Raw genomic sequence first — 46,674 nt, 5'->3', positions numbered from 1 at the left:
CTTCGGAAAAGACTTGATCGGTCTTTCCAAGAATCACGCGGTGGCCGCCTTACATCGGTGCAACACGCCCATCAGGGCCGGGGGTTACACCACGCTATTGGACGCAACCCAAGCTTATTGGCCCGGCGATAAACACTTTTGCAGGCCCAAGGATGGGGCTGATCAAACAGAGAATTACACACGGTAACACCCAGCAGATGACGGTCGTCGATACCCACATGAATTCAGCCTGATCAGCAGCCTCAGGTGTAATGATCGGACCAATCATCAGAAGTTGTGAGATCAAGAATATGCTCCCCGCAAGGCCTGCTGCGAGGCCTAAGACCAGCGGAAAACGGATCGTGCTGCCAGTCGTTGAAGACGGGGGGCTGGAGTACGTGGCCCCGGATGTATGGCTCGGGAAATACATCCAATCCCGGGCTTCGCGTCGACGCGACATGGGTGCCAGGAGTGAAGCGAGGAAGGCCACGACAGTCATCAACGCCGCCAGGCCAACTATGGGCCATTCGTCATAGCCATACGTGATCCAAAGGTAGGCCCCCGACCACCCGAAGCCCGTCAACGCCAGGTCCACGCTTTCCCCCATCCAGGTTGCCCCTAGGAAGAGGGCGATGTTGAGCATCACGGCTGGGAGCCAGAAGCGCCATGGACGCGTCACGAGAACTGCTAGGGGTAGGCAAAACGCTCCAAAAGCAGCGCAGATAAACACGGTTCCAAGCCCGCCGAGTATGGGGGCGATCAACGTCACGGGGTTCAAGGGAGCGGAGACGTCCTGACCGATGCCTCCCAACGATACGAGTTGTCCAAGTGCCAAGCCCACCGACACACCCATGGCCGTAACGAACACTCCGCGCATCGCCAGCGAACCGGGCCCATCGGTTCCATGAGCCAAGGAAGAAGCGAATTGGGACCTCCAGATGTCCAGACCGATGGTCAGCCCTAAGAGTGACCCCGTTACAGCCGCTGATGTCCAGATCCCACCAAGCACAATGTCTGTTCCGGACAGCAATGGTGTCGCAGTGTTGACCACAAGAGGACCCACAACTCCCGCGAGGAGTCCCGCAGAGAGGGCGTGGAGAAAGCTGCTACCGGCCGCCAGATGCGGTGACTCGAGGACATCGAGGCGTTCAGTCCGCGTCGGGTGGAGCATGAGCAAGCGCCGGAGCCAATTCCCAGGGCTGCGGGTGTCCAGCAGTCCCAAACCGGCCTTCACCGCCTCAAACGATGGCAGCTCTGCAGCAGCTCGAAGGTCCGCGTCGTACTCTCGTGCCCTGAGCAGGGCGGCAGCGACGAACTCCACAACGACGGCAAGCAAGGCCGCGCGCCAGAGATAGTAGGGAAGCATGGAGGGGCCCTCCCACACAGCCCCCACTATTGGGAACAAGAGGACCAGCAGTGCCACGTACCAAGCGCTACGTGCCGCCCAAGCCATTTCTACGTCCCGGTGCCGGATGTGCGCGAACTCGTGGAGCACTACTCCGTCCGCCGGCCCTGGCCGCACCAACATGCCCACAATCTTGGGGGGAAGTGCCACAGCCGGCGAACCAGGCCTCCCGAACGAAAAGGCATCGCCCATCCTGGCAGGTCCGATGTACAGCCTCGGCGTCCGAAGTAAATTGGCCTGCGAAGCCAACAGGGCAAAACGTTCCACCACTGCCTGATGCTTTGGCATCGGAAGTTTTAGCGAACGACGCCGCCTGATCACAGACGGCACGGAGTACAACACCGCAATAGAGAGTCCGGCTACCAGAGCGGCACCCGCAAGTGACCACGAACCACGCCTGAACTCAATGGGTGCTTTGCAGCCCCGTTGCTGATCAACTTCCAACGCGAAGCAGTTATTGAGCGCCTGAATCCACTCTTTCCCCAAGATTATGTTGTGCATCCATGAACCCACAAATAGGCCAACGGCTAAGAGGGCGGCGATGAAGAGGAGATACAGCCTCGTTGTCGGTGCCGGAAACGCAAGTACATTGACACGGCGGTCCAACAGGGCTGAGGCTGACGGCTTTTCTTTCACACTTTAACCTCCTCAATCGGGTCTGCACGATAGCGAAGAACTAGCTGCTCAGCACGCCAACGATTGCGTTTCCCAACAGGACAGCTTTGTCCTCGTCGAGCCCTAATCTCGCGGCCTGTTCTCGGGCAGCAGCAAATATTCGCGCCCGTTGTTCATCAGTCAGCTCTACCTGACCAGGCGGAGGAGTTTGGTCGGTACGCACCCGCAACACCCGCTTCATGGCCGCTGAGAGTCCGGGCTTAGCCGCATCTTTTGCGATGTCGCGCAGCAGGTCGATGACGAAACCAATGACAAACTCCGCCACCGCCAAGGCGAAGGGAGTCAACAACGCCAGTTCAAGGCCGAATCCGACTGTTTCGTCTCTCTTGTTGACCATCAAAGTCGATTGTGGATCCGCGTAGTATTCCTCAGCGACTTCGTCGAACGTCAACAACTCATCCGGTGCAGCGCTGTCTACGGCCAACCGTGCGAGTCGGGTAGCAAACTCGCGCCTTTCGTTCGCCGTCAGGTCCGTTCCAGGCTCTCCCATGGGTTCTCCGTTGATGAGATTCAGCCAGACTGTTAGGGGTCTGTGGTTGAGGAACTATCCCGCTACCAGGGATGGACCACAAGTGTCTGCGGTTTTTCACCGGCACCACGTTGCCCTCAGGGCCGCCCGAAACCACCAACCCTTGAGCCTGTGAAATTCGCGGTCGCGGCAACGGATCGGAGGCATCACGGGCTGTCACTTGGCCTGCTTCATGGCGTCTTCTTAACTCTTTTTCTTAATGAAGGCGGCGATCTTGCGCAGGTTGAGTTCGTGAGCAGGATACGCACGAGGGTGTCCTCCCTCTCGAGCCCGCCGCGTCGTACTGGTGTAGTGGGCCTCGACAAGAAGTGGGGAATCCGTGCGATACATGATCCTGATTTATTCCAACGCCATCGCCGAGACGGCGTGGGCTGACGGCGAGAACGCCGCTCTCGACGGGGCACACAGCGCAGTGATCGCCGAGCTGCACTCGACTGCGCTCGTGCGCTACTTCGCCCGCCGCGGATCGCGTCAGGATGCCGAGGACCTGGCCGCTGAGGTCTTCGCGACGGCTTGGCGACGCCGCAATGACCTGCCACGGGAGGCGGTGCTGCCTTGGCTGTATCGCACGGCGGGATTCACGCTCGCGAATTCGCGCAGGAAGCACATCGATCTTCCCGTCGACGAGGTGCCCGAGTCGGGCGTAGTGCGAGTCGACGGCGATCCGGAGTTGAACCTCCTGTTCGATGCGGAACTCCGCGGCGCGCTTGCAAGCGTGGGGGAGCGCGACCGGCAGATCCTTCTCCTCCACGCGTGGGAGGGTCTCGACGGAGGCGAGCTCGCCGAGGTGCTCGGTATCTCCCGATCCGGGGCGGACGCCGCGCTGTCGCGCGCCCGCAAGCGATTGCGAGAAGCCTGGGGCGAGCGGATGTCGTTCTAGGGCTTCTGCAAGATTCGGCGCGCCCCGCACATATCCCAGGTGAACCGAAATTCCGGAGGGTGATCGACATGAACGACGACGACAAACAACGAGACCCGGTTGCCCGGCTGCGTGCCGCCGACCCAGCGGGGGATATCGAAGCGCGTGCCGGGTTCGCCGACGAGGTTGTCGCTCGGATGACCGGCCCTGAGGCTGAACCGACGGCCGGATCGGCACCCGTGGCCGACCTGGCCCAGGCGCGAGCAAGCCGACGGCCCCGAAAGCGGCGCGCAAGGCGGAATGGAGCCATTCGTCGGCTCTGGCGCCGCAATCGAACAGAAGATGTCTCCCTTGACCTACCCCTATGGATCCGGCCGGAACGCCTTCAGCGCGTCCAGTCTTGGCACACAGGCGGGCACAGCTCAGGCCCACGCCTACGACCCCCGTTCGGCATCCAGCTCAGACAAGATCACCGCGTTCACCGCGGCGCTCGGCATCGGGTTACCAGTCGAACTGCGCGATGGCAGCTGGGTCGCCGGCCCGCAGGACGGCAGCGCCCCGAGCCTGTCAGTGAGTCTCGACGACATGCTGTCCTTCTACTTCCAGAACCCGGAGGTGAACCCGTGGCAGTGCGAGGGTGATCAGGTCTGCGAGCGGACCGGCGAGCCGCCCAGCGAAGACGCTGCGATCGGAGCACTTCGCGCGCTCCTCGTCGCCGCAGGCCGGGACCCTGCCGCGTTCGAATTTACCTCTCAGGTGTGGGAAGGCTCTCCCACGCGAGCCGCCGAGGCAAAACCGGTCATCGACGGGCAGCAGCTCGACCAAGGTTGGTCATTTGAGATGGCAGAAGATGGTGTCGTCTCCGCCAACGGTGCCCTCGCCGACGTCGTTGCTCTAGGGATGTACCCGGTGGTAAGTGAGCAAGAGGGCTTCGAACGACTCTCAGACCCGCGGTTCAGCGGAGCACCGACGGTTCTGCCGATGGCCCTCCGCGATCAGGCGTCGACGACCGAGGAGTGGGTGGAGGAATCGATGCTCGACTTCCGGGCCTTGTAGACCTTCGTTCACTGCCGGTTCGTGGGCGGGGAAGGCTTCATCGAGAAGCCCGACGTGCCCGGCCGGGTCCGCCGATCAGGACAACCCGACGATCTCGCCGTTGTCGTCGATGTCGATGCGTTCGGCTGCCGGTGCGGACGAGAGACCAGGCATGGTGCGCATGTCGCCGCAGATGGGATAGATGAACCCGGCCCCGATCGACGCACGCACCTCACGCACCGGCAGTCGCCACCCGGTGGGTGCTCCCTTGATTTTGGGGTCGGCCGACAGGGACAGGTGTGTCTTGGCGATGCACACCGGCAGGCTGCCGAAGCCTGCCCGCTCGTACTTGTCGAGTTGCCGAGCTGCCAGAGGCGAGAGGTCCAAGCCGTCGGCGCCGTACATCTCGCGCGCGATCACATCGATCTTGTCGACCAAGGGAAGTTCGTCGGGATAGAGCCGGTGGAAGCTCGACGGTTCAGCGCAGGCCTCCGCAACCGCCTCGGCCAGCTCGACCGCACCCCTGCCGCCTTCGGTGAAGTGGTAGCTGATCGCCGCGCGCACACCTTCCTCTGCCGCGACGTCCATGATCGCTTGATGCTCACTGTTGTAGTCGGTGGGAAATGCGTTCACCGCAATGACCGGCGTCACTCCGTGCCGTCGGATGTTGGCGATCTGCCGGCGCAGGTTCGCTGCCCCGGCGATGACGTCGTCGGGATTCTCGGCGAGCATCTCCGGTGGCAGCGGTCGGCCGGCGACGACCCGGTACTTGTTTGAGTGAGTTTTCAGGTCACGCACGGTCGCGACGATGACGGCGGCATCCGGCGCCAGCCCGGATGCACGGCACTTGATATTGAAGAACTTTTCCGCGCCGATGTCTGCACCGAACCCCGCCTCGGTGATGAGGTAGTCGCCGGCATGGATGCCGATCAGATCGGCGACGACCGAGGAGTTACCGGTGGCGATGTTCCCGAACGGACCGCTGTGGACGAGCACTGGCGTCTGCTCCACGGTCTGCATCAGGTTCGGCTTGATGGCGTCCTTGAGTATCGCGGTCATGGCGCCGGCCGCCTTGAGCATCTCGGCGGTCACCGGTTCGCCGCAGCGGTTGTAGCCGACGACGATTCTTCCCATCCGTTCACGGAGATCCCGCAACGACGTGCACAGCGACAACAACGCCATCACCTCGCTGGCTGCGGAGATGTCGAAACCGGATTGCAACGGATTGCCGTCGTCAGGACCGCCGAGCCCGGTGATGATGGTGCGCAGCTCGCGATCGTTGACGTCGAGGACACGTCGCCAGGTGATTTCATGGGGGTCGAACCCGAGACGGTTTCCCTTGTGGATGTGGTTGCCGATCATCGCCGACAATAGATTGTGGGCCGCGGTAACGGCGTGCGTGTCGCCGGTCAGGTGCAGGTTCAGTGCCTCCATCGGGACCACCTGAGCGTAGCCGCCACCAGCGGCTCCGCCCTTGATGCCGAACGTCGGCCCCATCGACGGCTGCCGTACCGCGACGATTCCGAGCTTGTCGATGTGCCGGAAGCCCTGACCGAGCCCGACCGCGGTGGTCGTCTTGCCCGACCCGAGTGGAGTCGGCGTGATTGCGGTGACGACGACATACTTGGCCCGTGGACGCTCACGGAGCTCCTCGATCGCATCGAGGGAGATCTTCGACGCTGCACTTCCGTGCGGTTCCAGCAGGTGTGGACTGATGCCCATGTTGGCTGCAACCTCTTCAAGCGGGCGACGGGCCGCAGCGCGCGAGATAGCGAGATCCGACGGCATGGCCGTGGTGATTGATCGAGATGGCTTGAACATGGTGCCTCCTCAGCGCCTCAGCGCCTCTGGGGCCTGGTGACCCAAGCGTACTGTCAGGCCACGGGCTCGTGCCGGCGTGGCGTGGAGCAGTTCGAATGGGGCGTGCGGTACTGCCCCGGGCCCAGTTGACTCGTTGGAGCTCGTCAGAGTCAATCAAGTCGTCATCAGTCCCCATTAAACGAAACGTGATGAGACGACTTTCCGAGGCGCTCGGGGCAGGGGTACCGAGCTCGGCGACTAGGTCCGGCTCAGCGCTTCCTCATCGGCCGCATCATTCTTCTGCACGGCGAATTGGGTCCGGTGCAATTCCTCGTACCGCCCACCCACAGCCAGCAGTTCCTCATGCGTACCGCGCTCCACGATCGAGCCGTCCTCAACCACGAGGATCAGGTCTGCGCTGCGGATGGTGGAGAGGCGGTGTGCGATCACCATCGCCGTCCGTCCCTCGAGCGCCTCGCTGAGCGCCGCCTGCACGGCGGCCTCAGACGTCGAGTCCAGCGCCGCCGTCGCCTCGTCGAGGATGACGACGCGCGGCTGGGCGAGCAGGAGCCTCGCGATGGTCATCCGCTGGCGCTCGCCCCCGGACAGTCGGTAGCCGCGCTCTCCCACCATGGTGTCCAGCTGGTCCGGCAGGGACCGGATGAGCGGCTCGAGCCGCGCACGGCGGACGGCGTCCCACACCTCGTCGTCGGACGCCTCCGGTCTCGCGAGGCGCAGATTGGAGAGGATGGTCTCGTGGAACAGGTGGCCGTCCTGCGTCACCATGCCCAGGGTGTGCCGCATGGAGACGAAAGTGACATCGCGGACATCCGTCCCCGCGAGGCGCACGGCGCCGCTGTCGACGTCATACAGGCGCGAGAGGAGCTGCGCAATTGTGGACTTGCCGGCACCGGACGTACCAACGAGGGCAACGGTCTGCCCCGGCTCGATCCTGAAGGACACGCCGTGCAGCACCTCCTCGCCGCCTCGGGTGTCCAGTGTGGCAACCTCCTCGAGAGAGGCGAGGGAGACTTTGTCCGCGGACGGGTAGGCGAAGCGGACGTTGTCGAACTCGACGGCCACTGGGCCTTCGGGGACGGCGACGGCGTCGGGCTTCTCCTTGATGAGCGGGTCGAGGTCCAGCACCTCGAAGACGCGCTCGAAGCTGACCACCGCGCTCATGATCTCCACCCGTGCGTTTGCGAGGCTGGTGAGCGGCGCGTAGAGGCGGGTGAGGAGGAGCGCCAGGGTGACCACGTCACCGGTATTCAGCTGGCCGGCGAGTGCGAGGAAGCCGCCGAGCCCATAGACGAGCGCGAGGGCGAGAGCGGAGACGAGCATCAGGGCGGTGAAGAAGACGAACTGCAGCATCGCGGTCCGGACCCCGATGTCGCGGACGCGGGCGGCGCGGACGCGGAACTCCTCGGCCTCCTCGTCGGGCCGACCGAACAGCTTGACGAGGGTGGCGCCGGGCGCCGAGAAGCGCTCGGTCATCTGCGTGCTCATGGCGGAATTGTGATCGGCGGCCTCGCGGCGCAGCGCGGCGAGGCGGCTGCCCATGCGGCGGGCGGGTACCAGGAAGATGGGGAGCATGATCACGGCGAGAACCGTCACGAGCCAAGACGTGCTGAGCATGACGATCAGGGTGAGGATCAGCGCCACGAGGTTCGTAACCACGCCGGACAGCGTGCCGCTGAAGGCCTGCTGGGCGCCGATCACATCGTTGTTGAGGCGGCTCACGAGGGCGCCCGTCCGCGTGCGGGTGAAGAACGCGATCGGCATCTTCTGCACGTGGTTGAAGACGGAGGTGCGGAGGTCCAAAATCACGCCTTCGCCGATCCGCGCCGAGTACCAGCGCGTCACGAGTGACACGGCGGCGTCGGCCACGGCCACGAGGGCGATGACGACGGCGAGCCAAACGATCGTGGTGACCTCGCCCTGGGCGACGATGACGTCGACCACCTGGCCGGCGAGTACCGGCGTCGCGACCGCGAGGAAAGCTCCCACGATAGAGAGGGCGATGAAGATCAGCAGCTTGGACCGGTAGGGCACCGCGAACGTCATGATCCGCCGCACGGACTCACGGGAGAAGCCGCGCTTGCCGTCCCTGGCGGTCGAGATCTTGTGCAGCGAGCTCCAGGCCGCGCCTTCCATGCTCATTGAGGTTCCTTCCGTGGGTACCAAACTCAGTTTAGATGGCGAGTTGCCCGAGTTTTGCGACGCGGCGGCCGAGGTGACGCGCGGTGCGCCGGCCAGGTCCGCGGTCATTCCACGACGGTGCGCTGGCTCCGGGTTAGAAGCACCCTCAGGCACGGGTTGCATCGAGTGCACGCTAAAATATGATGCACAAGTCATATTGGAAATAAGGAGGAGGCGATTGTGGCAGCTTCGTCTACTCTCGTCCGCGCCGCTCGCCGGAGCAAAGGCCTCACTCAGGTGAGACTCGCAGAGATAACCGGCATTGACCAAGCCAGCGTCTCCCATCATGAGCGTGGACGGGATGCTGCCTACAGTACGGTCGATCGGCTTCTCGCCGGCGCCGGACACCGCCTGTATGCCGCTCCCACGCGTCGTGATGACGCTGCCAGCTCCGCAGAGGCGATCAGAGAGCATCTTCGAGCGAAGGATACAGACCGCGCGCTCCGGGCTTTGCTTCAGTTGAACGATAATCTCATCGCCGAACACGGACTCGTTCGAGGAATCCTTGGGCTGACGGAGCCGGAACCCACCGGCGATCATATGTGGGATGCCGCCATCGCGGCCCTCGTGGCATGGCGGCTCAATCAAGAGAACATCCCGCTGCCTGGATGGGTCAACAACCCCGATCGCGCACTGACCGAACCTGTCGTGTTCCGGGTCGACCCGGCCGACCCCGCGCCCGAACGTGATGACGTGCCGAACGAGTTCGCCGAACGCGGCGTTCTTGCATGGGCAGATACCTTCGCGAGCGTCTGATGTCCGGCACCGCGCTGGACCGCAACGCGATCATCATCGGCCTCCGTGATCTCGTCGCCGAGCTTCGTAATTCGGGTGACGTGGCCGGCATCCGGCTCGTGGGCGGTGCGGCACTCGCCCTGTGCTACTTCGATCGGGGGACCACGCAGGACCTGGATGTCCTTCACGTCCGCCCCGGCTCGGACGATTCCGTCGCTGCCGCCGCCGAACGAGTCGCACTGAAGCATGGGTGGGACGCGAAGTGGCTGAACTTCGAGGTCACGAAGGCCGACGTCGTCCCGACCCTCGGCCGCGTCGTCGAGTGGGAGACAATTGACGATGAGGACGGCATCGTTTGACTAAAGCTCTCGTTGACGTCGGCTTCGAGTCCGCCGGTGAAAGCCCAGACGGCCATCAGCACCGGTGGACCCGCGGCGATGCCACCATCGACGTCCTCATCGCAGAGCACGTCGGTGAGAAGGCCGCAGCACGACGAGGAGTCACAGGAGGCACCCCCCTGGAAGCCCGAGGATCCAACCAAGCAATCGACCGGGCTGAGCTGGTCACCGTCAACCATGATGAACGCCAGGCCCAGATCTGGCGGCCGAACCTTTTTGGGCTGACGCTGGGGCGTCGACCTGAGGATGCCTGATCGCACGCCATCAGAGCCTGCTGGGGCGGTTCTCAAGATGGTGTTAGCGTCGAAGTCGCTGATACCGTCAGGAGTTCCAATGACCGACGCCCTACCCGTCACTTTCACTGCAGGCGATGCTGGCCAGTGGCGTATTGATCGCATCATCGCGGTGACCGGTGACGGGCTCCCCGCCGCCGCGCGTCTGCTGATTCGTGAAGGAGCGGCAGAGGATGAATCATGGTTGTCGGGGTCATCGGCCACGGACGCCCCGGGGTGGACCCTGCGCGGCACCGTTAGTCATCAGCGTTACACGACCGCTGCCGAACTGGCCGAGCTGACGGCGCGGTCACCGGCTCTGGGCCGACCCGGCGCGACCGTCGCCTCCTTTATCCCCATCACCAAGTCAAAGGAGTGGTGGGAACTGGCCCAAGACGAACGCCGGCAGATTTTCGAGGAAACCAGTCACCACATCCGACGTTCCATGAACTCGCTGCCAGCTGTGGCCCGGCGGCTCCATCACAGCCGTGATGGGGGTGGGCCGTTCGATTTTTTGACCTGGTTTGAGTACGCGCCCGAAAGTGTCGCGGATTTCGACGAGCTGCTCGATGAGTTGCGGAGCACCGAGGAATGGATCTTCGTCGAACGCGAGGTCGAGGTGCGCTTGTCGCTCGGTTCGCAGTGACGAGCGCCCCGACGCCGGTCAGTTAACCGCAGATGATGAGCAACGGGCGAGAATGTCCCTCCGGTTCTGGCCTTGGCGTGGTGTCCGGTGGCTGGGGCGTTGGTGGGTCGCTAGTTGTTCCGGGACGGTCCCCGTTCTGGAGCCGGCGGGGCTGCGGGCGGTGAGGCCACCCACCCGGACACGAAGTCATCGTCGTAGAGGGATTCCCAGCCGGGGTTCTTCGCTATGGGTATGTATGTCGCGGCGTGGGCGTTGAGCCAGTCGCCACCCCGCCCTCGGTTGTCGGCGATCTCGAGGGCCTACTCAAGCGCTCGGGAAGAGGGACGAATCTCAGCGTCGATATCGTCGGTGAGACCACGATCAGGGATGTATCGAAGGACAATGCGGCGCCTCCAATGAAGTAGACACCGGTGCTCAAACCGTCGCCCTGCAGACGTTGGACAAGGTCCCGGAGGCCGTCGATCAGGTCGGCTCGGCCAAGACGGTTAGCACTCTGCGGCATTTTTAGACACTCGCCAGGACGGACTTGTCTAGTACTATGTTGCGACGGGAGAACCCTGCCGGCACGTTCTCATCCCGAATCGTCCTCGTGTAAGTGCTGCCTGAAACATTCGTTGTTCCGGGGTGGGCGAGCAGCTCTTCGCTTTCCGAGCCGTCTGCGCTCACCATGAACGGCCGTAGCCGCGTGATGGCTGGGATGCCCGTTCCCCCACCTGCTTCGAACACCCGCAGGGGTGAACGTTGGCCTTTCCAGCAATCAAGCACCTCCATCGAAACGGGGGTGCGATACTACTGTTGCCGTATGTTCACGATCGAGCCGCTGCCCAGCCACCCCGCTCCGGATAACCCGTCGGGGAAGCTGATTCTCTTGCGCCATGGGGAGACGGAGTGGTCGAAGGATGGCAAACACACTGGGCTCACGGATATTCCGCTCACTGCCCGGGGAGAGGGACTTGCCCGCGGCGCGGGCAGGTTAGTGGCCGGTTACGATTTCTCCCTCGTGCTGACCTCGCCGCTGCAGCGTGCGCGACGCACCGCTGAGCTCGCTGGCCTTCATGCTGAGGTCGATCCGTTTCTCGTTGAGTGGGACTACGGCGGGTACGAGGGGCGTACGACGCGGGACATCCGCAGTGAACTCGGCTACAACTGGAGCGCATTCACCCACGGTGTGATTCGTGGTGACACGCCTGGTGAGACGGTGGAGGAGGTCGCCGCCCGCGCGTCGCGGGTGCTCACGCGGGTGCTGCCTGCCATGGAGGAGGGAGATGTCGCCCTGATCGCGCACGGACATTTCCTGCGCATTCTCACCGCCGTGTACCTGAGGATGGCCCCTCGATTCGGTGCTCAAATCAGCCTGGATGCTGGATCAGTCTCCGTGCTGAGCTATTACCGAGAGCAGCCGGCCATCTTGTCGTGGAACTACGGAGCCGAACTGCCTTTGGTGCCCTCAGAGTCCTAAGTCGCGACCCAAAGTGCTGAAGGACTTGGGATCGCGGTGCCGACCGGGACGGTTCAAATGGTCATCATTTACTCATCACATTCATCTCGATTCGACCCAATTTGACAAAGTACAATTGGAGGCAGTGAACTGCCCGGTTCCCTGTAAGAACAAGGGAATCCGCGAGTATTGCGGGATATTCGGCGAAGACAGAGTTAAGGCCTGAGCCTTCAAGGGGTCGCGGGTTTGAATCCTGTCAGTCCCACCAAAGGGCCATTTGCGAAACTCATTACGAAACGGTCCGGTCGAAACAAAAGGAAATCGCTCCTGAGGCTTCTCAGGAGCCATTTCTGGTTTATGGGGTTCTCGCGTCCGTTTCCGGCCGCGATTCTTGAGTTGTGTGCGAGATCTGCGGCGACGGCCAGTCCGGGAAACCGGTGCTTCCCAGGGGTTTCGGAGTCGACGCGGACGGCGATATTGATTTCCCAGCCCCAGCGGAAGTTTGCGTTCCGGGCCTTCTTGATGGGTGTGGTTTTATCGACCTGCCCTTTGGGCGTCGACACCGCTGAGCAGCGAATGAATTTGCCCCTCGCGCTGGGTCCGATCCGAGTCAGTGTCCGCCGGACTATTGCTCGAGCGTCGTTAGTCCATGAGGTCGGGCGCGCGCCAGACTCCAGTGCGGCGGCATCCGTTGCCCTCGATTTGCACGGGTGGGATAGTAACTTCATGGTGTGGATGCGAGGGCTAGCCGGCGCGATGGCGACCGCCCTCGACGGCACGGGCGCCGGAGCGCCCTACGACTTCACGTGGGCGTTTGTTCTTCAACCTCGAACCGACGGGGCGACGCGGCTTGTCGTTCGCGAGCGGTACGCGTACCTCACCGACTGGGCCAAGGTACTCGTGGAGCCGATCGAGATGGTGAGCTTCCTCATGACCGAGCGGATGCTCCGGGGCATCCGGGACCGTGCGGAGCATTCTCCCTCGCGCACCTCCTTGCGGTCGCCGAACCATCGTTGAGCGATTCTTATTGAGATCCCTGTTCCTGGCGATACTCGGAAGGGGACGGGACGACCCCCTTGCTGATGAAGCCGGGAGAGAGTTAGAGGTCACTCGCTCCCGCTTCTGGCATCCGACCGCGTCGACGCGGTGGAGAACGGGTGGCCGCCTCGATGGGCAGTAACCCCGATCCGCTCGCCGAGAGTGGGGTGACCGAAGAGGCTCGCACCCAGGCCGCCCCGTCCAGATTCCGCCGTCGCGATGAGGACTCGCACATGTCGAGGGGTGCTCGGCCGGTACCGGCGACGCTACTGTTTGTCGCTAGCCTGGGTCCGCGGTTCTGATCCGGTTCCTACGCCGTTCCTGAATGCCCACGCAGAACCCTGTCGGCATCCGCGATGGTGGCGCTGCATCGTCGTTAGGAAGTCACCGTGTTTTGCTGGAGAAATCGTTCGGGTCGAGGCCGGCGATTCGACGCGCATGCTCGTGGAGTGCTTCTTCGCTCACGGTGTGTCCAGCATCTGCGAATCGTTCACGCAGCGCGTCGAGGACTTGGGGCTCACTGTGGCCGGCGAGGTCAGCTTCCTCCTGTGCGAGAATCCCCGCCACCTTGTCCTCGTCCGATTTAGAATGCTGGTCTTGGATCGGTTCACTCTGTGTGCCGTCACCATTCATGCTGCTCCTCCGATCTCAAGGGTTCTGTTAGCAAGCCTAACGTTCAGAGTGAGACGCGGACAGGCTTTAGTGTGAAGCGGTCGACGTGGACCCGGATGTGCTGCGGGCGGCCGAGTTCTTCGCCGGCCCGAGCGTCGCCTTCGAACGCGTCGACGAAGCTGTGGCGGACCACCGCGCTGCGGAAGGGACGAAGTGGATGACCGGCCTCGGTCCCGACCTGGACAGGGTTTTATCTGCCGGGCTCCTGGATGCCATCAGCGGATTCCTCAACGATTTCGGGGCGGCCGCGCCCCTGCCTGCGCTGATCTGGACGCTGGGGTTCGAATACGACGCGGTCTCGGTCAGGCCGAGCCGCTCCACGGCGCGGGCACGATGACCCACAGCACGACGGCTGGCTCGCCGCCCTCGACCTGCCAGGTGTGCGGCTCTCGACCGGGGAAAGTCAGTGCGTCGCCGGCGTGGACGGCCACGGTGCGACCGGCGAATCGCACGGTGAGTGATCCCGAGACGACGTGGAGCGCCTCGACGTCGCAGTTGATCGTGTACAGATCGGTCCCGCCGTGCGCGTCCGGCTCGAGTTCTGATCGCAGCAGCTGAACCCGCTCCTCGCCGCGCGGCGACATCAGTCGCTCGTCGGCGTGCACTCCGCCCAAGTTGATCCGCGGAGCGTCGGCGTACGCGACATGGTGAACGTCGGGCTCGGCGAAGAGCGCTCCGACGGGCAACGAGAGCACCTGACACAACTGGACAAGCGTTGCCACGCTCGGTGACGTCTCGTCGCGCTCGACCCGGCTGAGGAAGCCCTTGCTGAGGCCCGTCGTCTGAGCGACCTGGGCGAGTGACATGCCCTGAGCGGTGCGCGCGGAGCGCAGCTTGGCGCCGATGGGTGTCGCGGTGCCTTCGGCGGTGGGGTGGATGGCGCGCACAGTTCCTCCTCGAAGCTGCTCACACATTCGTCCTTGACGATCTGCACGGGACAGCGTACGGTAGCGCTGTAGTTGTCTATAGCGTACCGAAAGTTGTCAAATATGCAACCGTTCAGCAAAGATGCGACGGATGAGCCCCGCGGGCCGGTGGACGCGAGTGTCGTGCCCCGGTTTGCCGGAATCGCGACCTTTGCGCGACTCCCGCGGCTCGACGAGGTCGAGCGGGCAGACATCGCGATCGTCGGGATTCCCTTCGACAGCGGAGTGAGCTACCGACCCGGTGCTCGGTTCGGCCCCGCTCATGTGCGCGAGGCCTCGCGCCTACTGCGACCGTACAACCCTGCGCAGGACGTCTTCCCGTTCGACGCCCAGCAGGTCGCCGACGCCGGCGACATCGCCGCGAACCCGTTCGACATCGCTGCTGCCGTGGCCGAGATCGAGGCGGGCGCGCGCCAGCTCAGCGAGCACGCCGACCGACTAGTCGCCATCGGCGGAGACCACACGATCGCTCTGCCGCTGCTTCGCGTCGCGCACGCGCAGCACGGGCCCGTCGCGGTATTGCACTTCGATGCCCACCTCGACACGTGGGACACGTACTTCGGGGCGCCGATGACTCACGGGACCCCCTTCCGGCGGGCGTCCGAAGAAGGCCTCATCGACCTGACCGCGAGCATGCACGTTGGAATTCGCGGCCCCCTGTACTCGAAGGACGACCTCGAAGACGACGCCCGGCTCGGCTTTGCGATCGTCACGAGCGAATTCGTCGAAGAGCACGGGGTCGCGGCCGCCGTCGAACGCATCCGCGCCAGAGTCGGAGACGCGCCGCTCTACATCTCGATCGACATCGACGTACTCGACCCCGCCCACGCGCCGGGAACAGGAACTCCGGAGGCGGGCGGGCTCACGAGTCGAGAACTACTACGGATGCTGCGTGCCCTGGCCGACCTGCGCATCATCGGCGCCGACGTGGTCGAAGTCGCCCCCGCGTACGACCATGCCCAGCTGACCGCTGTCGCGGCCAGCCACATCGTCTACGAGCTGCTGAGCGCGATGGCGCCTGGGGTGACCCACCCCGACCGACAAAGCCCCGACCTGACGTAGAAGTCCCGAACCCGACCGACAAGCCCGACGCAGGAGACACCCATGACACTGCCCACCCCAACGGACGAAGAAGTCCGTGCCGCGGCATCCGCCATCGTCGAGGCGTTCGCCGCCACCGACGGCCCGCGCTACTTCTCACTCTTCGCACCTGACGCAACCTTCGTCTTCCACACCGAACCTGCGCGAATCGAGGACCGGGCTGCCTACGAAGCCATGTGGGAGGAATGGGTGGGCGGCGGCTGGAGCGTGCAATCTTGCGCATCGAGCGCGGCCGCGGTGCAGGCGTTTCCCGGCGGAGCCGTCTTCACCCACTCCGTCAGCACGAGCGTGAGCACCGCGGACGGACCCATGTCTTACCGGGAGCGCGAAACGATCGTCTTTCGGTCTGATTCTGCCGGTCTCATCGCCATCCACGAACACCTGTCACCCCAGCCCTGACCAGTCCCTATTCATCGAGGAGCCCAAAGATGTCGCTCTACACCCGTCTCGACCGCCGACTGGACACCAACTCAGATGACGCGGGCCCGGTTCGCGGAACCTACTCGCTCGGCCGCGTACTCATGATCTGGCTGGCCGCGAACCTTGTGGTCACCACCCTTCTGACCGGCACGCTCTTCGTGCCGGATGTGCCGTTCGGCCTCGTCATCGCTCTGATCGTGGGCGGAACGATCGTCGGAGCAGCAGTGCTCGTGACGGTCGGTGCGATCGGAACGCGCACCGGCCTGCCGACGATGGCAATCACGCGCGGACCGTTCGGGACGCGCGGGAGCCTGCTGCCGGTGGCCGCCAACGTGGTCATCCTCATGGGCTGGAGCTGGGTGCAGGCGATGCTCGCCGGGATCGCCCTCAACTACATCGTCGCGTCGATGACCGGGTTCTCGAACCCCGTCATCTTCGCGGTGCTCTGCCAGACGATCGTCGTGATCCTTGCGATCTTCGGCCACGCCGGAGTCGCTCGGGTGGAACCGTGGTTCGCCGCGGTCATCCTCGCGATCGCCGCCTACATCTTCGTCGTAGCGTTCTCTACGTTCCCGCCGGCAGAGTTCGCGGCCATCCCGGCGACGCTCGAGCCGTTCTACTCCCCGGGACTGGCGTTCGATGTCGTGGTCGCGACCGCCATATCGTGGACGGTGCTCTCGGCCGACTTCAACCGCTTCGCATCGACGACCCGCGCGGGCGTGGTCGGCTCGGGAATCGGTTACACCCTGTCGACGGTGATCTCGATGACGCTCGGCGCTAGCGCGATCGGCTACGTCGTCCTGCGGGGCGGCGACGCGATGGCGTTCGACCCTGTGACGATCATCGAACCCTTCGGCGCCCTGTTCGCGGTCGCGATCTTCCTATCCGTGATGGCGACGAACACGATGGTCGTCTACGGCATGGTCACAAGCGTGGTCAACGCGCTCCCCGGCCGCCGGGTGAAGTTCCTGCCCACCGCGATCGTCCTCGGGCTCATCTCGATCATCGGTTCGACCTTCTTCGGTCTGCTGGCCCAGTTCACGACCTTCCTGGTCACGATCGGTGCCCTGTTCGCACCGATCTTCGCGATCATGATCGTCGACTACTACATCGTCGCACGCGGCAGCTACAGCGCCGACATCCTGAAGGCTCAAGGCGGTCGCTACTGGTACACCGGCGGCATCAATTGGCTCGCTGTCGCGTCGTGGGTGGTCGGTGCGGTGTCCGCCTACGTGTGGGCGTACGTGTGGCCGCTTCCGTTCGGTGCGACCGTTCCCGCATTCCTCCTGACCTTCGCCGTGTACTTGGCCTTCTCGCTCGCGCGCCGCAGCAGGACGCCTTTCGAGCCCAGCCAGCATCTCGCCGATGCCGACACCTCTCGCTGACGGCCCTGGAGCGCCGCCGCGCGCGGCACTCCGGGACCTCAGTCACCCGATCACCGACGGGATGCCGGTGTATCCCGGCGACCCGGCGGTCCACGTCGAAGCCGCGCTGGTCCTCGACCGCGACGGTGTGGCCGTGACAGGGCTGCGAATGGGGTCTCATACCGGGACGCACATAGATGCGCCGTCCCATACCGTCCCCGGTGGCCGGACAATGGCCGATGTGGCCCTCGACGAGCTCCTCGGCGATGCGCTGGTGGTGCGGGTGCGAGCGCTCGCCGAGGGCGAGGTATACGGGTGGGACCGGCTGAATGCGGAGCATCCGCTACCGGATCGATTGCCCCCGATCGTCGTGATCGACACGGGCTGGGCGCGGTGGTTCGGCGACGCCCGCGCAGTGCGGCATCCGGCCCTCGATGCCGGTGCTGCGAGCGAGCTCGTCGCTCGCGGGATGCGGATCCTCGCGGTCGACACGCTGAGTCCCGACCCGACCGGTACGTCCTCGGCCACCTTTCCCGTGCACGAGGTCGTGCTGGGCCGCGGCGGGCTGATCGTCGAGAACCTCTGCGGACTGGATGACCTGCCCTCACAGGTGCGGATCGGCTTCTTCCCCCTGCGACTTGGCGGCGACGGGGCGCCGGTACGCGCGGTCGCCTTCGTCTGAGGCCGAGCAGCGAATCAATTCGCGCCTCGCGCTGGGTCAGATCGGGAGTCAGTGGTCAGGCGCTGGCCTTCCTGGAGGAAAAGAATGAGGGCTGCGGAAGAAATGGAGTTCAACCCTCACCGCCGATCCGCGTCCTGCTGGCTCTCGTAAACAGCCCACCAAATGGGCCGTTTACGAAACTGTTTACGGAACTGCCCGAGAGGTCGAAACAGAAATCGCTCCTGAGGATCCTCAGGAGCGATTTCTTGTTTCTGCCGTTCTCGGGTGTGTTGAGGGGCGCGATTCTGTGGCTGCGGATGCCATCTGGCTCGGTTTCCGTGTTTTCGTGTGCGTCGGATTGTCTTGAATGCGGGGCAGTCCCGAACCTTGAGCAGGCGATGACGCGCAGGTGGCGCAGCCAGGAGTGGTCAGCGGGGAGGAGGTGACGGGTAGCATCAATGGATGTCCTACTCCGTTGAGCTTTCAGACGATGCCACTCTTCGACTGCTCACCGCGCGAGACATCGGACCAGTTCTCGATGCCTATAAACGAAACCGCGAACATCTTGCTCCATGGGATCCGGCCCGTGCGGAGTCCTTCTTCACCACCGCCGAACAGACTCGGATCCTGGCGTGCCAGATTGAACAGCTGGAAGCCGGAGCCGGCTATCCGCTTGTCATCGTGAACGGTGCCACTGTCATCGGCCGAGTCACTCTCTCCGGAATTGTTCGTGGGCCCGTCCAGAGTGTGAGCATTGGGTACTGGGTCGACAATGAACACACCGGGCAGGGCCTCGCCTCCGCGGCCCTGCGAAGCGTTGTAAAGCACTGCCTTGAGGATCTCGGTTTGCACCGCATCGAAGCAGGCACGCTGCTGCACAACCTCGGATCCCAGAAGGTACTGCGCAAGGCTGGATTCGCGCCCATCGGTATTGCCGAGAAGTATCTCAAAATTGCCGGGACATGGCAGGACCACTTGCTCTTCCAACGCATCCTGAGTCAGTAAGGCACCCAGTGCCTCTGGAAGCACCAGTGACCAACCTTTGACGGACCAACCTCATTGCTCATGAAGCCTGATCCAACAGGCATGCTCTAAACCGATTCACTTGCTCAGGAGGTGCGCTCAGTCACCTGCGACGCAGGGCAAACTGGTCTAGATCCATCGTGTGGTGGCTTTTGTGAGTTCTTTGATCGGTACTCACTGACCATCCCACGGTGGCTCTTCACGTTGACAAAGCAACACTCAGAAGCCGGAAACCACACCTTTCACGGGGGCGTAACCCAAGCCTGACCGCCCGCAGAAAGAACTCCAATCACTTGCTCTCGATAGCGGCGAGGTCGAAGGTGTCCAGCTCGGTTGGCGGTCCGAGTTGCCGTAGAACGCGTCCTGCTGACTTCTCTCGCATGATTGTCCTGCTCAAATGCTAGGGCCAGCGCGTGATGCGTCTTTCTTTGATTTCTTTGATCGCAAGACTCAAACCAGGGCATGGCTTTCGCTCAAGCCGCACACCCTCGTTCCGGAACCGGGGGCGAGACCCGGTATGCTTCGATAAGCATCATCCAATTGGTAGGCTAAAACGCATTCCAAGTGGAGTGCGTCCACCCCATGCCCCCGGCCAAGTCTCGCCGGTCGCATCGTGGGAGCCGCCGCGGCAAACGTGACGACGTGCGTCAAGCGTATTTTGACGCGACCCACTGCCCGTAGTGGCCCGCCTCCTGTTCGGGATCCTCAGCTGGGCGAGCATGACCTGCCATTAGTGCCTGTTTTGCGCGCCGAAAAGCCGTGTGAACCTGCGACAAGTAGGAGGAACATGCCATGAAGATCCCCGCCATGAAACGAAGAGATTTTCTCAAGGTTGGCGGTGGTGTGGTCGCTGGCGCGGCCGTTGGCATCACCGGCACGAACGTTGGCAACAATCTAGGAGCCGGTGGGGAACTCGCGGCTGTGGCCTCAAGCCGGGGACTGACCGGTGCCGAGGCCCGTGCGGCTCTGACGTCGGTGGTGCCACCCGGCAAGTATGATCCGTTCTTCATGTTCGCGTCCGGCGGGCACTCCGGTCAGATCTCGATCATCGGCATCCCTTCGATGCGGCTGCTAAAGATCATTCCCGTGTTCTCTCGCGATTCATTCTCTGGATATGGCTTTGGTACGGACGTTGACGGCGTCATCCCGCGGGGGTCCGATCCGACCAAGAGCAATCTGCTGAGCTGGGGCGACACCCACCATCCCGCCCTCTCGGAAACCGAAGGCCGGTATGACGGCCGCTGGCTGTACGTCAACGACCGTGCCAACGGGCGGATCGGTATGGTTGACCTCGCCGACTACAAGACGAAGCAGATCTACGACATCCCCAACATCGGCAGCGCTCACGGCGGAGTGTTCGTCACGCCCGATTCCGAGTACGCCCATGTGTCGTCCATCACTCCCCGGCCGATTACCGATAACGGATATGCGCCGCTCGAAAGCTACGCGGACCTTTATCGAGGCTTCTCGAGCTGGTGTGCGATCGACCAGACGACGGGCCACCTGGTGCCCGAAAAAAGCTTTCAGATCGAGCTCCCACCCTATAATCAGGATCTCGCGGACATGGGCAAGCTGGCCAGCGCGGGCTACGGGTTCCTGAATTCGTTCAACGCCGAGCTCTCGGTCGGCATGTCTCACAAGAACCCGCCGATTGAAATCGGGGCGGCCAAGAACAAATACGACTACCTCCACGTCATTGACTGGAAGAAAGCCGAAAAGGTCGTCGCGGCAGGCAAGATCATTATGCGGAACGGCATCCGCGTGATCCCATTGCAAGTGGCCATCAGTGAGGGCATCCTGCACTTCATTCCTGAGCCGAAGAATCCGCATGGAGTTGAGGTCTCTCCCGACGGAAACTACATCGTGATCGCGGGCAAGCTCGACCCGGCCGTGACGGTGTACTCGATCACGATGATCAAGAAGGCCATCGAGGACAAGAACTTCGAGGGCACGGACCGTTACGGCGTTCCGATCATCCCAATCACGGCCGTCACTGCGGCGCATGTCGAACTCGGTGCCGGGCCGCTCCATACGCAGTACGACGGCAAAGGCAACGCGTACACGAGCCTCTTCATTGACAGTGCGATCATCAAGTGGACCCTGGGTCCCGATGCCGGTGTGACTGAAAAACCGTTTACCGTTCTTGAGAAGATCCCCGTGCACTACAACATTGGCCACCTCGCGATCCCCGGCGGAGACACTGTAGCGCCGGTCGGGACGTACATGGTCGCCCTCAACAAGTGGTCGCTCGATCAGGTGCAGAAACTTGGTCCGCAGCATCCGGTGAACTTGGAGCTTTTCGACATTGATCACACGCCGCCACGCGTGCTGAGCAGTTTGCCCCTCGGCGGATCCGAGCCGCACTATGCGCAGATTATCAGCGTCGACCGGCTCAGCCCGCTCACGGTCTACCCTCCGGGTACCAGCCCGGAGACCATGGCTAAATCGGAGTTCGCGACCGCCTCCGGGCAGGAGCGAATCGTGCGCGCGGACGGCTTCGTCGATGTCTACGCGACTGTCATGCGCAGCCACTTCACTCCGGAGCAGATCCCGGTCACTGTCGGTGAGAAGCTGCGCATCCACCTGACCAACATCGAGACAGCGGAAAACGCCACACACACATTCGCAGTGCCCAATCACAACCTTCAGGCCACGCTCGACCCGGGGGAGACCGTGAGCGTGGAGTTCACCGCCGACCGGGTGGGATCGTTCGCCTTCTACTGCGCTCAGTTCTGCTCTGCCATGCACATGGAAATGTACGGGTGGCTGCTTGTAGCACCGGCGGGTGCCTGATGAGGCCGGCATCCTCGCGACGCGCGGGCCTTGCATCGTTGTTCTTGACCGTGGTCCTGCTGGCGACGGCATGCAGCACCGGCGGGGCTCAGCCTGACCGGTCGGCGACGTCCTCGTCCAGCTCGTCCACCGCGGTGCTTGCCGTGGTCGGCAAGGAGTTCTCCTTTACGCCGGCCGCCCTCACTGCGGTCGCGGGCGAAACGACGATCCGCTTCACGAACAAGGGAACGACAGGGCATGACCTCTTGATCGATGAGTTGCATGTGCATCTCATGGCTGATGCCGGTGAAACCGTCGAGGCAGACGTCACCCTCGCACCGGGCACATACGCGGTGTACTGCTCGATACCCGGGCATCGGTCAGGCGGAATGGAAGGAACGCTGACGGTCTCATGACGGCAGGAACCGAAGGGTTCGCCCGCTTTTTCCGGCGAGGTTCGGTGACGCGAATCGGAATCGCGCGGATCGTTGCCGGTGCCGCCGGGATCGCTTTGGTACTCGTCGCTGCCACATTGCCGATCTGGCAAATGAGGTTCCTCGCCCCCCAATACCCAGCCGGCCTCGACATCAAAGCGTACGGCAACAGCGTCAGTGGCGACCTGAGTGAGATCACGGTGCTCTCGCATTACATCGGGATGCCGCGCTTCGACGCTACGGGGATGCCCGAGATGACGCTGTGGCCGTTTGTGATCCTGCTCGCTGTGCTGGGAGTAATCATTGCGACAGCGGCGGACAGAGCCTGGTGGCGACGTCTCGCCTGCACCGGATTGTGGCTTATACCTGTCGGGGCGCTGGCCGATGTGCAGTTCCACCTCTGGCAGATGGGACACAACCTGGATGGTTCCGCACCGATGACCATCGACTCTTTCACCCCACTGGTCGTGGGCCCGACCGTGGTTATGAACTTCACAATGTGGGGCATTCCCGGATCGGCTCTCGCGCTGATCGCGGCCGCCGCCGCACTGGTGACGTTCGCCCCGGCAATCCCACGACGCATCCCACGGCGTGTCTCCGAGCGCTGAACGCAGCGCTCACCCGTTCCACTCACGAACACCAAGCAGTTTGGCAGGACATTCGAATGTCTAATAAAGCAGACGAGCCAGTCGAGGCAGGCGACAACCGGGTGAGAAAGACCGGTGCCGGCGTGGCAGGTAAGGGGCACACTCTCAGCCGTCGCAACCTCCTCGCCACCCTCGGGATCGCGGCAGCCGGCGGAAGTGCCATAGCCCTCGGGTTCCTCAACGACGACGCGGAGGCGACAACCGGGCAGGGAGGAACGAATGGAAAGAAGGGGAAAGGACCGGAGCACGCGTGGTGCATGGTCATCGACCTCCGAAGCTGCGACGGCTGCAAAGCGTGCACAATCGCCTGTCAACAGCGGCACAAGCTACCGGAGGAGCAGACCTGGATAAAGGTGTATTCGATGGAGGACAGCACAGGGGGCACCTATCCGATGCCACGGCCGTGCATGATGTGTGAGAACCCGCCGTGCCTGTCGGTCTGCCCGGTGAGCGCCACCTTCCGCACTGACGAAGGGCTCGTCCTCGTCGACCCGAACACCTGCGTCGGCTCCCGGGCCTGCATGGCGGCCTGCCCCTACGAGGCGCGCTACTTCAACTGGAACGAACCAAAACCAGTCACCATGATGCCGTTCCCTCCGACGCCGCAAATGCCGGTGCCCCAACAGAAGGGAACAGTCGGCAAGTGCGTTCTATGCGCAGACCGACTGCCGTACGGTGAACTACCCGCGTGCGTGACCGGCTGCCCAATGGGTGTCATGTATGTCGGCGACCTGATCACCGACGTCGCCGTGAATGGCCTCGGTGACGTCAAGGTACTCTCCGAATTTCTCAAAGAGAACGACGCCGTGCGATTCAAGGAGGAACTCGGGACCAACCCGCGGGTTTACTACATTCGCGGCCACGGACAGGACCTCTCGTGAGCAACCCGGTCCGGGCCGCAGCGCTTCGCCCATTCGGGACCCCCAGCCGCCGCTACTGGTACGCGATCACCGCCCTCGGCATTGTGGTCCTGGCCGGTGTCGTCGCCTGGATCGTACAGCTTGTGTTTGGGATGGGCGTCGCCGGTTACAACGATCAGGCGTTCTGGGGCATCTACATCGCCGACGTGATCACATTCATTGGGGTCAGTTACGGCGGAGCGGTGGTTTCCGCGATCCTGCGCCTCACCGGCGCCGACTGGCGTGCACCGCTCACCCGGCTTGCCGAGGGCACCGCAGTAGTAACTGTGCTCGTGGGCACGGCACTCATCATCCCGCACCTGGGACGCCCGGAGCGAGTCTGGGAGCTGTTGACCCAACCAAACTTCGCGGCCCCAGTGTTCTGGGACTTTATCGCCGTGATGACCTATACCGCCGCATCCCTGGTGTTCTTCCTGTTGCCACTCGTGCCGGACATGGCCATCCTGCATGGTGAGGGCCCGCACCGGCTCGGCCGGTTCAGAGCCGGCTTGTACAGAGTCCTATCTCGCGGCTGGGTGGGTAACCCTGTACAACGGAGGGTGCTGAACCGGTCACTTGGACTGGTGTCGATCATGATCATTCCCTTGGCGGTGTCGGTGCATTCCGTGCTGTCATGGGCCTTCACCCTAACCAACCGCCCCTGGTGGAATGAAAGCATCTGGGCGCCGTACTTCGTCGTCGCAGCACTCTACTCGGGCGTAGCGCTGGTCATTCTTGTCGTCGCGTCATTCCGTCGTGGCTACCACCTGGAGGCGTTTATCACCCCAAGACACTTCGTCCGTCTCGGGATGCTGCTGGTCACTTTCTCCGCGACCTACCTCTATATGACCTTTGCGGATCTCCTGCCTGGCGCGTACATCGGTGAACCAGACACCCTTGCAGTGTTTCACGAGCTCCTGCTCGGCCGCCTGGCCGTCTGGTTTTGGCTATTCGTTATCGTCGGGGGCGTACTGCCGATCGTGATCATGGCGTTGCCCTGGACCAGGAATGTGTGGGGCATCGTCACAGCGGCGGCCCTCGTCGTTCCGGCAATGTGGCTGAAACGGATGCTCATGGTCGTTGCTCCGGCCACATTCGACAACATGACCGGAACCTTCGGCGACTTTCGAATCACATGGGTCGGAGTGGCCATGACCCTCGCCGCAGCGGCCGCCGTTCCGCTGCTGCTCATGCTGCTCTTCCGGGTGGTGCCCCTGTTGTCCATCGACGAGATCGAGGAGATCGACGCCGCGAATGGGACTATCCGGAAAGCAGAATCCGGGCAAAAGGTCGATGGTAACGGGCGGATGGCCCGATCCGTGGGTATCGTCGTCCTGCTCGTGGGGCTGATGGGTGGGGCGGCAGTCGGGGCTGCGGCTCCCGCTCAGGCGGACACGACGTCAGACACGGCATCCATAGCCCTGACCGGGGTGGAAGCGACCGGCCTAGTGCGGCTCACCGCGACCCTCACCGATCCGGACGGTCGACCCATGTCCCAGGGGGATGTCGAATTCCTCACGACGACGAGCGCACTGGGGGAACGGCTCCTTCCCCTGGGCACAATCGCCACCGATACCACGGGCGTCGCCGTCCTGACCCTGGGCGGAGACTCTGACCACCTCTACCGGCCGTCAGAGGCCGGGCCGCAGGAATTCTTCGCCCACTACACACCGTCTATGGGCGAGCAACCGATCACAGACTCGGTAACCGTGAATGTCACGGTGGGCCAGTCGGCATACCATCCGGCCGAACCCAAACCCTTTGTCACGATGGGAAAGGTCACGGTCATAGCGATCTTCACCATCGTCGCCGCCATCTGGTTGACGTTGACCGTGCAGGTTGTAAAGGTCCGACGGGTCTGTACCGACGCCCAGCTCAACCAGGACACGCAGGGCAGCGAGGGCGGGAAGGTCACCTCCGGCTGACCCCGGACCAGCTACGAAAAAAGGAACGTCCGCGACAATATCGCGGGCGTTCCTTGTATGCCCTTTGGCACCCGTCTCAGAGACGGGGGGCAGGCTCCGGTGACTCGGGTGTAGCGGCCACCGGGGCATCGAGGCCTGATTCGGCGGGGGTCGTACTCTGCATTTCGCTCTTCAAAATCTTTGTCGACTGCCCAAGGCTGCGAGCAAGGGCGGGAAGTTTGGACGAGCCGAAGAGAAGCACGACGATTGCAAGGATGATCAGGGAATGCCATCCGGTTAGGTTGCTGAACATGCGGGTCCGATCTGTAATTCGGTAGGGGTGTCGATACCGCCCCCATCAAGGGGGAGGTGGACAACGTCAATCCGAAATCTCCGCGGCCGCTCAATCGCGACGCTAAACGTCGTTGAACGCATCCGAACTAGCGATGACCTACTAAGTAATTTAGCACTCTGCGTTGCGGACCCGGAGTGGGGACGACGACGAGTCGATATTCGGGTGAGCAATGAGGTCGTTCTAGCCGCCGAAAGCATTCGCAACTTTTAATTCTTCAGCGAGCTGGTCGGCGCTTTCCTGGCTCCGGCTCAAGACGGGGACAAGTCGAGCTGATTCAGTCTTCTCAGCGGGAATGTGGCCTCCTTGGTCCAGCCGCCGGCCCCGATGATGCCGACTGTGACGGTGTAAGTACCGCCGACAATGCGCAACGCCGCGGCGTTCTCATCCCAGTGGGTACAGCTCCGCGGTTCGAGGGCGAGTTGAACGGCCTCGCTCTCGCCCGCGTGGAGGTGCACTCGGGTGAAAGGGGCGATTTGTCGCAGGTGACCAGGCTCTGCTCCTTGGCGTCCCGCAGGAGTGCGGTGTTCCCGGGCGAGCCGGATCCGCCAGCAGGCACGGCGCGACTCTCCTCGCACGCCACCACCCTCCTGGATGCCCCAACGTGCTGGCCCCAAGTACACGCGCATTACTGTTTTTTTATAGTAGCGGCCAGCAGACCCACCGATTCCGCGGGCCCCCTTGATGCCCTACTCTGACGACACAAGAGATTTTCACTGCGGCATTGTGCCGTGGTATCCGAGTGAATCTCCCCACCCGGGAGCTTCCATGCGCGCACACCGTCACATCCGATCCGCGGTCGCGGTTTCGGTCGTGTTACTTACCATCCTGGCCGGATCCACCGGCATGGCTGCCGCCCCCAGCGCGTCGGCCGCGTCGAGTGCCACCACTCTCTCATTGAGCCCGAACACCGGCCCGGCCGGCTCCACACTCACCGCCAGCGGACGCGGATTTCCGCGAAACACCGCGGTCACGGTGACCATGGGAACTACCCGTCTTGCGGTTCAAACCAGGGCGAACGGAACCTTCAGCGCCGATCTGACGGTTCCCAACACCACAACCAGCATCCTGCCGGTGACGGCAACAGTAGGCACCGTGACGGCCAGCGCGTCCTTCACCGTCAGCTTCGCCCCCGTCTCCACCGCGGTGGACCCGGCAGCCACCACCACCCTCACCCAGCAGGCCATTACAACGAGCGCCCCAATCAGCGCGTCCCGTCTACGTTTCGGGGTGGCCACCCCGGGCGGCGCCCTGGCGAATTCCGAACTGGACGCGGTCGCCACTCTCGTAAACGAGAGCCCCTCGATCGTGATGTCGTACAAAGACTTCAACCAGGCCTTGTCGATCGCCGAACTCGACTCCGTGCGGGCGCGCGGAGCCACGAGCCTAATCACCTGGGAACCCTGGGTTTGGGGCGGCGGGCTAAGCCAGCCGGCCTACTCTTCTACTCGCATCACTGACGGCACCTACGACACCTACCTCACCCAGTGGGGCCAGGCCCTGGCCGCCTGGGGGCAGCCGGTGATGCTTCGCTACGGCCATGAGATGAACGGCAACTGGTATCCCTGGGCGGATAGCGTTAACGGCAACGCCCCGGGCGACTACGTTGCGGCCTGGCGCCACGTGCACGAAGTCGTCGCCGCAGCCGGAGCCACCAACGTGTCCTGGGTCTGGAGCCCGAACATCCCGTACACCGGTTCGACCCCGCTGGCCGGCCTTTACCCCGGCGCCGCGTACGTCGACGTCGTTGCGCTGGACGGGTACAACTGGGGTACGTCGGCGGCCTGGAGCACCTGGCAGGCACCAGCGGCCCTCTTCGACACCGGGCTCGCCCAACTGCGCGCACTGGCGCCCGGGAAGCAGATCATTATCGCCGAAACCTCGTCCGCCGAGGCCGGCGGGTCGAAGTCGAAGTGGAACACCGCCTTGGTGGCCTACCTGGCGAAGCAACCCGACGTCACCGGTTTCGTCTGGTTCCACTTCCTCAAGGAGACCGACTGGCGCATCAACAGCTCCACAACCTCCACAAGCTCCCTCACCAAGGCACTGGCGGCGCGCTCGGTGAATTGAGCCGCCAGGTTGGTGACAGCCGACCGCTGAAATANGAATTGAGCCGCCAGGTTGGTGACAGCCGACCGCTGAAATAGGAAGAACCCCTGGTTCTGACGAAGATGTCAAAGTCGCCACGAACAAGGAAGTGCTCTTGTCCCACGCTAATGACCGATTGAACCATCACGGAAGGGCTGTGCTCGTTCAGCGCGTCATCGGTAAAGGCCAGCCAGTGACTCATGTTGCGAAGGAACTCGACATCTCGCGGCAGTACTCCCACCGGTGGATTACACCGATACCGCACCAAAGGCGACGCTGGCCCGGCCGCCAAGTTGTCCGGGGCGTAGTTATGAGAATCGGCGCGCCGCAAAATTCCGGCGAACGCGGAGGGATCCAAGACATGGGCGTGAGACGTCTCGTATCCCTAGGGTTACAAGGCAACTTCGCGGATCGCACTCGGGCGGGGTAAGAACTTGCCACAGCGTGACGAGACGTGCGATCGGTGCCTCGGTCAAGCCCCGGCATAGACCTGCGCTTAAGGTGACCCGATAGCATCGTCCTTTTGTCACAATTCGCTCGGGTCTTTAGATACTGTCCAACCGAAATCGGCGTGGCAGATGTATGCTTTAGATCAACGCGAATTTTCGCGTATGTCATCGGGATTGTTACTTTCGGCAAAACCTGAGACGTAACTTCATGTGCGGTTATGCGCATGGGCAAGTACGTCTTCTAGGGTCCGAGGAATATCCATGACTAATCCCCGTCTTATAGACCGCCTCCGTGGCGGTCTCATTGTGTCCTGCCAAGCGCTTCCAGGCGAACCCCTGTTCGCTGCCGGAGGCGGCGTGATGCCGCTCTTCGCGATGGCCGCTGAGCAGGGAGGGGCAGTCGGGATCCGGTGCAACTCCGCGCGTGACGTCCTCGAAATCAAGGCGGCTGTTGGGCTTCCTGTGATCGGTCTCATAAAGCACCAGTACCTGCCGTACGAGCCATATATCACCGCCACGATGACTCAGGTGCAAGCTCTTGTGGCCGTGGGCGCAGATATCGTGGCAGTGGATTGCACTCTCCGTGAGCGTGTGGACAAACTCAGCCCGGCTGGCTTCATTGCTCAGATCCGGGCCGCATTCCCGAATCTTGTCCTTATGGCAGATGTCGCCACCCTCAAGGAAGGCTTGGCCGCGGCCGAGTCTGGTGTCGATTTCGTGGGGACCACGCTAAGCGGGTATACGCCCCAATCCCAAGGGGCCCCCGGTCCGAACTTTTCGCTGGTCGAACAGTTGGTGGCCAGGACTGCCGTGCCAGTCATCGCTGAGGGCCGGATCCGCACTCCGCTGCAGGCCCGCCAGATGATCGATCTGGGTGCCTTCTGCGTGGTGGTCGGCGGTGCAATTACCCGGCCACTGGAAATTACCACGGACTTCGTAACGGCTCTCGCGTGAGCGATCGCCCTTCCCTTCACCCACGACGGAGTCGTCGTGCCCGAAATGAAAGGAGCAACAGTGTTTAAGCAACTCCAGAAGGTCGGAAAAGCATTTATGCTACCGATCGCCATCCTTCCAGCCGCCGGCCTCCTGCTCGGCATCGGCGGCGCCCTGTCTAACCCGAATACTGTCAAGGCATACCCGGGATTGGACAACGCGATCCTGCAGGGAATCTTCGGCGTTATGTCCGCCGCCGGGGCGACGGTCTTCACTAATCTTGCTCTTCTGCTGTCTATTGGGCTCTGCATCGGCTTGGCGAAGCGCGACAAGGGCACCGCGGCCTTGGCCGGCATCGTGGGCTACCTGGTGATGACCGCCACCATCAAGGCGATGCTGGACATCTTCAAGCCTGGCGCCGAGCCTGTAGACACAGGCGTAGTCGGCGCTCTGGTCATCGGCGCAACGGCCGTATGGCTGCACAACCGCTACCGCAATATCGAATTGCCGGCCGTCCTTGGTTTCTTCGGTGGATCCCGTTTCGTGCCGATCGTGACTGCGTTCGCAGCGATCTTCGTGGGAATCTTTTTCTTCCTCGCATGGCCACCCATCCAGCAGGTAATGGTCAGCGCCGGCACGGCGATCGCGGGCCTTGGGCCGATAGGAACGTTCTTCTACGGGTTCTTGTTGCGTCTCAGCGGAGCTGTTGGCTTGCATCACATGATCTACCCCATGTTCTGGTTCACGTCTCTGGGTGGAACCGAGATCGTCAACGGAGTGTCGGTTGACGGCGCACAGAAGATATTCTTCGCCCAGCTGGCCGATCCCAATCACGTCGGAATGTTCACCGAAGGCACCCGCTACTTCGCCGGCCGTTTCGCGACCATGATGTTCGGCCTTCCGGGAGCCTGCCTGGCAATGTGGCACTGCATCCCCAAGGGCCGTCGCGCCAAGTACACGGGCCTCTTTCTCTCCGTGGCTCTGACCTCATTCATCACGGGCATCACTGAGCCCATCGAGTTCATGTTCTTGTTCGTCGCACCGGCGCTGTACGTGTTCCATGCCGTGCTCGACGGTGCATCCTTCTTCATCGCTGACATCCTGAACATCAGTATTGGAAACACTTTCTCCGGCGGAGTGATCGATTTCATGCTCTTTGGCGTGCTGCAGGGCAACGAACGGACCAACTGGTTGCTCGTGTTACCTATTGGCGTGGTCTGGTTCGCCCTGTACTACTTCTCCTTCCGCTTCGCGATCAAACGGTTCCGAATCGGCACTCCCGGACACTTGGAGGACACTATCGCCAGGGATGCAGAACCGGCTGCCCCGGAAGGCGCCGCCCTCGTCCCGGCTATGGTCGGCGACCTCACCGGCCAAAGCGCAGTTCAAACGGAAGCCGCAAAGGTCTTGGAAGCACTTGGCGGTGCCGCCAACCTTGAAGAGGTCGACGCCTGCATTACACGCTTACGCGTATCCGTGAAGGACCCCGCCAAGGTTGACAAGACCGCGTTGCGCAGGCTCGGCGCCACGGATGTCTTTGAAGTCCAGGGCGGCGTTCAAGCGGTCTACGGCGGCAAAGCCATCTTGTACAAGAACGCTATCAATGAGAGCCTCGGCCTCGACGACTGAAGGAGCACGACGATGCAGAACCCATTCAAGAAAAGGGGCGAGTCCGTCTACAGTCCGGTCGCAGGGCGAATCGTTTCTCTGGACGAAGTCCCGGACCCTGTCTTCGCACGGCGCTCCGTCGGTGACGGTTTCGCCATCGAGCCGACCAACGGATCGTTCCGCAGCCCGGTGGATGGCGAACTTGTCCTGATGGCGGAGACACGGCATGCCTTCGCTGTCCGCACCGACGCCGGGGCGGAGGTCCTGGTCCATATCGGAATCGACACCGTCACTCTCAAAGGAGAAGGGCTAATCGGACATCGGAAGGTTGGCGAGCGGGTTGCTCGCGGGGACGTCATCATCAGTTGCGACCTCGACGACATCAAGATGAAGGTGCCCTCGATGGTCACCCCCGTCGTTTTGATGAACGGTGCCAAATTTGCCATGAGCTCGCCAGACCTTGAGGCCAATGGTGAGTCCGTGATCACGGTCCGGCGGAAGTAAAAAGGTAATCATGGAAGGAAACGCCCGCGAATCGCCCGCAGATGAGGGTTGCCTTGCGGCGCCCATGATTGCCAGGTCGGCCGGCGAACGCGATCCAGAAACGGTCTTAGGTCTGTCGACCGGTTTTTCTCCCCCAACGGCAAACGTGAATCTGCGCCGATGTGAAAAGCCGCGTTTTTGGGCAAACGGGCCCATCACGGCCCTATGCCAGGATTCGGTGCCTCAATTGCATCTGTCCATTCATGAAGTCCTGAGTCCAGCGAAGACTGCGGGGCAGAAACGAAACGAGCACGACGAGGAGACTCGCCACCACAAACGAGACTGCCAACATTTTCAGGAGCGCACCCGATGGAAGTGAAGCCATCCACGCAAGCGAGCATCAAACGGGTTTACAACAACAATGTGGTTCTCGCCATAGAGTCCGACACGATGGAGGTCGTGTTACTGGGCAAAGGTATCGGATTTCAGCGCCGTCCAGGGGAGACCATCGACACCTCCTTGGCCAATCAGCGCTTCGTAGCTGACGGGGCCTACCGCGCAGCCCAGGTCGCCGGGCTGCTGAGTGAGGCACCCCTGGACCAAATCGCCTTGGCCCAGACAATCACTGAACTGGGTCATGCAACACTCGGCCTCGAACCGCGACAATCTCTGATGATCCCGGTCCTGGACCACCTCACCTTCGCAGTGCGTCGGGCTATAGAAGGAATTCGCATCGATTTCCCGCTCCGTTGGGAGGTGGCCCAGCTCTACCCGTCCGAAGCAGCCTTGGGGCGTCAGGTGGTGACCTTGGTGTCCGAACGACTTGGGGTCCGACTGCAGGACGATGAGTGGGTGGCCTTCGCCCTGCACTTCGTCAATCAGCAGTGGACGAAGGGTGACTTTTCAAGGACCGTCGTCATGACCGAGACTATTGGCCGAGTATTTCTTCGCCTGGCGGAGCGGTGGGGTCAGCCCATCGACGAGAACGCGAGCAGTGCCGCTAGATTTGTGACGCATCTGCGCTACGTGTTCGCCCGAGCCGCCGCCGACGAACAGCTTCACAGCTCCCATCAGGATTTGCTTGCAGCGGTACGGCAGCTTTACCCGGAAGCCGTGGAGGCCGCAATCGACATCGCCCAATTGATTGGCGATGCGATTCACCGAGTAGTCTCCATCGATGAAATCTCATACCTCGCCCTCCACACGGGACGCCTATACGCCGAAATGAAGGAGCCATAAATAACTTTGCGTGATTTCCGACGCCGCAGGCTTTTGGCTGTAGCGCAGCCAAGAATCCTGGTCGTGCGCCAAAAGGAATGAAAAGAGGCGGATGAGCATGAAGCCCTCATATGACCAGTGACGCCCGAAGACCGACACGTGACACGGGTCAGGCGCTCTTGAGTATTTGAGGCGGTGAGCACCACCTAATCGTGCGGTTGAGCACCACCGATCGTGCGGGAGCGCGCCAATGGTGGTGTGGTTGGGAACCACTGACGGCCTCCGTCATCGATTAGGCGGTGGCCAGTGCGGTGTGCTCCCTCATGTTGTAGGTGCCGGTCTCGACCCAGATGGTGTTGTGGATGATCCGGTCCATGATTGCGTCCGCGTGAACACCGGACCCGAGGCGCTGGTGCCAGTCCCAAATCTCCAAGACGGTACTTTCGCAGTGCTCTAACTTCGTGGTGCACCGGATCCAGAACCCGGAAGACCTCCAGCACGTCCGACGAATGACTCCTTTCATATCCGAAGCGGTGCTCAGCCGCCTGCCGTCTCTGCCAAAACAGCACGCACTGATCTTCGGTAATTCAGTGAGCGTGCCCACGACATTCAAAGTTCGCAACGCTAGCCTTACACCGAGAAGCGACGATGCAAAGATCCGACACGTCTGGTTCGTGGAGGACGCATCGGTTGCCGCACTCTGAATGAGTGGGGGAGTGCCGCTCGGCCGGACTGGTGGGTTTCGGCCGGGCTGATGTAACCGGTCTTATCGGGGACCCCATGAGCCGGGGCTGAGTCCTCAGATCAACAAGTCAGTGGACAGCTGTTTACGCCAGCAACGCGTTGGCAGGAAACCGGGGACGGTTCAACCCGGCATGTGATTGATGTCATAGCTATCAGCGACTTTGTGCGGGACTGCCCCATCAGTCCTGGTTGCTGAACACCGCGTCAAACGAAGTCGACGCTGGCGTCCAGAGTAGTGCCCGAATGAAAGCGAGCGCTTCCGGGGCACCGCGAAGTCGGTCCATACCGGAGTCCTCCCATTCGATGGAGATGGGACCGGTATAGCCGATCGTGTTCAGGGCGCGGAAACTGGCTTCCCAATCCACGCTGCCGTGACCCGCCGAGACGAAGTCCCATGAGCGTTTCGGGTCGCCCCACGGTAAATGCGATGAAAGCCGCCCGCGACGGCCGTCCTTCGGCAGCAAAGTGGTGTCCTTGCAATCCACGTGATAAATCCGATCGGCAAAGTTATGTATGAACGCCGCAGGGTCGATGTCCTGCCACATCAAATGTGAAGGGTCCCAGTTCAGGCCAAACGCCGGACGGTGTCCGATGGCTTCAAGCGTCTTCTCCGTCGTATACCAGTCGTAGGCAATTTCGCTTGGGTGAACTTCAAGGGCAAACCGCACACCATTGTCATCAAAGACATCCATAATCGGATTCCATCGGTCCGCGAAATCTTCATAACCCGCCTCGATGACATGCTCCGGTACCGGCGGGAACATGGCAACGTACGGCCATATTTTTGAGCCCGTAAAACCCACCACGGTGTCGACGCCAAGCCTGCGAGCGGCGATGCCGGTGAGTTTGAGCTCCTGGGCGGCGCGCTGGCGAACGCCCTCGGCTTCACCGTCTCCCCATACTCGCGAACCAACGATGGCCTGATGGCGAAAATCAATGGGGTCATCGCAGACGGCCTGGCCCTTGAGATGGTTCGAAATTGCAAAGAGTTTCAGGTTGTGGCGCTTGAGAATGTCGAGGCGTTCCTGAAGGTAAGCATCATCTTCTGCGGCACGCCATACGTCGAGGTGTTCGCCTGAACAGGCGATTTCCAGGCCGTCGTAGCCCCACTCGGCTGCATACTTCGCGACCTGCTCAAGCGGCAGGTCGGCCCACTGACCGGTGAAAAGGGTGACGGGTCGAGACATGTGTTCCTCCTTCGTGGTCAGTATGAATCTACTGAGTTAGGGCTGCGTCGAGGACGCTGAGGCTGTTGTTCGTCACAGCAGTAGTTCCGTCAGTAGGACCCACGACGTCGACCCATCGGCCGGACTGTGCGGAAGTCAACACTGCATCTGTGATGATCGCAGCCCGTAAACCGTCGACAAACGTGGGAAGGCCATCGACATTCTGGTCCTGAAATGAAGCATAGGCATCCGCTGTAAAAGCGTTGAAAGCATCTTGATATCCCTTCGGATGCCCGGCAGGAAGATGTGCCACACGCTGGGACGACAGGGCGGACAGCTCTGCGGAGCCAGAGTAGATTGTGCTTTCACTACTCTGGTTCGAAGCCGTGAACTTTCCCGGGTGCTCCTGGTTCCATCGGTATGATTCCAGTTCCCCATCAAAGGAAAAGTGGAGCCGGTTCTTGCGCCCATGGGTAATCTGACTGGCGATGAGCGTGCCGGATGCGCCGCGATCTGTCTCAAACAAGATGGATGCGGCATCTTCGGTCGACCCGCGTTCAGGATGTGATCGCGAGAGCGCTGAGACGAGTCTGGTGATGCGGTGCCCTGTCACGAACTCCATCAGGTCGCACCAATGAACGCCGATGTCAGCAAAGGCACGCGATGAGCCGCCGACCTTCTCATCGACCCGCCAGTTTGTGGTTGTGGGCAGTGCGAGCCAATCCTGGAGATACGAGCCGTGGAGCAGGTGCATCTCTCCGGCCGAACCGTGTGAGATGCGCGACCGAATTTCACGAACCGCAGGGTAATAACGGTAGATGAACGGAACGGCAGTCGGTGTTCCAGAGATCCTGGCGCGGCTCACCAGGTCTTCCGCGTCTGACACCCGCGTCGCCAACGGTTTCTCGCACACGACAGGTTTTCCGGCTAGAAGAGCCAGCCCTGCCTGCTCAGAATGAAACGCATTCGGTGTGCAGACATGAATGACATCCACCGCATCGGACTCGATCAAGGCGCGGGCGTTTGGAGCGAAACCGTGGATACCCAACCGAGCCGCAGCGCGAGCGGAGCTGTCGGGCGAAGAGCTCGCGATCAGTACAACCTCACAGCCGGCTGCCCGGATTGCCCGGGCATGTACTTCTGCCATGAAACCACCGCCGAGGATACCGGCTCGGAGTCGGGGCTGCATCAGCTTGAGGCCTTTTTGCTCGACAGGGCGACGGCGACAATGATGATGGCGCCACGAACGACCTGCTGCTGACTCACTTCAAGGCCGGCGAGGATCAAACCGTTGTTGACCAGGCCGATGAAAAGCGCACCGAAGAGTGATCCAATGATTGCACCGCGGCCGCCGAAGAGGGACGTTCCCCCAAGAATCACAGCAGCGATGACTGAGAGTTCATCACCGGTTCCCCACTGGAAGCGTCCCGACTGAAGTCGACCCGCGTAGAGCATGCCTGCGATGGCGGCCACGAGCCCGGAGAGGAGTAAAACGTAGAATTTGATCCGGGCGGTGTTGACTCCAGTAAACATGGCTGCCTGAGTATTCCCACCCGTAGCCCGAACTTGGCGGCCAAATTTCGTCTTGTTCATGACGACCGCGCCAATGGCCACAACGACCACGGCCCAAATCAGAAGGGACGGAATCGCGCCGACATTACCGCCACCGAAGATCTGGATGAACGTGGCATCGGCGATCGGCACCGGTGCAGAAGCCGTGATCCAGCGAGCCACGCCCACAATGAGACCGAGCATTCCCAAGGTCACGAGAAAGGACGGGACCTTGAGCCATGCCACGAGTCCGCCGTTGACAGCACCGACAACGAGTCCGACCAGGAGGCCGGCGAGAATGCCCGGTACCAGTCCATAGGAAGACACGGCCAGGGCAGAAACCACGGAGGACAGACCCGCGACAGACCCGATACTGAGGTCGATTTCGGCGGTGGCGATCACGAATGTCATTGCCACGGCCATGATCGAAATGGTGGCCGTCTGGCGCGCAATGTTCAGGAGGTTGTTGGCACTCGTGAAACCGCTGTCGCCCAGGAGTACGGCGAAGAGGATAAACACCACTACAAAACCGACGTAAATAATGTTCTGACGCCAGTCAAAGCGCTGAACAATTCGAAAACTGCGGGTCATTTGCGTAGTCAGCGTAGACATTTATGCTCCTTGCACAGCGAGTTGAAGGAATTCTTCAGATGGGATCTCGGCCCGCGAAAGATCGCGAACCACTTCGCCATCTCGGAGAACGAGGATGCGGTCGCTCACCGATAGCAGTTCCGGAAGTTCGGACGAAATGATGATGACGGCCTTGCCGTCGTCGGCAATCTGGCGAACCATGGCCAAGATCTCCTTCTTGGTACCGATGTCTACGCCAGCCGTGGGCTCATCCATCATGAGGATGTCTGGATCAGTGCCGAGCCATTTTCCGATCACGACCTTCTGCTGGTTTCCACCTGAGAGCCTCGAGACATCCATTGTTTGGTCGGCGACCTTGATGGAAAACTTGCCAATGATCTCTTGTGCTCGTATGGCTATCTTGGAGGAACGCAGGAGCGGACCACTCTTGAGTTCGTCGAGAAGAGGAAGGGTGATGTTTTCCTGCACGGAGTGCTCGAGCACCAGACCCTGAGCTCGGCGATCTTCGGGGATGAGTGCGAGCCCGAGGGAGATCGCGTGCCCTGGATTGCGAATGGATGCGGTCTGTCCATTGATCGTGATGGTTCCAGCGGAGGCCCGATCGATTCCGAACAACGTGTTCACGAGTTCCGTGCGACCGCTGCCCATGAGACCTGCCAGACCGAGAATTTCTCCGCGGTGCAAGTCGAAAGTGACATTTGACAGACGTTTGCCGGAAGCCAAACCGGTCACGGTCATCACGGCATCCGTGCTGATCTTCGCGCTGCGGTCTTCGTAGGCCATGATTCCGGACATTTCTCTTCCAACAATGGCCGCGACAATCTGCGCCGGAGAGACATCGGAGAGTTTTGCGGTCAGAGCTTTCTTGCCGTCACGAAGCACGGTGATGCGATCGGCAACCCGGTAAACCTCATCCATGCGGTGTGAAATGTAAATGATGGAGATTCCACGGGCCTGGAGTCGCTCGATGAGTTCGAAGAGCGCATTCGTCTCGTGCTTGGCCAGCGACGCCGTGGGCTCATCCATGATGAGCACACGGGCGTTCTGGGCCAAAGCTTTGGCGATTTCGGTGAGCTGCCAGAGCGCCGTGGGCAGATTCTCGAGCAGGCTCGTGACGTCGACGCTGACACCCATGTCCACGAAAATGGCATGCGCTTTCTCACGGGCGAGTGAATCATTGATGAGACCGAATTTGCCCATGGGTTCAGCCGTCAGGAAGACGTTTTCCCAGACGGTGAGGGTGGGGATGAGGCTGAACTCCTGAAAAACCATACCGATGCCTGCAGCCCGCGCAGCGAAGGTGTCGGTCAAGGAGACTGTCTCACCCGCAACCCTCACCTCGCCGCTGTCACGCTGATACACGCCCTGCAGTATCTTCATGAGAGTCGACTTGCCCGCACCATTTTCACCAGCGAGAGCGTGCACTTCACCAGTGACCAGTTCAAAATCGACCTCGCGAAGAACAGGAACTCCGCTGAAGGCCTTGGTGATGCCGGACATCTCAACTGCGAGCACAGGAGTCGTGGACATCTGGTTTATTCGACCCTTCCGGTCTCGCGGTTGAGCTGAGGAACCTTAACCCACTGCCCGGACGCTGCCGAGGTGAGAATGGCGTGATCGACCAAAGCAACCTGGTAGCCATCGCCGAAGTCGGGGCGAACAGGGTCACCACCTGCAATAGCGGTGAAGAGGTCATGGGCTTCGATGATCTTCGTTTCGCCATAACCGATACCCAACGCAGGGATGGGCCATAGATTGGCGCCACTGGGGTGGTTGGGGCCGGTGTATACCGTGCGGAATCCGCGACGATCGTTTTCATCGCTCTTGAAACAGACCTGAAGTTCGTCCCTGTTCTCGTAGTTGAAGACGATGGACCCCTCCGAACCATGGATTTCGAGGGTGATGAAGTTGTTGCGACCCCAGGCATTACGCGTTGCTTCTACGGAACCGATGGCTCCGCTGGCGAACTTCACAAGCGACAAGACCTCGTCTTCTACATCAACGGATCCCATTGGTCCGCCATCGGTTTTGGAATTCCCGAGCGAGTCGGCACCAGCCTGCTGCAAGGGGCGTTCCGTGATGATGTTGGCCGTCAGACTGCTCACTTCGGTGATCTCACCTGCGAGGTAACGAGCCATGTCAAGCACGTGGGTCAGGATGTCGCCCACAGCGCCTGAACCGGCAATTGACTTCTTGAAACGCCACGACAGGGGAGAGTTTGGGTCGGCCGACCAGTCCTGTAAGTACGTCGCACGAAGGTTCAGGATGCGCCCAATGGCGCCTTCGTCAATATATCGTTTCGCCAGAGCGACAGCGGGGGTTCGGCGGTAGTTGAAGGCCACCATGTGGACGCGATCGCTTCCGCGTGAGGCTTCGTACATTCTCTCTGATTCTTCCACTGTGCGGGCCAGTGGCTTCTCGCAGATGACGTGCTTACCGGCTTCGAGAGCGGCGATGGCGATCTCCGCGTGAAGATTATTAGGGGTTGCGATGTCAACGAGGTCAATCTCCGGGTCATCGATGATGGAGCGCCAGTCACTTGTGGACTTCTGAAAACCGAAGCGCGCCGCAGCGTCTGAAGCCAGGTCATCCGTGGCCTCCGCGATGCTGTGTTTGACCGGCATGATGTCGGTGGGCCAGTAAAACATGGGGACAGCCGAATAAGCCAGCGAGTGGGCCTTGCCCATGAATCCGCCGCCGATGAGGCCAACATTGATTCTCTTCATTGTGAATTCCTTGTCGTTTTAGGCGAAAGCTTTGGAAAGGCTGCAACCTAGCTGTTTCTGGCAAAGCGTGAAGTCCGTGGGGCCGGCAGCAAAAGTTGAAATGTCTGCTGCCGGTCCCACGGTTGGAAGTGCGTTTTATTTCGTGTAAGCGCTCGAGATCGAATCAGGTGCTTCGACCTGGTAAACCGTCTTCCACGATTCGAGGACGTTCTCGTGCGTCACCGGGAGGGCGCCGAGGGCAACGAAGTTCGGAATGTCTGCCTTGCCGATGAGTGCCGCTGCGCCAAGACGAGCCTCCGCTACACCCTGGTCATAGGGGCGCTGAGCGCCCAGGCCTACGATGAGCTCGTCCTTGGCCAGAGCAATAGCAACGTTGGTTCCGAGGTCTTCGGTTGCAATCTTCAGGTCCGGGCGACCGGACTCACGGGCAGCGGCCATGATGCCTTCGGCAGGAACGTCCCAAACTCCCCAGATTCCGGCGAGGTTCGGGTACTTGGTCAGCAAGGCGGTGGTGGCTGCCTGCGCGTCGCCAGCGAAGTCGGGGCCGCCGATACCCTTCTCTTCAACAATGGTGATGCCGGGGTACAAGGCAATCGTTTCTTTGAAACCCTCGTAGCGCTGTGCTGTCACGAAGAACTCCGCGTCGTGGAAGACGAGACCGATCTCGCCTTGGCCGCCGAGAGCTTTGGCCAAAAGGTGAGCTGATACGACACCGTTGCCTTTATTGTCGGCGGAGACAACCGAAACGTAATCCTTGCCGCCGACAAAACCAGCAGGAACGTTGTCCATGAAGACGAGCTTCACGCCGGCGTCGCGAGCCTGTGCGTACGCGGAAGCGGTTGCCACCGGGTCGGTGGGAATAGACACGATCAGGTCGGGTTTCAACGCGAGTACGGTCTCCAGGTCAGAGACCTGCTGCTCGGGTTTGAAGTTGGCGTCTGTCACTGCAACGACTTCCATGCCCAGGCGAGTGAATTCTGACTCGAGCCCTTCCACCTGTGCAGTGGACCAGTCGTTTCCGGCGTAGTGCATAACAATCGCGACCTTGAAGTTTCCGGTCTTGACCTTGGCAACTTCGTCATCGGTCAGCGTCGTTGCATCGAAACCCGCGGGTTTTTCGCCGTTCGGACCAACACTCAACACCTGTCCCGACAATTCGGACAGTGCCGCGTCTACCTGCGCCGACACATCAGCGTTTTCACTGCTCGCGGTTCCGGTGGCTGCTGTTGAGCATGCTCCAAGACCAAGCATCAACGCTGTGCCGAGGGCAAGCGCTGCAATTGATTTCTTCATTGAAATAGCTTTCTTTTTGTGGGAGAGGGGGGATTAGTCTCGAAGCGTGTTGCTAGTGGGCAAGAACGTCATCGAGGTACCGCTTACTGATGACGGCGGCGTCGGTGGGGTCGCCATCGTATGAATCCAGTTCGACCATGAGCCAGCTGTCGTAGCCAGCTGATCGAACTGCTGCAATCACGCCAGGAATATCGATGTCTCCCTGTCCAAGGGGAAGAAAATCACCGGTGGCGTATTTGTAGTCCTTGAGGTGTACGTGGGCCAGACGCTCGGCGTATTTTTCGATCAGTTCAACCGGATTTCCGCCACCAGCAGTCAGGTGGGCGGTATCGGGACAGAACTTGATTGTGGACAGACCCATCAGCCGTTCGAGGGCGTCCGGCCCCTCAACGATGGTTCCGAGGTGAGGATGGTAGGTGCAGTCCAGACCAAAGGAGGCGGCGATCTCCACAACCTGGTCAAGGGCACGACCCAGCTTGGCCATATCGTCTGGCTGCTCGCCTCGAGCGCGCTTGGCGCCACCGCCCACAACCAGCCTGGTGGCGCCGAACTCCGAGGCGAGCTTGGCCGACTGGGAGATTTTGTGAAGCTCATCTTCGAGGATGTCGTCATAAATGAAGTTGGCGCCGGTGTAGACGGCAACGAGCTCAAGCTTGGCCTTCTTGAAAGCATCAATCAGCACGTCTGGCCGATCGGCATATTCGGCGAGATCTCCGTCGAACACCTCTGTCCCCTGATAACCAGCGGATGAGATGTCCGAGATCGCTTCGAGGGTATCGCCGTTCGCACGATAAAAGAGGTCTTTCACAGCCGTGACGCCGGAGGGATGCCCGACGACCCCGCCCCATGTAATGGTCGAGTAGCCAATCTTCATCGATGTGCCTTTCATAAGTAAAGCTCCACTGCCCTGTGGCATTGATCTCATGGTGATTCTGTGTGTGGATCGATAATGACAGTGAACAATGGTCTTCTGTCGAAAATCAACATTACGTTACCTACCTGTTATCAACTACTGTCGATAACAACCAGATCAGGGGCAGATCGTTGCGTCCGGCGCCAGTAAAATTCGGGGATGGCTGAGATTCAAATCAAATTCAACGGCTTCAGTGCCGCAGCCCTTTTTCAGCTCCTACGAGATGGGCAGCCACGAACAAAGGCCGAATTGGTGACAATGACGGGCTTGGCTCGATCGACCATCCAGCTCCGCATCGACACTTTGCTTGATCTGGGCCTCATTGCACCTGTCAATGATGCCGTTTCTACCGGTGGTCGACCCTCAGCCCAAGTAGCCCTCAACCCCAAAGCCCGTGTGATTGCGGCCGTGGACTTTGGGGCAACGCAAGCGAGCCTGGCTCTGACAGATCTGGCAGGCGAGATCCTCGGCCGAACATCGTCAAAAATCATCATTGCGGATGGTCCTGAAACATGCCTCGGCTGGATGGTTAGGACAATTCGCTCAGAACTCGCATCTCTCCGCCTCAAAGAAGCGGATCTGATCGCCATCGGAATTGGTCTCCCCGGCCCCGTCGAGCACTCTACCGGGCGCCCTTCGAACCCACCGATCATGCCAGGGTGGGATGACTTCGATGTACCTGGCTTCGTCAACCACCATCTCACAGCGACCGTCCTTGTCGATAACGACGTGAATATCATGGCGCTCGGAGAGCAGAAGTTCGCCTGGCCCGACATGGAGAACATCATCTTTCTGAAGGCGTCCACGGGGATCGGCTCCGGAATTATCAGCAGCGGCGTACTCCAACGGGGCGCCGAAGGTATCGCAGGAGATATCGGGCACGTGCAAATCGCCCGCGGTCAGAACGTGCCCTGTCGCTGCGGCAACAGCGGTTGTTTGGAGGCTATGGCCGCTGGACCAGCGTTGGCTCAGCGACTAGCCCTCGCCGGAGTCGAATACAACGGCAAGTCCATCGCTGTTCTCAGCGACGTGGTGGCCGCCACAAAGGCTGGCGAATTGGCCGCCATTCAGGCAGTTCGACAGGCGGGCCGCGATATCGGCGAAGTCCTCACCACCTGCGTCAGCGTCCTGAATCCCTCCATCATCTCGATCGGGGGTTCCCTCGCCTTCGCCGGCGACCATCTTCTTGCCGGCGTTCGCGAAGTTGTCTATTCGCGCACGATGCCGCTGGCCACGGAACATCTCATCGTGGCACAATCTCGAGCCGGTGCCGACGCCGGCATTATCGGAGCCAGCGTCATGGCAATCGACTTCGCCCTCTCGTCCGCGAGCATTGACGCGATGGCGGCCGCGCTGGAGTCTGCAAACAAATAGCGAGCACTTCGCCAGGCAGTTCTTACCAGGAGCGGTCACTGCGAGAAGATCACCGGCGCGCTGCCGATGAATTGCACAACCTGGTAGGACGTGACCATGGAAATCCACTTGCAGATGCACGACGCATGGATCTGGATCGTTCTTGGCCATCGACCTAGATGTACCGCCCAGAGACGTTAGTTAAGCGGTTGATGGGCGGGTATTTTCCGATGGCGGTGTGGGGCTTTGTGGTGATCGTATTCGTGGATCCATGCTGGCAGCGCGTTTCGACGGGCTGATTCTGAGGCGTAGAAGCGCAGGACGTCTTGGACGAGAAGGGTCCACCCGTGGCAGCATTTCTCCGAGCCATCGATCGGGCCGAGCAACTCATTGTGAGCGATTCAGCCGAGGTGGAAAGACTCCTTGCCCTATACGAAGAGGCCATGGACCCCGCCACCCTGGAAGCCCTGATCCCGATCATTCAGGCGCACGTCTCAGCCAGCTCACAACCCACCGAATCCGGTTTCGAGAAGTCCGTCGACTTCCACTTCCAAACAGGGTTGGTGGACGATGCTCCCGCATTCTCCGACATCATTCCAGCCGACTGGATCGAAACGGCGCTGAAGGGTTGAACCCTTACGAGTGGGAGCCGAAGACCGCCAACGGTGATCTTCGGCTCCCATAATTTTGCTCTGATGCCGACTGATCTAGACCTTGCAAACTCCCACGAGGTTCCGAAACATTCGGTGACGACCAACCGAAACGGCTTTTCACCGCTCTGAAGAGAGCAGCGGACGGTGAAGCATCTCTCGCGATCGCCGCCCATCAGGCGCTGAACTAACCTCCTTGGGCAGTACAGCCAGCGCGGAGGAGAACGCCGACAGCCGTGACGCCCGTTTTGTCGGCGTGCACTTCGGCGTAGACGAGGCGGGTGTGGTCGTCGATGACAGCGTGCACGTAGTCATAACTGACCCGAACCTGCCCGGCTGTGTGGTTGGTGCGGGTTGACCAGGCTGGGCCCGCCAACCGCCGCCGTCGGGGATACGACTGAGCTCCTTCACGTCGATATGCCCCATCTCGCCACGGCGGCATAGAGAGGTTTCGTTAAGTGGAGGAAAATCCAGAAATCGTGGAGAAAAACGCCCTCTGCGATCTTGCGAGACCCGTGCCCCACTGCCTTTCGTAAACAGCCGACCAAATGTCCCGGAAACTCAAGGGTTTCCGGGACTTTTTTTGTTAGAGATTTGACTACCCCATCACAAACCCATCTTTTACTCCTCCCTGGAGCCGTTGAAACGGCCTTCCCATCCGGGGCGCCGACGTCGTTTTCGGTTCATCCCGATCCTCCGGGATTGCGGTGCACACCGGGACTGGGACGATCAGACACGCCAGGTTCAGGCCACCGGCGACACCGCCAGGGCTGCTGAGCGATCGCTGAAGAGCAAGCTCACGACGAGATACCTGCAGCAGCCGACGAACACGTCGCTGACGCCGGACAGCTCGTTCGGAGACTTGGCGACGTACTGGTTCGAGGCCATCGACATGGAAAATCGAATCGTCGAAGACGACCCGGAATCTATAAGAGCGCAACATGCGAACGCTCGTGCTCCCGGTGTCCCGCTGTCTCACGCTGCGAGAGATTGGCGTCGCTCGCTGCGATCACTTCATCAAGCAGCTGGCGAAGCTCTCCCATAGCCGGGCCAAGCAAGGTCGTGCCGTTCTGCGGCTGGCGCTGGAGTTGGCAGTGCGGCATGAGATTCTCCCGAGCAATCCGATGGACCACGTGTCCCGCCTGTACCGCGAACCGCATCTCCCCGATGCGCTCACGGCCCCGGAGGTGAACGTGATCCGCGCGGCGATCGCCCGGTGGGAGAGCGCCGTCAATCACATCTCCGGGCCCAAGCCTGACGGCCAGCTCAGTGCGATCATCGAGGTGATGCTCGGCACATCGGCCCGAATCGGTGAGGTGCTGGCCATTCGCCGCCGGGACATCGACATCACCAGCGCCATCCCGTCCATCCGCCTGGCCGGCACGATTATCAGCCGCAACGGCGAGCAGACCTTCCGGCAGGACCACCCCAAAACCGCCGAGTCGCGTCGCGTTGTGGCACTACCCACGTTCACCGCCGACGCGGTTCGCCGGCGTCTTGCCAATGCCGGGAGCATGGGCCTGGATGATCTGCTGTTCCAGTCCCGGGACGGTACCCCTCTAACCACCGCGAACGTGCGTCGTCAATTGCGTCACGTGCTCGGGGGAGCGGGAATCGAGGGTGTGACCCCGCACATGTTCCACCGCACGGTCGCGACCGCGGTCAACGCCAACGCCAACATCGAACTCGCCGCAGGGCTGCTTGGCCACACCGACACGAAGATTACGGTGCAGCACTACATTCAACGGAGCGAGCTGGTGAACCCGGCGACCGCCGCTCTCCTCGACCGGGCATTCGCGAAAGACGAGGAATAGAGGGCCGTCGCGGACGCCGAAACCCTCTCTATTTTTCGTTCCCCTTCTGGGAACCCTACGCGGGGCACCTCCCGCCCACTACCTTCCGTGGCCAGCGCCTCCCTGACCTTCTGTGGATTCGTTTGCTTCAAGAATCGCGCTCTTGCGCCGCCCCCAGCGGATAAAGAACGCCAGAGCCACGATGATCCCAACCACAAGGAAACCCTGAACGACCACCCAAAAGTTCCACCAACCCAAAAAACCGAATTCCATCTCGACCACGCCTCGACTCGCGGGCATTCGATTGCCCTAGGTCACGTCCCGCGGAGTGGTGGAGTTTCTCGACACCGTGCGGGTCAGCTGTTCTAGCTTAGGCGGCGGCGAGTTCGGGGAGGATCACCGCCTCGTCGAGGACCTCGATGGGGTTGTTCATGGTGGCCAGCTCGAGCATGGATGCTTCGGAGAAGTAACGGCGTTCGCCGGCTTCCCACTCGTCATGCTGCTCGATCAGGACCGACCCGGCCAGGCGCAGCAGGGCCGCGGAGTTGGGGAACACTCCGACGACGTCGGTGCGGCGTTTGATCTCCTTGTTGACCCGTTCCAGCGGGTTCGTGGACCAGATCTGGCGCCAGTGTCGCCGCGGGAACGCGGCGAACGCGAGGAGGTCGGGTTGTGCGTCGACGAGCATGGCAGCGACCTTGGGGTGCGATCGGCCGAGCATGGTCGTGACTTCTCGGAACTGCTTCTCGATGTGTTCGCGGTCCGGTTGGGCGAAGATGGTGCGGATGATCGAGGCGACCATGTCCTGCGATCCTTTCGGGATCACGGCGAGGACGTTGCGCATGAAATGCACCCGGCAGCGCTGCCAGCCGGCGCCCTGGAACACGGTCCCGATGGCCTTCTTCAGGCCGGTGTGAGCGTCAGACATGACC

At 61.5% G+C, this 46,674-nt stretch carries 47 protein-coding genes and 3 pseudogenes; 28 read left to right on the top strand and 22 right to left on the bottom strand.

What is annotated here, in order from left to right:
* Window positions 1-94: 94 nt before the first annotated feature.
* Window positions 95-2,020, bottom strand: a complete 1,926-nt coding sequence (locus E3N86_RS08995) for a M48 family metalloprotease (protein WP_134511796.1) — start codon at window positions 2,018-2,020, stop codon at window positions 95-97.
* Window positions 2,021-2,060: 40 nt separating this feature from the next.
* Window positions 2,061-2,549, bottom strand: coding sequence for a hypothetical protein (locus E3N86_RS08990; RefSeq protein ID WP_134420689.1), 489 nt, complete (start codon window positions 2,547-2,549; stop codon window positions 2,061-2,063).
* Window positions 2,550-2,916: 367 nt separating this feature from the next.
* Here E3N86_RS08990 and E3N86_RS08985 point away from each other — a divergent pair, with 367 nt between their 5' ends.
* Window positions 2,917-3,468: an RNA polymerase sigma factor gene (locus E3N86_RS08985; RefSeq protein ID WP_134420687.1), complete on the top strand. Its 552-nt coding sequence runs from the start codon at window positions 2,917-2,919 to the stop codon at window positions 3,466-3,468.
* Window positions 3,469-3,798: 330 nt separating this feature from the next.
* Window positions 3,799-4,503 carry a hypothetical protein gene (locus E3N86_RS08980; RefSeq protein ID WP_134511795.1) on the top strand — a complete coding sequence of 235 codons (705 nt, stop codon included), beginning with the start codon at window positions 3,799-3,801 and terminating at the stop codon, window positions 4,501-4,503.
* Between the two features lie 75 nt (window positions 4,504-4,578).
* Here the strand turns inward: E3N86_RS08980 and E3N86_RS08975 are convergent, their stop codons facing one another.
* Both E3N86_RS08975 and E3N86_RS08970 read right to left on the bottom strand, forming a co-directional pair.
* Window positions 4,579-6,303, bottom strand: a complete 1,725-nt coding sequence (locus E3N86_RS08975) for a formate--tetrahydrofolate ligase (protein ID WP_198412899.1) — start codon at window positions 6,301-6,303, stop codon at window positions 4,579-4,581.
* A 237-nt stretch (window positions 6,304-6,540) separates the two neighbouring features.
* Window positions 6,541-8,442 (bottom strand): ABC transporter ATP-binding protein, encoded by a 1,902-nt coding sequence (locus E3N86_RS08970; protein ID WP_104100417.1) that lies wholly within the window; start codon window positions 8,440-8,442, stop codon window positions 6,541-6,543.
* A gap of 219 nt (window positions 8,443-8,661) precedes the next feature.
* Between E3N86_RS08970 and E3N86_RS08965 the strand changes: the two genes are divergently transcribed.
* The 6 genes from E3N86_RS08965 (at window position 8,662) to E3N86_RS08940 (ending at window position 12,987) form a co-directional block, all read left to right on the top strand.
* On the top strand, window positions 8,662-9,237 hold the full coding sequence (locus E3N86_RS08965; protein WP_255453059.1) for a helix-turn-helix domain-containing protein: 576 nt from the start codon (window positions 8,662-8,664) through the stop codon (window positions 9,235-9,237).
* A complete protein-coding gene (locus E3N86_RS08960) occupies window positions 9,210-9,575 on the top strand; it encodes a hypothetical protein (protein ID WP_134511793.1) in 366 nt (121 codons plus the stop codon). Before E3N86_RS08965 ends, E3N86_RS08960 begins: the two co-directional genes overlap by 28 nt.
* The gene (locus E3N86_RS08955) at window positions 9,572-9,868 is read left to right on the top strand and encodes a hypothetical protein (RefSeq protein ID WP_134341896.1); all 297 of its coding nucleotides are present in this window, start codon (window positions 9,572-9,574) and stop codon (window positions 9,866-9,868) included. Before E3N86_RS08960 ends, E3N86_RS08955 begins: the two co-directional genes overlap by 4 nt.
* Window positions 9,869-9,947: 79 nt before the next feature.
* A complete protein-coding gene (locus E3N86_RS08950; protein ID WP_104100427.1) occupies window positions 9,948-10,532 on the top strand; it encodes a chlorite dismutase family protein in 585 nt (194 codons plus the stop codon).
* 802 nt (window positions 10,533-11,334) lie between these two features.
* Window positions 11,335-11,991, top strand: a complete 657-nt coding sequence (locus E3N86_RS08945; protein WP_134416711.1) for a histidine phosphatase family protein — start codon at window positions 11,335-11,337, stop codon at window positions 11,989-11,991.
* 705 nt (window positions 11,992-12,696) lie between these two features.
* Window positions 12,697-12,987, top strand: coding sequence for a hypothetical protein (locus E3N86_RS08940; RefSeq protein ID WP_134511792.1), 291 nt, complete (start codon window positions 12,697-12,699; stop codon window positions 12,985-12,987).
* 405 nt (window positions 12,988-13,392) lie between these two features.
* On the opposite strand, the gene E3N86_RS08935 is transcribed toward E3N86_RS08940, so the two are convergent.
* The gene (locus E3N86_RS08935) at window positions 13,393-13,641 is read right to left on the bottom strand and encodes a hypothetical protein (RefSeq protein ID WP_134341898.1); all 249 of its coding nucleotides are present in this window, start codon (window positions 13,639-13,641) and stop codon (window positions 13,393-13,395) included.
* 85 nt (window positions 13,642-13,726) lie between these two features.
* On the opposite strand from E3N86_RS08935, the gene E3N86_RS08930 reads away from it, so the two are divergent.
* A complete protein-coding gene (locus E3N86_RS08930; RefSeq protein WP_134511791.1) occupies window positions 13,727-14,017 on the top strand; it encodes a hypothetical protein in 291 nt (96 codons plus the stop codon).
* Here the strand turns inward: E3N86_RS08930 and E3N86_RS08925 are convergent.
* Window positions 13,983-14,567 carry an XRE family transcriptional regulator gene (locus E3N86_RS08925; protein WP_104100433.1) on the bottom strand — a complete coding sequence of 195 codons (585 nt, stop codon included), beginning with the start codon at window positions 14,565-14,567 and terminating at the stop codon, window positions 13,983-13,985. The genes E3N86_RS08930 and E3N86_RS08925 overlap by 35 nt on opposite strands.
* A 102-nt stretch (window positions 14,568-14,669) precedes the next feature.
* On the opposite strand from E3N86_RS08925, the gene speB reads away from it, so the two are divergent.
* The 10 genes from speB (at window position 14,670) to nrfD (ending at window position 25,852) form a co-directional block, all read left to right on the top strand.
* Entirely contained in the window at window positions 14,670-15,668 is a 999-nt protein-coding gene (gene speB / locus E3N86_RS08920; RefSeq protein ID WP_134420681.1) for an agmatinase, read from the top strand.
* Window positions 15,669-15,710: 42 nt separating this feature from the next.
* Complete coding sequence (locus tag E3N86_RS08915; protein WP_104100435.1) at window positions 15,711-16,106, top strand: nuclear transport factor 2 family protein; 396 nt, start codon at window positions 15,711-15,713, stop codon at window positions 16,104-16,106.
* Window positions 16,107-16,135: 29 nt separating this feature from the next.
* Window positions 16,136-17,512, top strand: coding sequence for a cytosine permease (locus E3N86_RS08910; RefSeq protein ID WP_104100436.1), 1,377 nt, complete (start codon window positions 16,136-16,138; stop codon window positions 17,510-17,512).
* Window positions 17,493-18,173 carry a cyclase family protein gene (locus E3N86_RS08905; protein WP_134511790.1) on the top strand — a complete coding sequence of 227 codons (681 nt, stop codon included), beginning with the start codon at window positions 17,493-17,495 and terminating at the stop codon, window positions 18,171-18,173. Before E3N86_RS08910 ends, E3N86_RS08905 begins: the two co-directional genes overlap by 20 nt.
* A gap of 441 nt (window positions 18,174-18,614) precedes the next feature.
* Window positions 18,615-19,157, top strand: coding sequence for a GNAT family N-acetyltransferase (locus E3N86_RS08900; RefSeq protein WP_134511789.1), 543 nt, complete (start codon window positions 18,615-18,617; stop codon window positions 19,155-19,157).
* A gap of 810 nt (window positions 19,158-19,967) precedes the next feature.
* On the top strand, window positions 19,968-21,968 hold the full coding sequence (gene nosZ / locus E3N86_RS08895; protein ID WP_134511788.1) for a Sec-dependent nitrous-oxide reductase: 2,001 nt from the start codon (window positions 19,968-19,970) through the stop codon (window positions 21,966-21,968).
* 50 nt (window positions 21,969-22,018) lie between these two features.
* Window positions 22,019-22,363, top strand: a complete 345-nt coding sequence (locus tag E3N86_RS08890; protein ID WP_233191351.1) for a cupredoxin domain-containing protein — start codon at window positions 22,019-22,021, stop codon at window positions 22,361-22,363.
* 44 nt (window positions 22,364-22,407) lie between these two features.
* Window positions 22,408-22,989: a hypothetical protein gene (locus E3N86_RS08885; RefSeq protein ID WP_134373375.1), complete on the top strand. Its 582-nt coding sequence runs from the start codon at window positions 22,408-22,410 to the stop codon at window positions 22,987-22,989.
* A 101-nt stretch (window positions 22,990-23,090) separates the two neighbouring features.
* The gene (locus E3N86_RS08880; RefSeq protein ID WP_166785063.1) at window positions 23,091-23,909 is read left to right on the top strand and encodes a 4Fe-4S dicluster domain-containing protein; all 819 of its coding nucleotides are present in this window, start codon (window positions 23,091-23,093) and stop codon (window positions 23,907-23,909) included.
* Entirely contained in the window at window positions 23,906-25,852 is a 1,947-nt protein-coding gene (nrfD, locus tag E3N86_RS08875; protein ID WP_134511787.1) for an NrfD/PsrC family molybdoenzyme membrane anchor subunit, read from the top strand. The genes E3N86_RS08880 and nrfD overlap by 4 nt, the downstream gene beginning before the upstream one ends.
* A 76-nt stretch (window positions 25,853-25,928) precedes the next feature.
* Here the strand turns inward: nrfD and tatA are convergent, their stop codons facing one another.
* The 3 genes from tatA to E3N86_RS17385 all read right to left on the bottom strand — a co-directional run bounded on the left by tatA (window position 25,929) and on the right by E3N86_RS17385 (window position 27,166).
* A complete protein-coding gene (gene tatA / locus E3N86_RS08870; RefSeq protein WP_104100451.1) occupies window positions 25,929-26,144 on the bottom strand; it encodes a twin-arginine translocase TatA/TatE family subunit in 216 nt (71 codons plus the stop codon).
* Between the two features lie 290 nt (window positions 26,145-26,434).
* Window positions 26,435-26,812, bottom strand: coding sequence for a fibronectin type III-like domain-contianing protein (locus tag E3N86_RS17865; RefSeq protein ID WP_134511786.1), 378 nt, complete (start codon window positions 26,810-26,812; stop codon window positions 26,435-26,437).
* A gap of 153 nt (window positions 26,813-26,965) precedes the next feature.
* Window positions 26,966-27,166, bottom strand: coding sequence for a hypothetical protein (locus tag E3N86_RS17385; protein ID WP_241980730.1), 201 nt, complete (start codon window positions 27,164-27,166; stop codon window positions 26,966-26,968).
* A 91-nt stretch (window positions 27,167-27,257) separates the two neighbouring features.
* On the opposite strand from E3N86_RS17385, the gene E3N86_RS08860 reads away from it, so the two are divergent.
* The 6 genes and pseudogenes from E3N86_RS08860 to E3N86_RS08835 all read left to right on the top strand — a co-directional run bounded on the left by E3N86_RS08860 (window position 27,258) and on the right by E3N86_RS08835 (window position 32,983).
* A complete protein-coding gene (locus E3N86_RS08860; RefSeq protein WP_338145472.1) occupies window positions 27,258-28,253 on the top strand; it encodes a glycosyl hydrolase in 996 nt (331 codons plus the stop codon).
* A 133-nt stretch (window positions 28,254-28,386) separates the two neighbouring features.
* A pseudogene (locus tag E3N86_RS17860) lies at window positions 28,387-28,521 on the top strand (leucine zipper domain-containing protein); the annotation flags it as partial.
* Between the two features lie 460 nt (window positions 28,522-28,981).
* Window positions 28,982-29,674: an N-acetylmannosamine-6-phosphate 2-epimerase gene (locus E3N86_RS08850; RefSeq protein ID WP_134341913.1), complete on the top strand. Its 693-nt coding sequence runs from the start codon at window positions 28,982-28,984 to the stop codon at window positions 29,672-29,674.
* Window positions 29,675-29,734: 60 nt separating this feature from the next.
* Complete coding sequence (locus E3N86_RS08845; protein ID WP_134511785.1) at window positions 29,735-31,282, top strand: PTS transporter subunit EIIC; 1,548 nt, start codon at window positions 29,735-29,737, stop codon at window positions 31,280-31,282.
* Window positions 31,283-31,294: 12 nt separating this feature from the next.
* Window positions 31,295-31,765 carry a PTS glucose transporter subunit IIA gene (locus E3N86_RS08840; RefSeq protein WP_134341915.1) on the top strand — a complete coding sequence of 157 codons (471 nt, stop codon included), beginning with the start codon at window positions 31,295-31,297 and terminating at the stop codon, window positions 31,763-31,765.
* Between the two features lie 348 nt (window positions 31,766-32,113).
* Entirely contained in the window at window positions 32,114-32,983 is an 870-nt protein-coding gene (locus tag E3N86_RS08835) for a PRD domain-containing protein (RefSeq protein ID WP_134420655.1), read from the top strand.
* A gap of 271 nt (window positions 32,984-33,254) precedes the next feature.
* Here E3N86_RS08835 and E3N86_RS08830 read toward each other — a convergent pair whose 3' ends face one another.
* The 8 genes from E3N86_RS08830 to E3N86_RS08790 all read right to left on the bottom strand — a co-directional run bounded on the left by E3N86_RS08830 (window position 33,255) and on the right by E3N86_RS08790 (window position 41,907).
* Window positions 33,255-33,395, bottom strand: coding sequence for a hypothetical protein (locus E3N86_RS08830; protein WP_277870373.1), 141 nt, complete (start codon window positions 33,393-33,395; stop codon window positions 33,255-33,257).
* A gap of 490 nt (window positions 33,396-33,885) precedes the next feature.
* Window positions 33,886-34,893 (bottom strand): sugar phosphate isomerase/epimerase, encoded by a 1,008-nt coding sequence (locus E3N86_RS08820; protein ID WP_134401338.1) that lies wholly within the window; start codon window positions 34,891-34,893, stop codon window positions 33,886-33,888.
* Between the two features lie 28 nt (window positions 34,894-34,921).
* Entirely contained in the window at window positions 34,922-36,061 is a 1,140-nt protein-coding gene (locus E3N86_RS08815; protein ID WP_134511784.1) for a Gfo/Idh/MocA family protein, read from the bottom strand.
* A complete protein-coding gene (locus tag E3N86_RS08810; RefSeq protein WP_134341919.1) occupies window positions 36,061-37,035 on the bottom strand; it encodes an ABC transporter permease in 975 nt (324 codons plus the stop codon). Before E3N86_RS08810 ends, E3N86_RS08815 begins: the two co-directional genes overlap by 1 nt.
* A complete protein-coding gene (locus tag E3N86_RS08805) occupies window positions 37,036-38,544 on the bottom strand; it encodes a sugar ABC transporter ATP-binding protein (protein ID WP_198412897.1) in 1,509 nt (502 codons plus the stop codon).
* 5 nt (window positions 38,545-38,549) lie between these two features.
* Window positions 38,550-39,740, bottom strand: a complete 1,191-nt coding sequence (locus tag E3N86_RS08800; protein WP_134341920.1) for a Gfo/Idh/MocA family protein — start codon at window positions 39,738-39,740, stop codon at window positions 38,550-38,552.
* Window positions 39,741-39,875: 135 nt separating this feature from the next.
* Window positions 39,876-41,033 carry a substrate-binding domain-containing protein gene (locus E3N86_RS08795; RefSeq protein ID WP_104100458.1) on the bottom strand — a complete coding sequence of 386 codons (1,158 nt, stop codon included), beginning with the start codon at window positions 41,031-41,033 and terminating at the stop codon, window positions 39,876-39,878.
* Between the two features lie 52 nt (window positions 41,034-41,085).
* Window positions 41,086-41,907, bottom strand: coding sequence for a sugar phosphate isomerase/epimerase (locus E3N86_RS08790; protein ID WP_104100459.1), 822 nt, complete (start codon window positions 41,905-41,907; stop codon window positions 41,086-41,088).
* Between the two features lie 198 nt (window positions 41,908-42,105).
* Here E3N86_RS08790 and E3N86_RS08785 point away from each other — a divergent pair, with 198 nt between their 5' ends.
* A complete protein-coding gene (locus E3N86_RS08785; RefSeq protein ID WP_104100460.1) occupies window positions 42,106-43,320 on the top strand; it encodes an ROK family protein in 1,215 nt (404 codons plus the stop codon).
* A gap of 154 nt (window positions 43,321-43,474) precedes the next feature.
* Here the strand turns inward: E3N86_RS08785 and E3N86_RS17380 are convergent.
* Window positions 43,475-43,616: pseudogene (locus tag E3N86_RS17380) on the bottom strand (IS481 family transposase); the annotation flags it as partial.
* 30 nt (window positions 43,617-43,646) lie between these two features.
* Between E3N86_RS17380 and E3N86_RS08780 the strand changes: the two are divergent.
* The gene (locus E3N86_RS08780; RefSeq protein ID WP_134511783.1) at window positions 43,647-43,931 is read left to right on the top strand and encodes a hypothetical protein; all 285 of its coding nucleotides are present in this window, start codon (window positions 43,647-43,649) and stop codon (window positions 43,929-43,931) included.
* Window positions 43,932-44,160: 229 nt separating this feature from the next.
* Here E3N86_RS08780 and E3N86_RS17375 read toward each other — a convergent pair.
* Together E3N86_RS17375 and E3N86_RS17370 are read right to left on the bottom strand one after the other, a co-directional pair.
* Window positions 44,161-44,381, bottom strand: a pseudogene (locus tag E3N86_RS17375) (IS481 family transposase); the annotation flags it as partial.
* 312 nt (window positions 44,382-44,693) lie between these two features.
* Window positions 44,694-44,837: a hypothetical protein gene (locus E3N86_RS17370; RefSeq protein WP_241986000.1), complete on the bottom strand. Its 144-nt coding sequence runs from the start codon at window positions 44,835-44,837 to the stop codon at window positions 44,694-44,696.
* Window positions 44,838-44,890: 53 nt separating this feature from the next.
* Here E3N86_RS17370 and E3N86_RS08775 point away from each other — a divergent pair, with 53 nt between their 5' ends.
* Entirely contained in the window at window positions 44,891-45,763 is an 873-nt protein-coding gene (locus E3N86_RS08775) for a tyrosine-type recombinase/integrase (protein ID WP_241985999.1), read from the top strand.
* Between the two features lie 78 nt (window positions 45,764-45,841).
* Here the strand turns inward: E3N86_RS08775 and E3N86_RS08770 are convergent, their stop codons facing one another.
* Complete coding sequence (locus E3N86_RS08770; protein WP_134341923.1) at window positions 45,842-46,024, bottom strand: hypothetical protein; 183 nt, start codon at window positions 46,022-46,024, stop codon at window positions 45,842-45,844.
* Between the two features lie 88 nt (window positions 46,025-46,112).
* Window positions 46,113-46,674 (bottom strand): transposase (locus E3N86_RS08765; protein ID WP_174843008.1); only part of this gene is annotated, 562 nt, incomplete at its 5' end.

This window comes from Cryobacterium sp. Hz7, from assembly GCF_004402815.1.
GTDB lineage: Bacteria > Actinomycetota > Actinomycetes > Actinomycetales > Microbacteriaceae > Cryobacterium > Cryobacterium sandaracinum.
The sequence above is the reverse complement of the archived record's forward strand: the minus strand, read 5'-3'. Positions and strand labels throughout refer to the sequence as shown.

Coding starts and splice junctions, on each gene's coding strand:
- speB (WP_134420681.1), top strand. CDS start 14,670: ATGCAACCGTTCAGCAAAGATGCGACGGATGAGCCCCGCGGGCCGGTG.
- E3N86_RS17385 (WP_241980730.1), bottom strand. CDS start 27,166: ATGGTCACCGTGACCGCGGTGTTTCGCGGAAATCCGCGTCCGCTGGCG.
- E3N86_RS08990 (WP_134420689.1), bottom strand. CDS start 2,549: ATGGGAGAGCCTGGAACGGACCTGACGGCGAACGAAAGGCGCGAGTTT.
- E3N86_RS08795 (WP_104100458.1), bottom strand. CDS start 41,033: ATGAAGAAATCAATTGCAGCGCTTGCCCTCGGCACAGCGTTGATGCTT.
- E3N86_RS08975 (WP_198412899.1), bottom strand. CDS start 6,303: ATGTTCAAGCCATCTCGATCAATCACCACGGCCATGCCGTCGGATCTC.
- E3N86_RS08790 (WP_104100459.1), bottom strand. CDS start 41,907: ATGAAGATTGGCTACTCGACCATTACATGGGGCGGGGTCGTCGGGCAT.
- tatA (WP_104100451.1), bottom strand. CDS start 26,144: ATGTTCAGCAACCTAACCGGATGGCATTCCCTGATCATCCTTGCAATC.
- E3N86_RS17370 (WP_241986000.1), bottom strand. CDS start 44,837: ATGGCCTCGAACCAGTACGTCGCCAAGTCTCCGAACGAGCTGTCCGGC.
- E3N86_RS08935 (WP_134341898.1), bottom strand. CDS start 13,641: ATGAATGGTGACGGCACACAGAGTGAACCGATCCAAGACCAGCATTCT.
- E3N86_RS08850 (WP_134341913.1), top strand. CDS start 28,982: ATGACTAATCCCCGTCTTATAGACCGCCTCCGTGGCGGTCTCATTGTG.
- nosZ (WP_134511788.1), top strand. CDS start 19,968: ATGAAGATCCCCGCCATGAAACGAAGAGATTTTCTCAAGGTTGGCGGT.
- E3N86_RS08945 (WP_134416711.1), top strand. CDS start 11,335: ATGTTCACGATCGAGCCGCTGCCCAGCCACCCCGCTCCGGATAACCCG.
- E3N86_RS08775 (WP_241985999.1), top strand. CDS start 44,891: ATGCGAACGCTCGTGCTCCCGGTGTCCCGCTGTCTCACGCTGCGAGAG.
- E3N86_RS08905 (WP_134511790.1), top strand. CDS start 17,493: ATGCCGACACCTCTCGCTGACGGCCCTGGAGCGCCGCCGCGCGCGGCA.
- E3N86_RS08805 (WP_198412897.1), bottom strand. CDS start 38,544: ATGTCCACGACTCCTGTGCTCGCAGTTGAGATGTCCGGCATCACCAAG.
- E3N86_RS08940 (WP_134511792.1), top strand. CDS start 12,697: ATGGTGTGGATGCGAGGGCTAGCCGGCGCGATGGCGACCGCCCTCGAC.
- E3N86_RS08815 (WP_134511784.1), bottom strand. CDS start 36,061: ATGCAGCCCCGACTCCGAGCCGGTATCCTCGGCGGTGGTTTCATGGCA.
- E3N86_RS08915 (WP_104100435.1), top strand. CDS start 15,711: ATGACACTGCCCACCCCAACGGACGAAGAAGTCCGTGCCGCGGCATCC.
- E3N86_RS08970 (WP_104100417.1), bottom strand. CDS start 8,442: ATGAGCATGGAAGGCGCGGCCTGGAGCTCGCTGCACAAGATCTCGACC.
- E3N86_RS08800 (WP_134341920.1), bottom strand. CDS start 39,740: ATGAAGAGAATCAATGTTGGCCTCATCGGCGGCGGATTCATGGGCAAG.
- E3N86_RS08960 (WP_134511793.1), top strand. CDS start 9,210: ATGGGCAGATACCTTCGCGAGCGTCTGATGTCCGGCACCGCGCTGGAC.
- E3N86_RS08910 (WP_104100436.1), top strand. CDS start 16,136: ATGTCGCTCTACACCCGTCTCGACCGCCGACTGGACACCAACTCAGAT.
- E3N86_RS08900 (WP_134511789.1), top strand. CDS start 18,615: ATGTCCTACTCCGTTGAGCTTTCAGACGATGCCACTCTTCGACTGCTC.
- E3N86_RS08785 (WP_104100460.1), top strand. CDS start 42,106: ATGGCTGAGATTCAAATCAAATTCAACGGCTTCAGTGCCGCAGCCCTT.
- E3N86_RS08840 (WP_134341915.1), top strand. CDS start 31,295: ATGCAGAACCCATTCAAGAAAAGGGGCGAGTCCGTCTACAGTCCGGTC.
- E3N86_RS08835 (WP_134420655.1), top strand. CDS start 32,114: ATGGAAGTGAAGCCATCCACGCAAGCGAGCATCAAACGGGTTTACAAC.
- E3N86_RS08950 (WP_104100427.1), top strand. CDS start 9,948: ATGACCGACGCCCTACCCGTCACTTTCACTGCAGGCGATGCTGGCCAG.
- E3N86_RS08985 (WP_134420687.1), top strand. CDS start 2,917: ATGATCCTGATTTATTCCAACGCCATCGCCGAGACGGCGTGGGCTGAC.
- E3N86_RS17865 (WP_134511786.1), bottom strand. CDS start 26,812: ATGCGCGTGTACTTGGGGCCAGCACGTTGGGGCATCCAGGAGGGTGGT.
- E3N86_RS08820 (WP_134401338.1), bottom strand. CDS start 34,893: ATGTCTCGACCCGTCACCCTTTTCACCGGTCAGTGGGCCGACCTGCCG.
- E3N86_RS08810 (WP_134341919.1), bottom strand. CDS start 37,035: ATGTCTACGCTGACTACGCAAATGACCCGCAGTTTTCGAATTGTTCAG.